This window comes from Butyrivibrio hungatei DSM 14810, assembly GCF_900143205.1.
Taxonomy (GTDB): Bacteria; Bacillota; Clostridia; order Lachnospirales; family Lachnospiraceae; genus Butyrivibrio; species Butyrivibrio hungatei.
This window is the reverse complement of the sequence record NZ_FRDH01000004.1, coordinates 204,662-262,332: the sequence shown is the minus strand read 5'-3', so window position 1 is coordinate 262,332 and position 57,671 is coordinate 204,662. Positions and strand designations below refer to the sequence as shown.

57 protein-coding genes and 2 pseudogenes (2 of these 59 running past the window's edge) are annotated in these 57,671 nt (G+C 43.3%); 18 read left to right on the top strand and 41 right to left on the bottom strand.

Translation table 11 applies throughout. From position 1 onward, the window contains the following. The 17 genes from BUA02_RS05280 to BUA02_RS05200 all read right to left on the bottom strand — a co-directional run. Positions 1–451: the 5' portion of an ABC transporter permease subunit gene (locus BUA02_RS05280; RefSeq protein ID WP_072701589.1), read on the bottom strand. The gene continues 341 nt to the left of window position 1, outside the view; 451 of the gene's 792 nt are visible here — the first part of the coding sequence; it begins with the start codon at positions 449–451; its stop codon lies off the left edge, out of view. 2 nt (positions 452–453) lie between these two features. Further along, positions 454–1,152 (bottom strand): ABC transporter ATP-binding protein, encoded by a 699-nt coding sequence (locus tag BUA02_RS05275; RefSeq protein WP_072701587.1) that lies wholly within the window; start codon positions 1,150–1,152, stop codon positions 454–456. 92 nt (positions 1,153–1,244) lie between these two features. After that, positions 1,245–1,712 carry a DUF3021 family protein gene (locus tag BUA02_RS05270; protein ID WP_072701585.1) on the bottom strand — a complete coding sequence of 156 codons (468 nt, stop codon included), beginning with the start codon at positions 1,710–1,712 and terminating at the stop codon, positions 1,245–1,247. 1 nt (position 1,713) lies between these two features. Next, complete coding sequence (locus BUA02_RS05265; RefSeq protein WP_072701583.1) at positions 1,714–2,154, bottom strand: LytTR family DNA-binding domain-containing protein; 441 nt, start codon at positions 2,152–2,154, stop codon at positions 1,714–1,716. Between the two features lie 809 nt (positions 2,155–2,963). After that, positions 2,964–3,518 carry a dienelactone hydrolase family protein gene (locus BUA02_RS05255; RefSeq protein ID WP_072701579.1) on the bottom strand — a complete coding sequence of 185 codons (555 nt, stop codon included), beginning with the start codon at positions 3,516–3,518 and terminating at the stop codon, positions 2,964–2,966. 58 nt (positions 3,519–3,576) lie between these two features. After that, on the bottom strand, positions 3,577–4,581 hold the full coding sequence (rsgA, locus tag BUA02_RS05250; RefSeq protein ID WP_083572663.1) for a ribosome small subunit-dependent GTPase A: 1,005 nt from the start codon (positions 4,579–4,581) through the stop codon (positions 3,577–3,579). A 240-nt stretch (positions 4,582–4,821) separates the two neighbouring features. Then, positions 4,822–4,953, bottom strand: a complete 132-nt coding sequence (locus BUA02_RS16140) for a hypothetical protein (RefSeq protein ID WP_278300012.1) — start codon at positions 4,951–4,953, stop codon at positions 4,822–4,824. Beyond that, positions 4,946–6,064 carry a helix-turn-helix domain-containing protein gene (locus BUA02_RS05245; RefSeq protein WP_072701575.1) on the bottom strand — a complete coding sequence of 373 codons (1,119 nt, stop codon included), beginning with the start codon at positions 6,062–6,064 and terminating at the stop codon, positions 4,946–4,948. Before BUA02_RS05245 ends, BUA02_RS16140 begins: the two co-directional genes overlap by 8 nt. Next, a complete protein-coding gene (locus BUA02_RS05240) occupies positions 6,045–7,349 on the bottom strand; it encodes an MFS transporter (protein WP_072701573.1) in 1,305 nt (434 codons plus the stop codon). The genes BUA02_RS05245 and BUA02_RS05240 overlap by 20 nt, the downstream gene beginning before the upstream one ends. Positions 7,350–7,476: 127 nt before the next feature. After that, a complete protein-coding gene (locus tag BUA02_RS05235) occupies positions 7,477–8,250 on the bottom strand; it encodes a P-loop NTPase family protein (protein WP_072701571.1) in 774 nt (257 codons plus the stop codon). Beyond that, a complete protein-coding gene (locus BUA02_RS05230; RefSeq protein ID WP_072701569.1) occupies positions 8,234–9,793 on the bottom strand; it encodes an ATP-binding cassette domain-containing protein in 1,560 nt (519 codons plus the stop codon). Before BUA02_RS05230 ends, BUA02_RS05235 begins: the two co-directional genes overlap by 17 nt. Positions 9,794–10,128: 335 nt before the next feature. Beyond that, positions 10,129–10,599: a DUF2798 domain-containing protein gene (locus BUA02_RS05225; protein WP_330393325.1), complete on the bottom strand. Its 471-nt coding sequence runs from the start codon at positions 10,597–10,599 to the stop codon at positions 10,129–10,131. 164 nt (positions 10,600–10,763) lie between these two features. Then, positions 10,764–11,714 carry a DUF1848 domain-containing protein gene (locus tag BUA02_RS05220; RefSeq protein ID WP_072701567.1) on the bottom strand — a complete coding sequence of 317 codons (951 nt, stop codon included), beginning with the start codon at positions 11,712–11,714 and terminating at the stop codon, positions 10,764–10,766. 41 nt (positions 11,715–11,755) lie between these two features. Then, positions 11,756–12,322 (bottom strand): NAD(P)H-dependent oxidoreductase, encoded by a 567-nt coding sequence (locus tag BUA02_RS05215; protein ID WP_072701565.1) that lies wholly within the window; start codon positions 12,320–12,322, stop codon positions 11,756–11,758. 43 nt (positions 12,323–12,365) lie between these two features. Further along, on the bottom strand, positions 12,366–12,572 hold the full coding sequence (locus tag BUA02_RS05210; protein WP_072701564.1) for a hypothetical protein: 207 nt from the start codon (positions 12,570–12,572) through the stop codon (positions 12,366–12,368). Positions 12,573–12,964: 392 nt separating this feature from the next. Beyond that, positions 12,965–13,207, bottom strand: coding sequence for a hypothetical protein (locus BUA02_RS05205; protein ID WP_242946476.1), 243 nt, complete (start codon positions 13,205–13,207; stop codon positions 12,965–12,967). A gap of 67 nt (positions 13,208–13,274) precedes the next feature. After that, the gene (locus tag BUA02_RS05200) at positions 13,275–14,768 is read right to left on the bottom strand and encodes a radical SAM/SPASM domain-containing protein (protein ID WP_072701562.1); all 1,494 of its coding nucleotides are present in this window, start codon (positions 14,766–14,768) and stop codon (positions 13,275–13,277) included. A 146-nt stretch (positions 14,769–14,914) separates the two neighbouring features. Here BUA02_RS05200 and BUA02_RS05195 point away from each other — a divergent pair, with 146 nt between their 5' ends. Next, on the top strand, positions 14,915–15,463 hold the full coding sequence (locus tag BUA02_RS05195) for a TetR/AcrR family transcriptional regulator (protein ID WP_072701560.1): 549 nt from the start codon (positions 14,915–14,917) through the stop codon (positions 15,461–15,463). On the opposite strand, the gene BUA02_RS16245 is transcribed toward BUA02_RS05195, so the two are convergent. The 8 genes from BUA02_RS16245 to BUA02_RS05160 all read right to left on the bottom strand — a co-directional run bounded on the left by BUA02_RS16245 (position 15,449) and on the right by BUA02_RS05160 (position 20,027). Next, positions 15,449–15,598, bottom strand: a complete 150-nt coding sequence (locus tag BUA02_RS16245; RefSeq protein WP_178297607.1) for a helix-turn-helix domain-containing protein — start codon at positions 15,596–15,598, stop codon at positions 15,449–15,451. The genes BUA02_RS05195 and BUA02_RS16245 overlap by 15 nt on opposite strands. A gap of 800 nt (positions 15,599–16,398) precedes the next feature. Further along, entirely contained in the window at positions 16,399–16,689 is a 291-nt protein-coding gene (locus tag BUA02_RS05185) for a type II toxin-antitoxin system RelE/ParE family toxin (RefSeq protein WP_026488331.1), read from the bottom strand. Between the two features lie 3 nt (positions 16,690–16,692). Further along, positions 16,693–17,046, bottom strand: coding sequence for an AbrB/MazE/SpoVT family DNA-binding domain-containing protein (locus tag BUA02_RS05180; RefSeq protein WP_035783510.1), 354 nt, complete (start codon positions 17,044–17,046; stop codon positions 16,693–16,695). A 125-nt stretch (positions 17,047–17,171) separates the two neighbouring features. Continuing rightward, positions 17,172–17,468, bottom strand: coding sequence for a DUF6088 family protein (locus BUA02_RS16240; protein WP_072701558.1), 297 nt, complete (start codon positions 17,466–17,468; stop codon positions 17,172–17,174). Continuing rightward, complete coding sequence (locus BUA02_RS16135; RefSeq protein ID WP_278300003.1) at positions 17,452–17,580, bottom strand: metallophosphoesterase family protein; 129 nt, start codon at positions 17,578–17,580, stop codon at positions 17,452–17,454. The genes BUA02_RS16240 and BUA02_RS16135 overlap by 17 nt, the downstream gene beginning before the upstream one ends. Positions 17,581–17,590: 10 nt before the next feature. Next, positions 17,591–18,304, bottom strand: coding sequence for a metallophosphoesterase family protein (locus BUA02_RS05170; protein WP_072701556.1), 714 nt, complete (start codon positions 18,302–18,304; stop codon positions 17,591–17,593). Next, complete coding sequence (locus BUA02_RS05165) at positions 18,282–18,854, bottom strand: type III toxin-antitoxin system ToxN/AbiQ family toxin (protein WP_072701554.1); 573 nt, start codon at positions 18,852–18,854, stop codon at positions 18,282–18,284. Before BUA02_RS05165 ends, BUA02_RS05170 begins: the two co-directional genes overlap by 23 nt. A 225-nt stretch (positions 18,855–19,079) precedes the next feature. Continuing rightward, positions 19,080–20,027 (bottom strand): hypothetical protein, encoded by a 948-nt coding sequence (locus BUA02_RS05160; protein WP_071175683.1) that lies wholly within the window; start codon positions 20,025–20,027, stop codon positions 19,080–19,082. A 124-nt stretch (positions 20,028–20,151) separates the two neighbouring features. Between BUA02_RS05160 and BUA02_RS05155 the strand changes: the two genes are divergently transcribed. Further along, entirely contained in the window at positions 20,152–20,505 is a 354-nt protein-coding gene (locus BUA02_RS05155) for a helix-turn-helix domain-containing protein (protein WP_072701552.1), read from the top strand. Positions 20,506–20,951: 446 nt separating this feature from the next. Here BUA02_RS05155 and BUA02_RS05150 read toward each other — a convergent pair whose 3' ends face one another. From BUA02_RS05150 to BUA02_RS05135, 3 genes are all read right to left on the bottom strand, one after another. Beyond that, the gene (locus tag BUA02_RS05150; protein WP_027215709.1) at positions 20,952–22,685 is read right to left on the bottom strand and encodes a recombinase family protein; all 1,734 of its coding nucleotides are present in this window, start codon (positions 22,683–22,685) and stop codon (positions 20,952–20,954) included. A gap of 713 nt (positions 22,686–23,398) precedes the next feature. Continuing rightward, the gene (locus BUA02_RS05140) at positions 23,399–23,617 is read right to left on the bottom strand and encodes a helix-turn-helix domain-containing protein (protein ID WP_027215711.1); all 219 of its coding nucleotides are present in this window, start codon (positions 23,615–23,617) and stop codon (positions 23,399–23,401) included. Continuing rightward, complete coding sequence (locus BUA02_RS05135) at positions 23,592–24,032, bottom strand: sigma-70 RNA polymerase sigma factor region 4 domain-containing protein (protein WP_027215712.1); 441 nt, start codon at positions 24,030–24,032, stop codon at positions 23,592–23,594. The genes BUA02_RS05140 and BUA02_RS05135 overlap by 26 nt, the downstream gene beginning before the upstream one ends. Before the next feature lie 258 nt (positions 24,033–24,290). Between BUA02_RS05135 and BUA02_RS05130 the strand changes: the two genes are divergently transcribed. From BUA02_RS05130 to BUA02_RS05110, 4 genes are all read left to right on the top strand, one after another. After that, positions 24,291–24,914: a DUF6088 family protein gene (locus tag BUA02_RS05130; RefSeq protein ID WP_027215713.1), complete on the top strand. Its 624-nt coding sequence runs from the start codon at positions 24,291–24,293 to the stop codon at positions 24,912–24,914. After that, positions 24,901–25,803, top strand: a complete 903-nt coding sequence (locus BUA02_RS05125) for a nucleotidyl transferase AbiEii/AbiGii toxin family protein (protein ID WP_027215714.1) — start codon at positions 24,901–24,903, stop codon at positions 25,801–25,803. The genes BUA02_RS05130 and BUA02_RS05125 overlap by 14 nt, the downstream gene beginning before the upstream one ends. 448 nt (positions 25,804–26,251) lie before the next feature. Beyond that, entirely contained in the window at positions 26,252–26,596 is a 345-nt protein-coding gene (locus tag BUA02_RS05115; protein WP_027215716.1) for a plasmid mobilization protein, read from the top strand. After that, a complete protein-coding gene (locus BUA02_RS05110; protein ID WP_027215717.1) occupies positions 26,545–27,990 on the top strand; it encodes a relaxase/mobilization nuclease domain-containing protein in 1,446 nt (481 codons plus the stop codon). Before BUA02_RS05115 ends, BUA02_RS05110 begins: the two co-directional genes overlap by 52 nt. Before the next feature lie 68 nt (positions 27,991–28,058). On the opposite strand, the gene BUA02_RS05105 is transcribed toward BUA02_RS05110, so the two are convergent. The 5 genes from BUA02_RS05105 to BUA02_RS05085 form a co-directional block, all read right to left on the bottom strand. Then, entirely contained in the window at positions 28,059–28,253 is a 195-nt protein-coding gene (locus BUA02_RS05105; RefSeq protein WP_027215718.1) for a hypothetical protein, read from the bottom strand. A gap of 20 nt (positions 28,254–28,273) precedes the next feature. Then, positions 28,274–28,930 (bottom strand): TFIIB-type zinc ribbon-containing protein, encoded by a 657-nt coding sequence (locus BUA02_RS05100; protein ID WP_027215719.1) that lies wholly within the window; start codon positions 28,928–28,930, stop codon positions 28,274–28,276. Positions 28,931–28,948: 18 nt separating this feature from the next. Beyond that, complete coding sequence (locus BUA02_RS05095) at positions 28,949–30,172, bottom strand: zinc ribbon domain-containing protein (protein WP_051212529.1); 1,224 nt, start codon at positions 30,170–30,172, stop codon at positions 28,949–28,951. Further along, positions 30,159–30,515: a helix-turn-helix domain-containing protein gene (locus BUA02_RS05090; RefSeq protein WP_051212530.1), complete on the bottom strand. Its 357-nt coding sequence runs from the start codon at positions 30,513–30,515 to the stop codon at positions 30,159–30,161. The genes BUA02_RS05095 and BUA02_RS05090 overlap by 14 nt, the downstream gene beginning before the upstream one ends. Before the next feature lie 267 nt (positions 30,516–30,782). Continuing rightward, complete coding sequence (locus tag BUA02_RS05085; protein WP_072701548.1) at positions 30,783–32,102, bottom strand: IS4 family transposase; 1,320 nt, start codon at positions 32,100–32,102, stop codon at positions 30,783–30,785. Positions 32,103–32,295: 193 nt separating this feature from the next. On the opposite strand from BUA02_RS05085, the pseudogene BUA02_RS05080 reads away from it, so the two are divergent. Beyond that, positions 32,296–32,589 (top strand): annotated as a pseudogene (locus BUA02_RS05080) (hydroxylamine reductase); the annotation flags it as partial. Positions 32,590–32,832: 243 nt separating this feature from the next. On the opposite strand, the gene BUA02_RS05075 reads toward BUA02_RS05080, so the two are convergent. Beyond that, the gene (locus tag BUA02_RS05075; RefSeq protein ID WP_072701546.1) at positions 32,833–33,042 is read right to left on the bottom strand and encodes a DUF6061 family protein; all 210 of its coding nucleotides are present in this window, start codon (positions 33,040–33,042) and stop codon (positions 32,833–32,835) included. A 208-nt stretch (positions 33,043–33,250) separates the two neighbouring features. Here BUA02_RS05075 and BUA02_RS05070 point away from each other — a divergent pair, with 208 nt between their 5' ends. The 5 genes from BUA02_RS05070 (at position 33,251) to BUA02_RS05050 (ending at position 37,769) form a co-directional block, all read left to right on the top strand. Continuing rightward, positions 33,251–33,628, top strand: coding sequence for a hypothetical protein (locus BUA02_RS05070; RefSeq protein ID WP_072701544.1), 378 nt, complete (start codon positions 33,251–33,253; stop codon positions 33,626–33,628). 405 nt (positions 33,629–34,033) lie between these two features. Further along, positions 34,034–34,345 (top strand): plasmid mobilization protein, encoded by a 312-nt coding sequence (locus BUA02_RS05065; RefSeq protein ID WP_072701543.1) that lies wholly within the window; start codon positions 34,034–34,036, stop codon positions 34,343–34,345. A 5-nt stretch (positions 34,346–34,350) separates the two neighbouring features. Continuing rightward, a complete protein-coding gene (locus tag BUA02_RS05060; RefSeq protein WP_072701542.1) occupies positions 34,351–35,709 on the top strand; it encodes a relaxase/mobilization nuclease domain-containing protein in 1,359 nt (452 codons plus the stop codon). A gap of 19 nt (positions 35,710–35,728) precedes the next feature. Beyond that, positions 35,729–35,995 carry a hypothetical protein gene (locus tag BUA02_RS05055; protein WP_143147383.1) on the top strand — a complete coding sequence of 89 codons (267 nt, stop codon included), beginning with the start codon at positions 35,729–35,731 and terminating at the stop codon, positions 35,993–35,995. A gap of 88 nt (positions 35,996–36,083) precedes the next feature. Next, positions 36,084–37,769: a recombinase family protein gene (locus tag BUA02_RS05050; RefSeq protein WP_072701539.1), complete on the top strand. Its 1,686-nt coding sequence runs from the start codon at positions 36,084–36,086 to the stop codon at positions 37,767–37,769. Positions 37,770–37,880: 111 nt separating this feature from the next. On the opposite strand, the gene BUA02_RS05045 is transcribed toward BUA02_RS05050, so the two are convergent. The 4 genes and pseudogenes from BUA02_RS05045 to BUA02_RS05025 form a co-directional block, all read right to left on the bottom strand. Beyond that, complete coding sequence (locus BUA02_RS05045; protein WP_002584949.1) at positions 37,881–39,101, bottom strand: MFS transporter; 1,221 nt, start codon at positions 39,099–39,101, stop codon at positions 37,881–37,883. 720 nt (positions 39,102–39,821) lie between these two features. Then, on the bottom strand, positions 39,822–41,138 hold the full coding sequence (locus BUA02_RS05035) for an IS4 family transposase (RefSeq protein ID WP_072701535.1): 1,317 nt from the start codon (positions 41,136–41,138) through the stop codon (positions 39,822–39,824). A 143-nt stretch (positions 41,139–41,281) separates the two neighbouring features. Next, positions 41,282–42,598 (bottom strand): annotated as a pseudogene (gene hcp, locus BUA02_RS05030) (hydroxylamine reductase); the annotation flags it as partial. 24 nt (positions 42,599–42,622) lie between these two features. Next, a complete protein-coding gene (locus BUA02_RS05025) occupies positions 42,623–43,303 on the bottom strand; it encodes an ATP-binding protein (protein ID WP_072701533.1) in 681 nt (226 codons plus the stop codon). 100 nt (positions 43,304–43,403) lie between these two features. On the opposite strand from BUA02_RS05025, the gene BUA02_RS05020 reads away from it, so the two are divergent. The 6 genes from BUA02_RS05020 (at position 43,404) to BUA02_RS04995 (ending at position 47,816) form a co-directional block, all read left to right on the top strand. Further along, the gene (locus BUA02_RS05020; protein ID WP_072701531.1) at positions 43,404–44,078 is read left to right on the top strand and encodes a Crp/Fnr family transcriptional regulator; all 675 of its coding nucleotides are present in this window, start codon (positions 43,404–43,406) and stop codon (positions 44,076–44,078) included. A gap of 209 nt (positions 44,079–44,287) precedes the next feature. Next, complete coding sequence (locus BUA02_RS05015; protein WP_072701529.1) at positions 44,288–44,905, top strand: TetR/AcrR family transcriptional regulator; 618 nt, start codon at positions 44,288–44,290, stop codon at positions 44,903–44,905. Then, complete coding sequence (locus tag BUA02_RS05010) at positions 44,902–45,789, top strand: ABC transporter ATP-binding protein (RefSeq protein WP_022030132.1); 888 nt, start codon at positions 44,902–44,904, stop codon at positions 45,787–45,789. The genes BUA02_RS05015 and BUA02_RS05010 overlap by 4 nt, the downstream gene beginning before the upstream one ends. Before the next feature lie 13 nt (positions 45,790–45,802). Then, on the top strand, positions 45,803–46,597 hold the full coding sequence (locus BUA02_RS05005; protein ID WP_022030131.1) for an ABC transporter permease subunit: 795 nt from the start codon (positions 45,803–45,805) through the stop codon (positions 46,595–46,597). Positions 46,598–46,609: 12 nt separating this feature from the next. Next, a complete protein-coding gene (locus tag BUA02_RS05000; RefSeq protein WP_022030130.1) occupies positions 46,610–47,395 on the top strand; it encodes an ABC transporter permease subunit in 786 nt (261 codons plus the stop codon). 58 nt (positions 47,396–47,453) lie between these two features. Next, on the top strand, positions 47,454–47,816 hold the full coding sequence (locus BUA02_RS04995) for a nuclear transport factor 2 family protein (RefSeq protein ID WP_022030129.1): 363 nt from the start codon (positions 47,454–47,456) through the stop codon (positions 47,814–47,816). 489 nt (positions 47,817–48,305) lie between these two features. Here the strand turns inward: BUA02_RS04995 and BUA02_RS04990 are convergent, their stop codons facing one another. The 3 genes from BUA02_RS04990 to BUA02_RS04980 form a co-directional block, all read right to left on the bottom strand. Continuing rightward, positions 48,306–49,106: a helix-turn-helix domain-containing protein gene (locus tag BUA02_RS04990; RefSeq protein ID WP_002575858.1), complete on the bottom strand. Its 801-nt coding sequence runs from the start codon at positions 49,104–49,106 to the stop codon at positions 48,306–48,308. 206 nt (positions 49,107–49,312) lie between these two features. Next, on the bottom strand, positions 49,313–50,692 hold the full coding sequence (locus BUA02_RS04985) for a hypothetical protein (RefSeq protein ID WP_026667056.1): 1,380 nt from the start codon (positions 50,690–50,692) through the stop codon (positions 49,313–49,315). 51 nt (positions 50,693–50,743) lie between these two features. Beyond that, positions 50,744–57,671 carry the 3' portion of a YodL domain-containing protein gene (locus tag BUA02_RS04980; RefSeq protein WP_026667055.1) on the bottom strand. Its footprint extends 1,979 nt past the window's final position, so only the last 6,928 of its 8,907 coding nucleotides appear in the window; the start codon falls outside the window, past its right edge; the stop codon is at positions 50,744–50,746.

The window sequence follows — 57,671 nt, the reverse complement described above, 5'->3', positions numbered from 1 at the left end:
CTTCGCCTAGGATCTCAAATCCTATGTAGTAAAATGCTATACAGATTGCTGTAAACACTATAAGCATTATGGCTACGCAGATTCCCTTTGCTGCAATGATCTTACTTCTTGATAGTGGAAGAGAAAATGTAAATTCTCCCGTATGGGCATCCTCTTCCTTAGAAATAATGCCTATTGCTGTTATAGCTGCAAACATGGCACTTCCAAGGCCATGAACAGCTCCTACTTCTGTAGCAAAGTATCCTTTTAGCGTTGCAATACTAAGAGTACTCATTCCAAAGGCTTCTGAAAAGGCTCCCATATTGGAAAAGGCATCTGCCATGTCCTTCATCTCGCCTTCCATTGACTGATACAGCAGTATGCAGGCAAATCCCATAAGTCCTACTGAAAGGCTCCATATTAGCAAGCTCTTTATATTAAGTAATAATTCTCTTTTAAGTACTGATCTCATATTTACGCCTCCTCATCATCTTCATAAAAACTTAGGAAAGTCTCATCATCAATATGTGGTGTATCAAGCATTGTGAGCCTTCCGTCTCTCATGATTGCTGCATTTTTACAGTATTTATCAACTTCAGATAATACATGTGTTGATAAAAGACATGTGGCGCCTTTATCTACATATTCATTTATGAGTTCAAAGAATTTCTTTTGCATAAGAGGGTCGAGACCTCCTGTAGGCTCGTCAAAGATAAAGAGCTTTGGCTTATGCTGCATTGCACAGACAATGCTGACCTTCTTTCTATTTCCAAGTGACAGCTGTTTTATCTTTTTGTTTGTATCAACCTTAAGCCTTTCACAGAGCATCCCTGCTTCATTACTGCAGTCAAGCCCTCTTACGTCTGCTGCGTATTTGATAACATCCTTTACTTTCATGGAATCGTAAAACCAGGCTTCAGATGGCATGTAGCCTACTTCTCTAAGTATCTTTTCATGGTCCCTTACGCTGTCCATTCCAAGGATATTGATACTGCCCTCATTTATCTTAAGAAATCCAAGCATGGATCGTATCGTGGTAGATTTGCCCGCTCCGTTAGGTCCAAGAAAGCCAAAGATATCTCCCTGCTTTACATTTAGAGATACATCTATTACTCCTCGGCTCTTACCGTAATTTTTTGTGAGATGTCTGATCTCGATAACATTTTCTTTCATATAGTGCCTCCTTTGTTCTTGTAATTTATTCATAACAAAAACAAAAAACGGGAACAATACATGTTCCCGTAAGATGCACTATATTACCTCTATCATTCACTTTTTTGATGGCTTGTCTGGAAAAATTTAAGGTCTTCGTTTAGTTTTTTGTCATCTATCTTGCGCTTATATTTGTAGATCAGATATACGCAGAAATAAACAAGTAAAATGTACGCCGCAAATAAAATCGTTACCAAAAGGTCTTTTGCAAACCAGTTAAATACATATGAGATAATGCAATAAACTGCGGTGCAGCCTATCATACCAAAGGCTTCCTTGAGTCCAAGCTTGTCAGCTTCGTCAAAATTCCAAAGAAGATACACCTGGATATAGCCAATTATATAGCAGGTAAATATAAGCTCTGTCATGTGCAGTATGCTGGCGTCGTAGATTCCAAGGCATACTCTGTAAACACAGTAGAAAAAGAGAAATGCAAAGAAATAAAGGCATGACTTAAACTCAATACCTATCTCTTTTGTAAGATACAGTTCCCACAGTGATAATTTCTTTTTGTCCTTCATATTACCTGCCTCCCTTCAATAGTCTTCTAAAATCTGACGCATATCTTCTGGATATTATGATATGCTCGCCGCTTTCCATGGTAGCGTCTATCCTGTTAGAGGACAGGCTCTTCAAGGCCTTCACCCTGTTGACATTGATGACCATTGACTTGCTGCATCTAAAAAAGCTCTCATCGTCAATGTCTGTCACAAAGGAATTAAGACTTCCATCAAGTTTTATAACGTTACTGCCTGTGTAGGCAAAAAGCTTGTCGTCAACAGACTCAAGATAGAGAATGTCGTGGAGATTGATACTGACAGTACCTGTTTCTGTCTTGCCCCACAGCTTATCCTCAGTCTTTTCAAGGATGCCGATTATTCTTTTGATAGCAGGTGTGAGGTCCTTGTAGCGTATGGTTACACTTTCCTCCCCTGCAGTAATCTTCTCTATATCTATCTTCATACTATAATTCTAGCATAAAATGAGCTCTAGGGACGGAGGTTAGGGCTCATTTTTGTTACCATTCACAGTTTAGGGATACCCGCTGGCTGGTTCACTGGGTGCTGCGCCCTGCCATTGCCTAGTTCAGCTAAGTGGGGCCGCCAGCCTAAAGTTTGTTTTTGAGAATCTCTGAGGATTTTTCTATGTTCATGAGCGTTATATTCCTTACTTTAAATTCTGTTTTTGAAACACTGTCTGAGTCTTTGATGCCATTTTGCTGTAAAGTTTTGTTTTGTCCTCATCAAAAAAACGATACTTTTCTATGTGCTCATGCAGCTTTTGTTTTAATGCGCATGCTCTTGCTACATACTTGCAGGGCGGAATTTATAATAAGTGGTCATTGGAACTACGCTCCCATAACAGGAAAAGAGGTGATCTCGCAAGCTAGCTTGCAGAGTCACCTCTTATTCCTGTTTACAAAGCCCGCAGAAAGCGGGCGTGACCACTTATTATAAATTCTTAACGCCCTGCTTCAAACAACGCAAACCGCATGCGCTTCAAAAGCTGCTTATGAGCACAAGAAAATGGCGTTTTTTTGACAATCGTTCAAACCCAAAACTTTACAGCCAAAAATGTGCCTCAAAGACGAGTTTGTTTCAAAGAATTTAAAGTAAGAAATATAATGCCATGAACATAAAAATCCAAAGGATGAACAAAAATAAACTTTAGGCTGGCGGCCCCACTTAGCTGAACTAGGCAGAGGCAGGGCGCGGCCCCAGTGAACCAGCCAGCGGGTATCCCTAAACTGTGAATGGTAACTCATTTTTGTCTTACAAGATTTCATTAGTGATAGTCATGACATCCCTAAGTGTATCGATGTCCACAAGGGCATCCCCTGTAGCCAGAGAGTGATTGGCATCTGGATATACGTGGAGAGGAATTCCCTTTTCCTTCGCTTTCTTGCGCGCTGCGTCCACGTCTGCTATTGGATCCTTATCTCCCATAAATGCCACGATATGGCCTACTGCCTTCTCATAGGCGTCCATAACAGGAGTGTACCAGATCTGTGTTGGAGCCATGTTATGCTCAGTAGTGTATCTGGCACCCACAATAGTTCCAAAACTCTTTCCAATAAATACAACCTTGTCGTACTCTCTATAATTTATGCTATCAAGGCGCTCTGCCGCATATTCGTATGCCTTATCCGCTACAGCATTCATCTCATCAGGATTTCTATAGTTAACGCCTACAAAGAATTTGTCATAATCAACGTTAACTATCTCGTATTCCTTCTTTATAGCTATAGTTTGAGCATAGTATAAAAGAGGCTTATCCTTGTTATAGCCTGTTCCCGGTAAGATTACTGCGAGCTTTTTAGAATTCATTTATTTTCCTCCTGTTACTAAAATGAGCCCTAACCTCCGTCCCTAGGGCTCACTATTTCTAAAATGAGCCGTAACCTCCGTCCCTAGGGCTCATTTTCATTTTCTTGGCAGCCTTAGCCCATTTAGAAATTTCTTTTTTCTTGGCATAATTTCTGGTGTTTTCAGAAAGTAAAGACTTATATAGATTATAACGCTCTATCGAAAGTTCGCCACTTTCTATTGCTGCCTTTATGGCACATCCTGGTTCCGTATCATGTTTGCAGTCGCTGAATTTACAGTTTTTTTCAAGAGCCAAGATATCAGAGAAGGTATTGTCTATTCCCTGCTCTGAACTAGCCATTCCTATCTCTCTCATGCCTGGAGTATCGATTATGGATACACCATTATCAAGCTCGATGAGCTGCCTGTAGGTTGTGGTATGCCTACCTGTAGAATCTGACTCTCTTACAGCAGAGGTCTTCATCAGGTATTCACCTGCAAGCTCGTTTAAAAGAGTTGATTTCCCAGCTCCAGATGATCCCATGAGACATATAGTAACGCCAGGACGCATATATTCCTGAAGTTCATCTATTCCTATGCCATACAGTGCCGAAATTGCATGAACTCTAACCTGATCAGATACACTCTCGACTTCCCTTATATATCTGCCATAGTTACTGCAAAGGTCTGACTTTGTAAGGATCACAACAGGAATAGAATGCCCCTGTAAAACGACGCTTACGTATCTGGCAATCCTGTTAAAGCTGTAGTCTTCATTTAGTGATGTCACTATAAAGGTATAGTCAACGTTTGCCACCATGTACTGCATTACGCCAGTTTTAGCTTGATCTGGTCTTTGTAAAAAGCTTGTTCTCTCATAGACAGACGCTATGAGGGAATCTCCGTTTTCATTATAGGCAAAAGAAACATAATCTCCAACTACCGGAAGATTCTCTGCCTCTTCTTCTCTAAAGCTTCCCTTTAGCTTTGCTGAAATATCTTTTCCCTCAAATCTTAGGATATAGCTATTCTTGTGAATTGCAGATACCCTGCCTTTAGATAATTTTTCGTTTGAATTATTCATTTTTTCTCCATCCTTATTCAATAATTGGTATGGAGACCCCAGTATGGAAAAGTGCCAAGAATATGGCTGGTTTAAATTAAAAAAGAAAAAGCCGTGACTAATAAGCCACGGCTAAGAAAAATCTGATTATTTATCATAAACCGAGGTCTTCATAAAATATTTAGTTAAAACGTTCATATTCATCATCTCTACACTCATTATTATGATTACCTCGCTTTCTTTAGAATTTTTACAACAAAATTAGTATATCACCCAATTAGCATGTCCACAACCATCCATGTGATCACCGATATCAATAAACTCTTGCCTGTATGCTCTAACCTCTTCAGCATATTTCTCATCAGGTTCTGTCAAAATCAAATCGTCATTCATTATGTTTTATACTATCCCAATACTCCCTTGCTTCTTTCATTTTCTTTACCACAGCATCAGGAGTAGCCTTTCCCATCATTTCGTCAAAAAGATTATCTATTCCATCAACAGCACTGCAACCTATCTCATCATATACTGAAGTGCTAAAATCTTCACTAGCGTGCCAAAACTTGATTTTTCCATTAAAATCATTGGATGGTTTTTTATCAAATTCTTTAGCAAGCGCCAAAGCCTCATCCAAGCACTGCCTCATAATTCCATAATTTTTTGAACATGATAGACTCATGGCCTTAAATGCAAGTACTACTGTCTTCATCTTGGTCAGATAGCTGATTTTCCCATTGCTGGTTGCATCAATAATAGCCAAGTACCACTCCATTAATTCAGATGCTTCAACAAAAGCTTTATTCTTGCCGGTGCTTATAAGTGCAATGAACATTCCAGCCGCCATATCAAGATCATGGATGAGGGCTCGCACCATGGTTCTAGTATATTTATCTAGTGCTTCATCAGTCTTACCCTTTCTCATAAGTATTCTTGCTATCTGAACATCTGAAACACCCATGTAATTTAACGCTTCAAAATCAGCAAGTGCCTTATCAATATCATCCCAAAACTTCACATGAGCAATTTCCATTTTTATTACGAACTCATTGATTTCAGGATCAGTGTTTTGGTATAAATAACGAATCGAATTTTCATATAATTCAATAGCTTTTTTACAATACTCTTTAGCATTGCTTTGTCTTAATGCAGTCCCATATGTATGCGCACATTTGTAAAGAATCTTGAAATTTCCTGGATACCTTACAAGAGCCTTCTCAGCCACAGATACTGCTTCATCATACTTTCCTTCATCCAAAAGATTTTTCATTTTACTAATTATGTCATCAATATTTTTGGATGAAATACTATACCCAAGCAATGTATCTACAGATATATCAAAAAAGTCAGCAAGGTCCATGAGTAGTGAAATATCAGGAACGGTATTACCACTTTCCCATTTAGAAACGGCTCCTTCAGTAATCCCAAAAGCTTCAGCCAGATCACTTTGTGTAAGATTCATTTCTTTTCGATATTTTTTTATATTCTCACTTAACTTGTGTTGCATAAGAAGATACCTCTTTTCCTAAGTCTTCATTATTGCATCCTAAAATATTAGAGAGTGTATGAGAAAGAACAAGATAAAGACAAACAAGTACATCGATTGTCCCAACTATTATAAAAATCATTGCTGTTGGAAGCCAGGCAGCAAGTAAACTTACCACAACTGACATAGCAGGTGTCGCTACACTTCCCATGGCATTCATTATAGATGATGCTCTTGCAAAATATTGCTCATCAATAAGTTCAATAAACACAACCTGCAAGAAAGCAGAAAGAATTGATATAAAGATTCCCATGGCAAAACTCATAAATGTCAAATATGCATAACTAAATAATATGCTACTATAGGCTGGCCTCACAAGAATTACTGCAAGATAATATATGCCTATACATAAACCTCCGCTTATAACAAACAGCTCTTTTCTAATAAACTTTGCCAAAACAGGATAAATTACAGTTCCAACAAGCATTCCACATGTACTAGAAACGGTGATGATTGAGATCATTCCAGCCCCTGAGCCGATAACTTCATTTGCTAAAGGTGCAAGTAAACTGTTAAGGGGAACAAGAATGGCATTTAAAAATGCTGCAAACAAAACCAAAAACATGGCAACTTTGTTGTGTGCTATATAGGTAAATCCCTGTTTTAATGTAACAAAATAAGCTTGTAGATTACCATTTATGTCTCTTCTCTCATCTGAGGCAATTTTGATCGTTGCAATTATTCCTGCTGACAAAATAAAAGTTACCATATCAAAATATATTGCGCCTGCAGTTCCAATAAGAGCAATAATTCCAGCTGCAATGCCCATGCCGATTAGTTCCACAACAGTATAGATTGCCGTAGACATAGATGTTCCGTAGGCAATTTCTTCTTTCTTTAACAGTTTTGGAATAACCGCGGAACCAGCAGGAAGTCTGAAAGCTTCAGCTGTTGAAATTGTAAAAGAAACAACAACCAGCATCCATGAACTTAGAAATCCCATTAGGAATCCTGTTGCAATAAAGGCAACGCAAACTGCTCTTACAAGATCAGTTGCCACCATAATGGGCTTTTTCTTTTTTCCTTCAATCCAAGCACCAGCAAGCGGCTGAATAAAAACTGTTGGAATCTTGTTTACTCCAAAAATAATAGCTGACCACATGGCATTACTTGTAAGTTCATATATCAGCCACGCTGATGCGATCGTGTCTATAGAATCTCCAAATCTATTGATCAGTCCAGCTAAAAGTAGCTTCATGTACTGATAATTCTTAAGTATTTCTTTGTAACCAGCTTTTTTATCCATATTATTCTCCTCACCTAGTCTTTTCTTTACGTTCATTCTAATTGGAGTGAACGTAGTTTTTAACAACCCAAGTGTAGGATTTGGAATAAAAAAACTTTCCTATCAGGAAGATACTATAATTATAACATTAGTTTTCTTCCAATACATAATTCTTCGACTTCAAAATCCTATATTTCCCCTCAAATACTTCCTCGCATATCCTAAGTTCCAATTCCTGCCTGTGTTTGAAATGCTGAAGTAGTGCCTCAGTGCCTGACACTCCCTTTTCCTTAGCATAAGGAGAATTATCAAAATACCCCATCATCAGCGGAAACCACAGTTCTTTTCCCTTATCATCTGACCGTTCCTTCCTGATAACATCGATATTTGCTGCTATGTCCCCAGTCTGAATGTACATTATCTGATAATCCTTGCCTGAAAAAGCTTTCTTGACCTCTTTATAAAAATCTAGAATTTCTTCATCGCTCTTTTTCTGGAACAGGATCATATCCTCAACGATGTTCTGAAAAAGAGAACATTCAAAGATATTTCCATCACCACTATAATTCTGAAGTCTTCTTAAGACAACTTCCTTAAAGCTTCTAGGATCAAGATTCCCATTATAGATCTCATATTTTTCTAAATCCTTGTGGAAGCCCGGAATATCAGTGATGATCTTGGTGTAGAAGATGATCATATGGTCATCTTCTTCATAGCTCTTTTCCCTGATCTCATCTCTAAGACTCTCGTACTTATCAAGAATTTCTTCATAAGTCTTTTTGTCCACATAAGCGCACCAGGCAAGCTCAACAGGAGAATAGTCCCCTTCGCAAATAGCCTTATACTCAGGATACTTCTCAGAAAGCTTTCTTACAAGCGTGCTCTTGCCACTTCCCTGCAATCCTTCAACAAAATAGTTCATATGCAGCCTCCTTTAACCCTTCCTCTGTTAATGTATAAATCTTGGTACACACTTCCTTTATATACTTTCTATCGTGGGAGATGCTGATCACTGCTCCAGGAAAAGAAGCTATCATCTTCCTGATAACTGGTCCTGACAGGGGCGAAAAGTTTCGTGTTGGCTCGTCTAGTATCAGAACATTTGCATCTGACAGGCTCATCTTAAGTAGAAGTACCTTTGCCTTTTGACCGCCAGATAGTTCCTTTATGGAATGATCCATTTCATCTGCGGTGTATTTAAGAGCCCCGAGATAAGTCCTAATGCGGGTACGTATGGCCTTATCACCGGTATCATCCAAAAATTCCACAGGCGTAGCATCAAGATCAAGAAGTTCCTCGTAGTTTTGCGGCATGTACTGCGCCTTTATGTCTTTTCTTGAAAGGAGCTCTTTTGCCATCATCTTTAAAAGCGTGGTCTTACCGGCTCCATTAGTGCCTACGATACATATCTTTTCAGGGCCTCTTACTCTAAGGAAAATATCCTTTGCAAGGAGCTTTGATCCATCCGGTGTCTTCAGCTCATCTAGCTCATACTCGATAACCGTCTTACCTGCGGGCATTTTGGCGTTATCATCCCCAAGCTTAAAGAATATTGCTTCTTCCTGCTCAGGCATTTTGGTCATGTTCTCATCCTCTTTTTCAAAGCGCTTACCCATGGCCTTTACGGTATGCATCTTGTCTTTGAGATTCTTAGCTACTGAATCCCTGGCGCCTTTGGATATATTGGTAAGAGCGTGATCTACGCTGTTATATACCCTTGCATACTTCTCGTCCCGGCGCTTCTTCTCCTTCCTGTCATTTATCGCCTGCTGTTCCTGCCTCTCGAAATTCTCAGCTCTTTTCTCAATGTAGTTCCTGTAGCTATCCTTTACCACAGTGTACCTACTCTTGGTCTTGCGCATGATCTGCTCGATATGGATCACCACATTTGCCGTGTTCTCAATAAGGGTCTCATCATGAGATATGAAAAGAACTATGTGCTTCCACTCATTAATTAACTTCTCTAAAAGTTCCAGGGTGCTAATGTCTATGTCGTTTGATGGTTCATCCAAAAGAAGCGCTGTTGGACCATTCATAAGAAGTCTCATGAGCTGGGCCTTTACCTTTTCTCCTCCGGACAAGCTCTGCATCTTTTGCTCACTGTAAAAAAAGTCCGCGGGAACCTGAAATTCTACGGCCATGGCCGATAGTTCTTTTGGCGTCTTATCAAAGAAAAAGTTCGACTCTGAAAAGTATTCATAAAGCGTCTTGTCTTTATCAGCTTCAGGTAGTTCCTGTGGAAGATATCCAAGGACTTCTCCTGATAATACCCTCTCGCCCTCACACTCTGCATATTCCAAAGCAAGCTCAGGATCGTAGATCCATTTCATAAGAGTCGACTTACCATTTCCCTCTTCTCCTATGATCACTGCTTTATCTCCATCATTCAGGACCATATTGTATTTTTCTAATATGATACGCAGATCTCCCCGGTGTGTTATAGTCAAGTTTTTGATCTGTAGCATATATCAACCTCCAGTCTAGCTGCAAAAGAAAAAGTCCATTCTGCATACGCAAAATAGACTCACACAAATAGACCTACTATAACAGTTAGGCTAAAGAATGCATGATAATCTAGTTTAAGCGTACACAAAACAGCCGCATAAGCAGCTACATAAAAATCTTTGTGTTAACTCAAGCTAAATTATCTAATAAACATTTCCTCACCTAAACGCAAAGCGCTCTTTCTTTTATATTTTTAAAACCATTTTTATACTATCATTGATAAATGGTTGATGCAATTATTTTCTAGCTGTTGATCATCTTGCCCCCTCCAGTGATCAATAGATTTTATATGCACTTATTTTGTAAGTTTTTTTACAAAGAAGCCAAATACGTTTCGTACCAAAGGTCCCGCAAAAAATATCTGCCAGCAAAGAGCCATTGGGAAGTTCATTGCTGTAGTCTGAAGCCACACTGCCACTACTTCTTTTCCTGCATCCTTGAAAAGAAGTGTTGCTGCAAAGCTCATAAGTGGGCACATGAGACAAACTGACATGGAAGATATGGCAAGAATGATCATGATCGCTGGATCTTTACCTGGAGTTACAAATCTGAAAGCAAGCCTCTGAGCAAGTCTTCCAACAAAGATGAGCTCTAACGCTATAGCGATAGGCCACATGATCACCATTTCCTTGAACGCTGCGAGAAATACAAAATTCTGCATTCCCCCTACGTTAAGGGCGATGTTGTAGCAGATCATTGCATAAACCATGACAAAGGCCATAAAAATTGTAAAAATAACATCTTGAAACTTATTCTGTGGTAACACGTTAAGATTCTCCTTTCAAATACGGCGAAGACTTAAGCGTGTTGTTCGTTATCACCTTTTGGGTGTGCGTTTCCAATGTTACCAACTTTTATATCTTCTGATTTTTAATCAACAGAGTGTGATTATACCAGAAAAAAAAGAAAGATGTAATAGTGAGATTGTTTTTATCCCTCTCTACAATTAAGGTAATCAAAAATATTCATCTGACCATCTACCCATGACTTTTGAACCACATCATGAATCACATCTTCAGGCCTGTAATTTCCTATAAGGAAAGGCGACTTAGGATCATGTTTTTTCCTGTTTTGAGCTACCAGCTCTACATCATTATTTGCGTAGCAGTACCTGCATAGATGAGCGCATGTATCGTATGCTCCTATATCACCGGAAAGGTAACAGGCACATTCTTTTCTGGAGGGCTTTGTTTTTGGTGCATTGATCTTTTTGCCTATAGCGCTCTCATACTGCGAAATAGTCATGCATCCACTGCAATCAGCCCCATATTTTTCAAGAAAATTCCCCTCTCCGCAAGGTTTAACCACCATTCCATGTGAAGATGCTATACTAATGATTTCCTTACCAAGATTAATCCTATCCTGTTCAGACACTACCTTTACCTCAGGAAAATTTCTTTTAACCTTCTCATAAAGATCTATAAAGCTGATAACAACTACCTTTGTATACCCCTCCAGTTCTCTTGCCATTTTGTCAAAAGAGCTAAGATGGAAATCCACTGTATATTTATCGCTTACAAATATTGGATCATAGCGCCAACCAATTGAATTTATTCCAACTCTTTTTGAAAGATATTTAAAAGACTTTAGAACCTCTTCTTTATTTGGAACAGCAGGCTCAATGTCTTTTCCATAGGGCGTAATCGTCACATACCAGAACTGTCCAAACTCTTTTACCAAATCAAGGTATGGGAAAAAAGGCTTTGGATTCTTGGTACAAAAGCCGATGACATCAACCACATCGGGTCTTAGCAAATACCTGCTAACCTGTGTAGGATCATATGGATTCCTGACACAGACAAAGCCTTCTTTTATTCTATTAGCAAACCATAGGGGATAGAATGCGGGAATATCCGTCCGCTGCCCAGTATTAATTATCATCTTCTACCTTTTCCTACTCTTTTTTATGTCTTGCCTGGTCATCATTGGATTACACTCCTCTCCAATTGACTTATACAATCCTTCAATATCAATTCCGCGTCGTTTCCTTGAATGTCAAGGCCGGTAGCTTTGATCAGTTCTACGTCTTTTATGCCATAGAAATTCTGAGCCAGAGCCTTTATATATCCGAAACCGAATTCTTCTGGGACATAAGCACCGCCTGCGGTCATTACGTAATATAGTTTTTGGGCATTACATAGTCCGATAGGCGTGCCCTCTTTTGAATATTCAAAAGTGATTCCCAAAACATTAATATGCTCAATATACTGCTTGAGTACTGCAGGAAAAGACAAATCCCAATAGGGAGCTGCAATAACTATAGTATCTGCTTTTGCAAACTGCTTAGCCAGATCATAGTAAGGATGACTGTAATCCCTATTCAAAATGTCACAGTCTCTTTTCCCAAGAAAGGCTTCGCTTGTAACCGGAAATTCAATTTCAGTAAGCCTAACTTCGGTTACATCCATGCCAAGTTTTTCCAGCAGTTTTTCCGCAATCTTCCTGGTTCTGGATTCCATTTTTACGCATGCATTTATGAAAAGAATCATATGTAGTCCTCCAAATCAATTATAGCATTATGAGGTACTTTAGCTAGTTTAAATGCCAGCTCTTGGTTTTCTTTATGAATTGCCCATTTTTATCCTGCTCAGTGCAATGCATGTATTGTATTTGACTCTTCCTTGTTGATGTTATTCTTAATGCCCCATCTGGAACATTCTTAAGCCTTTTATCTACAACAAACTTTATCGCCTGCAGTTTCTCCTCTTCATGTTTTAGTAATTCTTTTAAACCATTCATTTACTTGTTACTTCTCCTTCTATTTGTTATTTCTGTTACAAGCTTTTCTTTTGTATGTTGCTTTTACTTATGTGTCTTTATTTGTCTGCCTTTTCGCTAGAAATATTGCCCTTAGGCAGACTATCCCGCACCCTAATGTCTGCTGACAAATGCATAAATGCATATTTAGGCAGGCTATTTGAAGGCATTTGGTCTGCTTAAATACAGCATCCTCAAATTCAAGCAGACAAACACCAATGAATATGTCTGTTCTATATGAAAAAATTGGATTTGCAGCAGACAAGCTTTGAATAAAACGTCTGCTAAGAATCAAAAGTTCAAGATTGCGGCAGACTAAAAGCTTAGCCAGCCGCAATTATTAGAATATCTTGTTAGAATTTGTGATCAGAAAACTATTTAGTCGACATGTTTCCTTGTAAAGCCGCCTCAAACTGTGGCCTTCCCATACACTGCATGCCAGTATATGTAAGAAGAATATCTCCATTCTTGATCTGATGCTGCGAGCGGTTAGGTGTAACATCCATTCGATTAAGCCTTTTGACAAAATCGCTTTTTCCAAGGATAGCTCCTACTACAGCGAGACCACCGGATGGGATGATTCTTTCATTAGTAAATTCAATGCGAAAATCCTTCATAAACACCTCCAGAAATGGCTTGGTTAAGCTGTTTCTATTATATCAGAAGGCATTCGCAATTCTATAATCATGCATGTTTTTTGAAATCTTTGGCAAGGCCTGTTTTCTTCTCTTCAAATCTCTTAAGATTATCATTTTCTATCCTATTAGCCGGTGCATAATTTTCATACTTCTTTTTTTGATGTGGCTGCGATTTCCAAATCTCATCGGCAACAGGGGCCCACTTGAGAGCATAGTCATCACACTTTGCACATAAATGCTCTACACTCTCCTCCGATTCTTCATTTGTGCCATGTGCTTTTGATCTTTCCACCATCTCCCTTAGAAGTTTTGGATTTTCGAGCATCGGACACGGTCTTAAGTGATTTTTATTAAAGGGCTGTCCCTTATGATATTCCATGAAAAGCGGACTCTTTAGCATTTCCAAAATAGAATTGTCATGTATATTAGTGTTTGAAAAATGGATGAAAACGCAAGGTTCTGCATCTCCGCTTGAGTTAATATGGAAATAATTCCTTCCACCTGCAATACATCCACCTACAGCTTCTCCGTCATTCTGAAAATCCATCGGAAAGAAGCCTGTATCACATTCGTTTGAGCGAATCCATCTGATACGTTCTATCATCAGCTTTCTCTGCTCTACGGTAGGCATCAGCTCCGGTACCGCATTATTTCCAACCGGCATATAGTGGAAGAAAAAGCCAAATCTCGCGCCTTTTTCTGCAATATACTTTATAAATTCAGGATTTGTCACGGCTTCAATATTATTTCTTGTATAGCAAATAGATGTACCAAAGAGAATCCCGTATTTTTTGAAAAGAGACATTGCATTCATCACTGCATCATAATGACCGCTTCCTCTTCTTGCATCATTAGTTTCAGGTGTCCCCTCTATGGAAAGCATGAATGTAATATTTCCCAGCCGTACAACCTCTTTACAAAAATCATCATCCACAAGAGTTGAATTACTATATATTCCGAACTGCACATCATTATGCTTTTCTGCAAGCTTAAGTATATCTGCCTTCCTGACAAGGGGCTCTCCACCTGTCATCATATAGAGATACACGCCCAGCTCTTTTCCCTGAGTTACTATCTTATCCATATCGGCAAAAGACAAATTGTTCTTTGGTCCATAAGTGCCTGACCAGCATCCTTTACAGTGCATATTGCAGGCAGAAGTAGGATCAAAAAGTATAAGCCATGGTATGTTACAGCCGTATTTTTCCCTGTTCTTCCGTATAGTCTTTGTTCCCCTGAAGAAAGCCTCGTACCCCAGATTGAGCATGGTCATTTTGGCTACATGCGGATCAGTTTCATCCAATACTCTGTTTATAAAGTTTACCCAGCGGTTATCCGGATCCTTAAATGCACGTCTAACAGCTTCCAGTTTTTCAGGATCAGCAGCCTTCTTTCCCCAAAAGCGTTCTGCTTCATCAACGAGCTTTAAGTATGTTTTGGTGCGGTCATCAGTCTTATCAAGATGGCCAAGGAATTTGTCTATCAGGACACTAAAAGCTTGTCTTTGCGCTGCATGTGAAATATTTGTAAATGTGTTCATATCGTCCCCCCAGTATTTTTATGTATATTGACAAAACATCTGTCTGATAATACATTTATACCATCTATACAAATGTCAAACAATATATTGTGCGTATTTGATACACAATTTTACGAAATGTCGTGACAATACAAATGGAGGCCAAAATGTCCACAGAGCTTGAAAAAAGAAATATACGAAGAATGTCAAATAAGGAGTCCAACAGAATTACTAAAGAATGCATCTGTGATGCGCTGATCGGATTGATGAAAGAGCATCCGTACAAAGATATAAATATGACCATGATAATAAAAAAATCAGGAGCTTCAAGAGCTTCTGTCTACAGAAATTATCCTTCAAAAGAGGCTATCATTCAGGACATTACAAAAAACATAACTGACGAGCTCAGCGCTTCTTTGACAGGAATGTTGCATAAAAGTAACACGTATGAGTGGTTTTTAAAGGTGTTTTCAAGGTTGCACTCCGATAAAGACATGTGTGTACTTATCCATAATTCAAATATCTCTTTTACGGATATGTTCTATAATGCCTTGTGTATTGCCTCAGACAGCGAATACGCTTCCCAACATGAATATATTGCCAGAGGTATTGCTGCCGGCTTATGGGAAGTGTCGCTGACATGGATAAAAAACGGTATGAAAGAATCTCCTGAATATATGGCAAGGGTATGCTCAGAAACCTTAAGATTGGAATGAAAAATACTTAACGAAACATCCAAAAGTTTTATTCAAGACAGTTGAATGGGATTTTCCTATCTTTCTAGATATCAGATTAGGATTAAGATTATTATCAAAACCTTCCTGAATATAAACACGATCATCTAATGTCATATGAGACATTTTTTCACCTGTCTTTCATATAATGTGTTGATCATCATATGAACACAAGAGACCCATATTCGAAATACGTCTTGATATATAGAAAAAAAGAATTCTCAGACTAAACGCACCGTTTCGTCCCACCACTATTTCACAAGGAAGTTCTGCTCTCGCACTTCGTGCTCGCCAGAACAACAGTCGTCTCTAAACTCTAACGCCCTTTCAGATCGTTCTCGTTAAGAGAACGACTGTTTCAGCGGTTCGATGTTTCCAATCATCGTTCGCCTTCGGCTCCGATTCTTGGACATCTATCGCATGGACCGTTGTAATCTTCTCGCAAAGTGCATCAGCACTTTGTGAGAAGAACAATGGTCTCAACATGCGTAATCATCTATGTTTGCATGTACATATACGGAGTAATACTGTATCCCCCGTTGAGAAACATAGAAATTATGGGTGTTAAAAATGCTAGGTAAATACATTTTTCTGATATTTACTGTATATGCTACATCTTCCTTTGTACATTCAGATGTATTCTAACCCTCAGTATGTGCTAAAATCAGAACCTGTCTGCATTTGCATTAAAGATTTATGCAGTGCGTAGGGATTTATGTTCCCCTATAATGCAATAAGAAGCAGCTGCTGCATTTTTGGCAACAACTGCTACCTTTAAACCATTTCCATTTTGGAAATAGTTGCTCGTATTACTTATGTTCTTTGCTTTTTACTATATTCATCACCATTAATTGCCTCGAATTCGAGGCAATTGTGCAAGTAGACTTGCATAATTCCACTCACGTCTATACTTATTCTTAATTCCAATACTTCTTTAATTCTTTGTAAAAATTCTCGTGTGTTCCTGCCAAAATCACTACTACAGTTTCATCATTTACATATTCCACTGTATAAGCCACTCTGTAATCAGTTTTGTTATACCTGAAATCGTAGGTAGACACTCCTTCCAGATCACCTACTTTTGCATCTCCTATGGATGGATCTTCAACAATCTCATCAATTGCATCTTTAAACAACCCCTTAAGATTTTTATCCTTAATCTTTTTAAGATATTTACCTGCTGCAGGAGAAATAATAAGTTTTGCCACTAATCATTCCTCCTCGCCGAAGACATCATCATATGACATTGACTCAAGCTCTCCGGTTGCCATCTTATGAGCGTCATCAAGCATTTTCTTAACTGCTGGTCTTACTTTTGCCTGTCTATTCTTGAATTCCTTAAGTAGAGCTTGTCCAGAATATCCTTCCTTTATAAGATCAGAAAGAATCTCTTCTGCAAATTCACCATTAGAATCAATTCTAGCCGGGCGTATAACCAACTCATTATCCCTTATGATACATTCTGCTTTATCTTCAAACCCAAGTTTTGCATAAAAAGCTCCTGGGATAGTTAGCTGTCTTTTTGACGAAATGCTTATAATCTTTTTATTCATTTCAGCTATCATTACGAACCTCCTAACCGAAACAGTCCAAAAACAAATTTCTTTGTTTCTTGGTTTCATTGTATCTCACTTTCTTTGTTATTTCAATTAACCTTATATTTATTTCATAAAAAAATCAGCAATAGTTGTCACTTTTTACATACCTCTTTTATAACTCCATATATCCACGGTGTAGTAGTCATTGCCTCACGAAGTATTTTTTTCTTTTCCTCTTCCGGTAGCAAATCTGATAATATACTTATGTCTTTAGGCTGAATTCTATCTTTTCCAATACTCTTAATTGCTTGAATAACTATAATCGTAATGAAACTTTTGCCAGATATTTCCTTATTGGCGCAATGCTTAAACTCAACCAGATAATTTCCAATCTTGTACTTTCGATATGGGCCATCGCTGACATAGCTATAATTAACAGGTACCTGCATTGTAGTTTGTAAGTAGTATCCGGTTCATATCTTCTACAGATTCAAAAGGTCTGTTCTGCATAGTTATGATGCCTTTATGCCCCAGATGTAAATCACTTGTAAAATATATCATTGACACCTCTTTAAACTTCTATCTTCTCAAACTCCCTCGATACCGAATCAATCACTACCATCGCAGATTCACCGATTTGCCGTCCGTCTCGATAAGTAGAAAATACATCCGTTGAGATAAATCCATTTTCCTCATAGATCTTATCAACTGGAGTATGCCCTACAACCTGCATAAATGTCTCTTTTCTAAAAGCATCAACATTTCTGTGCTGTGGCCTAAACCAGAGTGGAGATTGATCATTCCAAAGATATTTTGGTGAGGCTTCATTTATAACAGATAAAATCTCATCTATATCAGCATCAATTAATTCTTCATTCAAGCGTCTCACAAAATCTTCTGTCAGCCCACCATGGCAAAAAAGGACATTATCAATCCTATGGATAATAGCTATCTGTGAAGGATCTGGCAGCGCATTAGTCAGCTCCTCTAATTTGGCTATAACTGTATTTTCTGCATATGGAGAATAACCTGTTTCCAGCTTGCCCCACGGATAGCTCACATCGTGATTACCGTAGCACCACAGGGTATCGGGATACTCTTTTGCAAATCTGATTGCCCGGTCAAATGTATTTCTATAGTGCGCAATATCAAGCTCCATGTCCCAATCATCAGGGATATCCATTAAGCACACTGCTCTATCAGCTTTTCCTCTGCGCATTATCTCTTCTGCTCTATCAAAAATCCAACTTTTCAAGTGAATGTCAGGTATTACTAGAACTATCATATACATCCCTCTCTAAATACTTTTCATAATCTTTACATATCTCTTCCAGCTTTTTAAAATCCAAAGCAGTTTTAACGTAGCCAACTTCTTCATTAGCAGTTTTTTGTTTATACAAAAGTTTTGCATTATTAGCTATTTTTGAAGCATTCTTACGTATAAATATTGCTTCAGCCTGAACTAGTGCCTTATAGTCCTTATCTTCTTCATTTTCAAGATCATACAAAATTAATTCACTCTCAGGAACAGGAATCATATGACTAATCCTTAAAGTCCCCTTTAATTCCTTGACACCATTATTCTTTTCAATCATACGTATTATCGGAACAATGCTCTTCTTTATTATCCTATTTCCACCAGCCATCTGATAATCAGTATCCTTTGGCGATGACATTGGCACAAAATACTTATGTCCACTAATCTCTAAAACTGTTCCTATATATTTTCTTGTATGAATCCTATTCTCCACTTTATTTGAATATACGTTTGGTTCTATTATTCTCAAATAATCTATATACTCATCCGTCACACTATAGATCTTAAAATTGTCCATATTACCCCACAAAAATAAGAGGACTGCAACAACAGTCCTCTTAGAGTTTAAGCTTTCCCACTTATATGGTAGGGACTCACCCGAGTTTAAACTTCTCCACTTATATGGCAGGAGCTCTCCCGATTAATTGTATTATAGCATCAGCATCTCAAAAGTCAATTAAATGCACATATACTCTATTAAGACCATGTTTTAAAATTATGATAAAAATATTAAGCAGCTTTTTTAATTATCAAATTCACTACCAGTAATATATTTTATGCTATCAAAAGGTATGTCACCCTCAATCAAAATCACATCTCTATACATATTTGGATTAAGAAGCTTTATTACTTCTGTTTGTGATATATAAAAATCTATTCCTGGTACGTGACAGCACAATAGATCAACACCTGCATCTTCTATTTCTTTATTCTTTAAAATATAAATAATATTTTCTAAAGTACTATATTTACTATAATCCCTCATGCTCGGGTCATGCCCATAGTTCTCAATAATATCTCCTTTTTGGTATTCATATGTCGGAATAATCAGATCTTGATTGTAAATTTTCAAGTTTTCAAATTCATAGTCGGAATCATATACAGAGAAAAAAATACCTGGACCTACAATAAAGCTTTCCAAATGCGGAACACACTCTTTTATATGAATGTAATGCTGTATTGAAAGTCCATACTTTTTAAGAATATCAAAATCAATACGTTCTTTTATTTCTTCTCTGCTGTCATTTATATAGTCAAGTAAATCTCTCTTTGAAAGCAGTTTTTGCTTTTCGGATTCTATCTCTTTCACATAATCCACTTTTTCAATATATTCATCCACACTTTGAAAGCCAGCTTTTATCGCCTCCATTTTAAACATATTCCCTGCAAATAAGAACTTAAGCGGATAAAGAGACTTTAAGGATTCTGTGTTAGTTCTGAGTGTCTCAACACGAGTGAGCTCAAGATGCTTTAGATTCTCAGCTAAGGAAACATTAGTCGACATTAACGCATTGAAGTCACTTTCCAACACTATTTCTGGCAATCCACTTTTCTTCTTAACAATATCAGGATGTTCCCTTTTCAACTGTTCTATATTGTCATATCCAAAAGCTTTCCTAACATCAGAAGCCAATAAATATACTTTATTATCATTTACTACTCTAGTCTTAAAAAGCTCTATTTTTCGCATCAATTCCTCCCAGCTCTATGGGCCACAGAAAATTTGCCTAACATAACAAGATACGCTATACTAACCAATGGATACTATTATATATTATCCATTGGTTACCGTCAATAACTAAGAGGATACAAATATGACAAATCAACTTATACCTGAACGATTAAAATCAGCAAGAGAAAGCCTTGGAATATCTATGGCAGAAGCTGCCAGAAGACTGAATCTTTCTAAGATTGGATATTGCAGATACGAATATGGTGACAGAACACCTTCGCCTCAGACTGTCGAAGTAATAGCAAGGGTTTTAGGTACTTCCGTAGCTTATTTAACAGGTGAATCCGAAGACATGAAACCTGATTTTATCATGATCAGTAAAAAAGAAGCTCCTGAATTATTTGAACTAATAGAAACCCTTTCAACTTACAATTCTGCAACACAGAAACGTTTATTGGCTTATGCTCAAAGACTTAATTCCAAACCCCAAAAATAAAGTGTTCATATCCGAATACTTTAAAAAGAACGAGCAGTCCGCTCCATGTTACATGACCTTCGCTAAAAAACGCTCCCAAAGAAATCATTTAAATCAAGTAGACCAATTCCCTTGGACGACCACTTCAAAAAAACGGCCCGATTTGATCAGCTGTCCAAACTTTCTTGTCAGCTACAAACCGCGCCGTTAAGCCATAGATATTTAGTTTTGTCCCACCACTATTTCACAAGGAAGTTCTGCTCTCGCACTTCGTGCTCGCTAGAACAACAGTCGTCTCTTAACTCCAACGCCCTTTCAGGTCGTTCTCGTTAAGAGAACGACTGTTTAAGCGGTTCGATGTCTCCAATCATCGTTCGCCTTCGGCTCCGATTCTTGGACATCTATCGCATGGACCGTTGTAATCTTCTCGCAAAGTGCATCAGCACTTTGTGAGAAGAACAACGGTCTCAACATGTGTCTACACTATGATTTGAGCACTGATTTTCCTGATGTACACTACTATTTGAGGACACATTTTCGTCGCTCTTTTTACTCTTCGGACCAAACTTTGTTTTAGCATGATCGAAGCTATCCTTGAATCCGGTTTTGTATATAAAAGTGACCTTATAGGGATCTGCATTTCCGTCATCGTCGTACCCTCCGACAATGACTTTTTCAACAATACTTTCAAAAACCGCTCTATCAAATTCTTCAAGAACCTGATTCTGAGTAAGAGTCTTTCTGAAGCCTTCTATTCTCTTGCGAAGACTATCGTCTCCCTGTACCTGCTTTTCATAGTATTCAAGCTGAGACTGTGCTTCTGCATATTTAACCTCATATTCAGCATCCATTGACATATAGGTTTCTTTATCTATCCCGTCATCAACATATTTATCAAGAAGTTTTTTTCTTTTTTCTTTGTATTGCTTGACCTCTTTCTTAGCCTTCTGATAGTTCTTCTCGTTGGCATCATCTCCAAGAGTCTTCTCTATCCTACTCAGAAACTCATTCATTACTTCCTGATTATCTGAACACAAAAGTCTATATGATTCTATAAATGCTTCCTCTATGACCTGTTCCGGAATACCTTTTGAATCGGGACATAGCTTTTTGCCACCCTTCGTAGATGTAACACACTGCCAAATAGTCTTTTTATACTTGGATGAGCTGTGCCATTTTCTTCTTGTGAGATGACCACCGCAAAAACCACATTCTATAAGAGAGCTAAACGCAAACATTCTACTGTACTTTTCTCTCTTGCCAATCTCAACATGGTGCTGTCTTCCACCATTACGCCTTTCTCTCAGAGCCTGTGCTTTTTCAAACGTCTCATGTGAGATAATTGGCTCATGATGATTTTTTATAAAAAAGCGATCTTCCTCTCCAAGATTATCAAGCCTTCTCTTAGTTATAGGATCAACAGTAAATGTCTTTCCTAACAGAATGTCACCTGTATACTTTTCATTATTGATAACCCCCATGACGCTTGAAGATGTCCAAGGATTACCCCGTATAGTCATGATGCCTTGCTCATTAAGCTCTCTGGCAATCATCGTGCTTCCGGCTCCTGCCACATATCTTTCAAACATATATCTGACAGTTTCGGCTTCTGTTTCATCTACCGATATCGTTTTGGTCTCTATATCATACTTATAGCCAAGGCAGCCCTGAAATCCTACAAGCTCACCCCGCTTCATCTTCATCTTAAGACCCTTTTTTACATATGCAGAAGTGTTCTCTACTTCCTGCTGTGCCACAGAACTTAGAATGGTAAGAAGGAATTCTCCATCCTTGATAGTGTTAATCTTCTCAACCTCAAAATAAATAGCAACATTCTTTGTTCGGAGCTGCCTCACATACTTTAGGGTATCCAGTGTGTTCCTTGCAAACCTCGAAAGACTCTTTGCAATAACCATGTCGATCTTACCAGCCATGCAGTCTGCTATAAGCCTTTGGAAGTTCTCTCTCGTCTCTGCTTTGGTTCCGGTAGAAGCCTTGTCAGCATATACTTCAACAAATTTCCAATCGGGATTCTTCTTTATTAAATCAGTATAATACTTAACCATAGAGTCATAACTCTTGATCTGCTCTTCATCCGCAGTACTTACTCGACAATACGCAGCTACTCTGAGGCGGTCTTTTCTGCCTACCGCCGCAGAATTGTCAAAGTTTGTCTTTGCTTTTATAACTTCAACTTCCATATCCACCTCTCATTTTTGTATCACTATCGTAATGTACTATGATAAATATAAAATAATACGGTAGATAAGTCAAGTTTTAAGATCAGATATTACGCCATAATCTCGCATAAGTACCACTAATATTCTTTTATATTCCCTATCATCAATCAGGTGTTTGATAAGGAGCTGTTTTAGCATAGACAGTTGAATGCTATAACGTAATAGCTTCTTATTATCTATAGCGACCACCTCCACTTCTCATCTCTCCATTAATTAATATCTGCAGGCAAAAAACTGTCTGATTCACAGATAGGCTTTTGCCCACAGACATTCAAAAAAATCCTGCAAGTAGTTACCAGGTTCGTAACCCACATTGGCGTTGCACCACCTTCGCTAATTGGTTTCCCTCGGGAAAATGTATCATTATCACTGGAAGTATCATCGCCGCGACAGCCCTTACTGTCGTTAGCCAGAACAGATAACGCTCGCTGCAATATAACCGCAGATCATCGCACCATCCACTTAGCAAGCTCCACATTCCATACGTCTTGCAGAATGACCATATTCTGTTTTCAAGGTTCACTCCCACCGTAGTGGTGGCAATTCTTACATCGGACTTGTCAGCCCGAAAAGCCTATAAGAGACACCATGCCTGCTAAAACACTTAACTCTTATGGACTTTATGAGAATGACAAATAAAAGGTGTAAGAATGCCAGAAAGTTCCGTTTTATTGTTATACTCTGTATTTCTCTCTGATGAGCCGCATAAGAGCCATCATGATTTCCTGGCTGCATTCTTCTCGACACTGCTTGTTAAGCCAAGGTGCTATATGATACACCACTCTGTTTATATAGTCGCTGTGACGATCGAGTATGTATCCGAGAGCCTGCATACTTCCACTCTTGGCAGCAATGATCATGTCGTAATCAATTATGATTTTTTCTTCTTCCATTCTTCTTAGCCCTCGCTTTCTTCAGCCCGTTATATTTGTAGTCCCTTGCTCGTTCAGGAGTGATCCCCAGGAGTTTTCCAATCGAATCAAAATCGTAGCCAAAGCCTACAAATAAAATGAGTGCCTCTTTTTCCCTTTCCGTCAGATTATCAAAAACATCGCCAAAGCCGTCGCTTTTAATTGCGAAGCGTATATTTCTGATAATCATCTCAATTTCTTCCCCCAGTTCGTGACTGTTTTCCACTGCGATATAGTCTCTTAAGCTTCCTTCACTGAGAGATTCAAGTGAAATGCCGCTGTTTCTTCTTTCCGCAGCACTGGCACTTCTTGTCACGTTCCTTGCACAGTACCAGATGGAGTCTCTCATAAATTTCCAGAAGTCTTCCTCCACCTCCCGCTTTTCAGATTCGTTCATTCAAAAGTTCCTCCTCTTCGCAAGGAACTTTCAAAACATCCTTACACTCCTTTACTGTGTTTTGATATGCCAAAACATCACGGATAAAATAAAAAAATTTTTATTTTTTTATTCCGATAGGCATCACCTCCCCTGAAATAGCCGTAAAAAAGCCATAAAAAACCAGTCATAAGGGGTTGACTTGCGATTTTTTATGCCTTATAATTCACTATGTATCATATTATATATTATATAGCGTGATTTTATAAGGAGCAGACTATGCTTTTTGAATATTTGAAAGAACATTACGATGACGGGGAGCCTATCTTCCTCGATGATATTCATATAGAAGGAATGCGAAGGGATAACTTCCGCCAGCAGATCAAGACACTTGCAGACGCAGGTAAGATTGTGCGATATGAGAAAGGGATTTATTATATTCCGAAGAAAACCCGCTTCAGCTCATCCGCCGGCCCGACTCCCGAAACGGTAGCAAGGTACAAATATATCTCCCGTGGTGGTAAGACTGACGGTTATTATTCCGGCAGCACCTTTGCCAACATCATCGGACTGTCCTTGCAGGTACCTATGAAGAAGGAAATCGTCAGCAACAACATAGCCGCCATCGTAAGGGAAGTGCTGATCGGCAAGCAGTCCTTTATTGTCAGAAAGACCAATGTTCCCATCTCCGATGATAATGTTAAGGTTCTTCAGCTTTTGGAATTATTAAAAAATCTGGACTCTTACCTTGACAGCGATTATGATGAAGCGAGGGAAAAATTAAAAAAATATTCTCTTGCGAACCATATTACAAGAGACGATGTTGACCAATATATAAGACGATATCCGGATTCAACCTTCCGGTATTATTATGAAATGAGGTTAGACCATGTACTTGCATAATGATAAGGATCTCTTTACAGAGGTCATAACAGAAGCCAACGCACAGACCGGCATCGCAGAATCCATCATTGAAAAGGATTACTACGTTACCATGATCTTAAAACTGTTGGCAAAGAGCAATCCTGATATAGTTTTCAAAGGGGGAACCTCATTATCGAAGTGTTTCCACCTTATCAACAGGTTTTCCGAAGATATTGATATCACCTTCTCTGAACATATCGGAGAATCCCGGAGAAAGAAACTCAAATACAATATCCTCAAACCGATCAGTGATGAGCTGGGTATGCCCATTGAGAACTGGGACAGTATCGAGAGCGATAAAGATTACAACTATTACCTCTTTGGCTATCAACCTGCAAACGACTACCCGGTGGAAGGCATCATGCCCGGAGTAAAACTTGAAACCGCCCTTGTCTCCTATTCCTTCCCGACCGAAGAAAGGGATGTTGACTCGATTATCTATGGAGCAATAAAAGACTCTGCATCAGACATCATCTCAGATTACGGGCTTGAACCGTTTTCGATGAAAGTGCAGTCAGTCAGCAGGACATTCATTGATAAGATTTATGCCCTCTGCGATTATTACATGGAAGATAAAACGAAACGTTTTTCAAGACACCTGTATGATCTCCATATGCTCTATCCGACCATTACTGTGGATGATTCATTTATGGGACTTATACAACAGGTTCGTGAGCATCGTTCAAAGCTTCCTATCTGCCCTTCCGCAAAAGAAGGCGTAGATATAAAATCGCTCATAACGGAGTTCCTTGATAAAGAATTCTATAAGAGCGACTACGATAACATCACCAGAACGCTGATCTCCGATGATGTGACCTATGAGCAGACTTCTCTCACTCTGAGAGAAATCGCAGAAAAGCTCTTCTGATATATTTTCGTAAATCTATTGCCAGTCATTTCGCACTCTGATATGATATGGCTCATAAAACACCAAAACTGCTAAAGATACCGGCGCTATCCGTGCGCCGTACTGTGGCAGTTTTTTATTTTCTCTTTATTCCCCACAGTACAAAAGCATAAAGGCAATCGCCGGATACGGCGTTATGGGTTCAAAGCGAACCGCCCTATGGCGGTCTGAACCCGCAAATCGGAACCGATTTGCAAGAAGAATACCAAGCATTGGATGTGTCATGACACATCCACATTTACTGACCATTTTCCCTGCCGGCAAAATGACAGCAAATGAGCTTGCAAGGGGATACTCCCCCTGACCCCCGTTAATGCAGAACTGCATCCTTTTCCCTTTCCGAAAAAAGAGCATTTCTGCCAAAAATCAAACACGCCGGATACGGCAATTTTGAAAGGAAGTGCCCTATATGAGCAAAGAACGTGATCGCAAGATACCCATCCAGGTGTATCTGAGCGAAAATGAAAAATATGTCCTCGATGAGAAAATCAAAGAATCCAAAATGCGGAATATATCTGAGTATATCCGCCACCTGATCCTATACGGTTATGTCTATGACATCGACTATAACGGACTGAAGGAATACAACTACCAGATAGCCGCCCTCGGCAGAAACATAAACATGATCAGAGAGCGGATTATGAAAACCGGGAACGCTTACGAAGAAGATCTAAATGAGATAAAGGAGTTGATGGATAAGATATGGCATACACACGAATCCATGCTATCAAAAGTACCGTTACAAAAGCTGTAGCTTATATTTGCAATCCGGATAAGACCGAGCAGCAACTGCTCGTTGATTCATTTGGCTGTAGTCCCGAAACAGCCAGGCATGACTTTGACTATGCTCTTTCCCGAACAAAGCAATCTGACAAAAATCAGGCTTATCATCTGATCCAGTCTTTTGCAAAAGGCGAGGTTTCTCATGAAGAAGCACATCGTATCGGGATCGAACTCGCAGACAAACTGCTCGGTGGCAAATACTCCTATGTTGTCGCAACCCATACAGATAAAGGTCACCCACATAATCACATTATATTTTGCGCCGCCGATAACATAGATCACAAAAAATACAATGCCTGCAAGAAAAGCTATTATCACATCAGGCAACTTAGCGATGAATTATGCAAAGAACACAGCCTTTCCATCATTGAGCCAAGTGGCAGAAAAGGTAAAAAATATATTCAGTGGAAAGCTGAACAGGAAGGCACATCATGGAAAAAACGGCTTCAGGAAGATATCGACGAATGCATTAGAATCGCCAAATCCTACGAGGACTTTTTGCGCCTAATCAAAGAAAAAGGCTATACCGTCACCGGCGATAAAATCGGCGATCCTCACGCAAAATACATAAAATTCACTGCCCCAGGACAAGAGCGACCTGTGCGTGGCAGTTTCCGCAATTTTGGAGCAGGATATACAAAAGAAGAAATCAAAGACAGAATTGAAAATCCGGAGAAATGGCAGAATAAAGAGCAAACTGTACAGGAGCCAAACACCACAGAAGCTCCAAAGCAGAAATCACGGATCAAGATACCAAAGAAGGATATCCTCACCCGTACCAGTGCAAGCAGAACGCTCATAGATACCTCTGGAGAAAAATTTCAGAACAGCCCCGGTCTGCAGCACTGGGCTTCTGTCAAAAACCTCAAAACTGCCGCTGCCAGCTATGCAGCCGCAGATAATCTTTCTGAGCTTCAGAAGCAGATTGATAAAAAAACAACCGAGGCAAAGTCCGCCCGTACCGAGCTTGTAGAGCTGGAGCATCAAATGAAAAAAGTCTCCGAACTGCTTCTATATGCGGAACAGTACAGAGACAATAAACCTTTTCAAGAAAAATATAAGAAGTCCAAGGATCCGGACAGATACCTCCGTATGCACGAAACACAGCTCATCTTATATGATGGTGCTGAACGTATGCTTCGGAAGATGGGGCTTGACCCAAAATCCGTTAATCCGGCAGAGATACGCTCTGACTATGATGCTATGCAGGCTCGTAAATCCGTACTTGAGAAAACATATAAATCAGCAGAAAACGACGCAAAAACTCTCCAACAAAAAATGGCTAATGTAGAGCAGTACCTTGGGCATGACCCTCAAGAAAAACAAGAACACATTAACTCTCAAAAACAATCCAGAGAAGAATAGTCCCCTATCTCCAAATATATCACCGGAGAATCGGGGATTAGATCTTTTCATGTTATCGCACTGCTATGCTACTTTATTTTATGTACGATTGTTTCAACAACCGTTCCGGTATTCGGATACCTTACTGCTGATCGTCTGATCTCATCTGTGGTTATCTTTACAACCTGCCTACCCGTTTTAGTAATCTCCGCCGAGAATTTATCTCCTGGAGAAGATAACAGTTTACCTAATTTTGAATTAAATATCTGTGGTAATAAGCTCATCTTATCGCTCCTCCTCTCTACTACCTTGAATGATAAGTTATAAGAATATTTGCTTCCCTGGGATATACATCACCTTCATCAAAATCACCGTTTCCATTAATCGTTACTGCCTCAACCTGTCCATTTTTTCGCTGAGACAGTATATTTAGGTCATTCAAAGGTACAGCTGTCACATTGGTAAAGCCTGCGCCCCTAAACAACATAACAACACTGTTATAGTTCTTCTCTTCACATCCAATCATGGAATCTGTAATAACCGCCTCATTGGGGCTTACATATTTTTTCTGCTTCTTTTTCTTCTCATCACTTTTTATGAAAGTAAAAAGTCCTATGTATCCACCGATGATAATACCCCACATGCCTGCCAATGGTTCAGCTATACATATAAGTGCACCTATCAAGACAAATCCCAAAGCCACGCCATAAGCTATAAAGAGCGATTTTCTACTCCTGGAATTCTCCTTTTCCTCTAATTCCAACTCCCTTAGTCGAAGGATACGCTCATTCTCCGCTTCTTTGATTCTAGCTTCGTCGATATTGCGGTATATATGTTCGTTGTCATTATGAACGAGTACCTTTGCGCCACAATATGAACAAAACGCCTGCTCCCGTCCATTTTCTATCGAAAGTTCCGCTCCACAATCCGGACACCTTACTGAAACAAACTGAATTGCCATCGCTTACACCTCCATATGTCAGTTGAGCGAAGTCATCGCAGCAATAATCGCATTCGTAAGTGTCTCTTGCTGTGAAGCCTTCAAATCATCTGATGTACGTATAACCATGGTTCCAAGAACCATATGTGACCCCGACGAAAACATTCCCGCTCCATCAAATGAAGCCAGGTAATTATTACGTGTTTCAGCTTCCTCTGCTGTTCTGTATGTCTCTACAGCACCACCAGCATCGGTTCCTTCGTCTATCAACGGATTGCCACTAAGATTCTGCGTTCCAAGAAGTGCAGTACCAAAATACACAGTAGATGTATATCCTCCTGGCTTGTTCAGATTTCCGTTCGGATCATTCTCTTCAGTTACCGGATCAATATTAGCCACATCGGCTACTCTGCCAAGCCTTGTTATAACCCATTCTTCGGTGGGTGCTGTTATCTGCCTTTGAATAGCATAACTATCCTCTAATTCCTTGCTTTGTATAGTAAGCGTGTTAATAAAGGCAGAGTAATCCGGAATGCTTAGAGAATCCTTTTCGGAATTTATCACAGCAACATTGTTTATATAACTCTCCAATTCACTTTCAAGTGCCGAAACAGCAGCATCTATATTGGACTTTCTCTCCTTTTCCATAGCCGGATCTGCCTGTACCGATGCAACAACTTCCTTCAGCTCAGGGGTAGACACTTTGTTATTTCGGGCATCTTTTATGCTGTTGCTAAGCGTCGTAATTTTTGCGCCCTCATAAGGTGTATCTCCGCAGTCCACAAGTGCCTGTGCCGTACCAATTACCTCATCAAAGCCGTCATTAGCTGAAATAACCTCTTTAGCTTTCTCGTTATATTGGTTTACTGCATCATTATATTGTTGAATCCCTTCACTATAATTCTGCACGGCTACAAGGTACGCCTGATACGACTGATCATGCGGTATTTTTATTCCAAAATACCAACCGCATATTCCTACAGCTACGGCAAGAATAACCATCACTGCACCTATTGCTATTCTCTTTTTCTTCATTGCCGGAGTGACTGCTTTTCTTGCTTCTTCTTGACGCTGACGTTTTGCTTCTGCAGCAGCTTCCTTTGCACGTTTTTCTGCTTCCTTCGCCTTGTTTTTAGCTTCTTGCTCAGCCTCAATCTCACCGAGTTTTGCCTTTATATCCTCTATCGGACATCCACAGTTCGGACAAACAGATGCTTTATCGCTCATTTCTTTTCCGCATTCAGTACACTTAATCATTCCCATGTTGATTTACCTCCTTGTCATGCGCTTGGTCTCTCACATCCGGTCGTATCACCTTGTATCCATATGATTCAAGAGCAGCTATCACGTCCGGTGTGATGTTCAACTGTAAATCAATGTCTTTTGCATCAGCCTGCTTAATTACTCTATATAATTCATCTACCGACACATTCATTATCTCTGAGAGCTTTTTAAGATTATTTCGGTCGGGAAGTCCGCCATTCGTCTCCCATTTGGCTATAGCAGATTTCGAAACCCCGATTTTATTACCTAATTCCTCTTGTGTTAGCCCCATGACTTTTCTTCTGCCTGAAATAAAGTATCCCAGGCTTTTCTTATCCCGCATTTCCTCACCTCCTTTGCTAAAGAGGAGCTTTAGCTGTCAACTCTTGTCTTACGCTGCGTAATCAACTTTATGTGGATATGATAACAGCTTTTAAAAATAAAAATCCCCACCAAAATGGTCAATGTCATTAAGTTAGCATTGTAACACGAGGGAAAAGTTTTAAAGAGGATGTTGGATCAGTTCCAGCATCCTCTTTTTCAATGGTTATTTACACAACAAATAGACGGATGGAAATCCGCCTGCTGAGCACGTGTAAAATCCATAGCTTTATGCTACTCTATATAGGAAACCTCTAAAGATTCTTGCAGACTGGTATCTATCTCGATGCCGGTCTGGTCTAATGGGTACAAGATTTCTTGATATGATGGTTTCCAAATCAGGTGGCGATGTAATACCGCGGTAATACTTTCTGCACATATGAGCAGCGACCGAGAAGTTAGCTTTATATGTATATTTCCTACTTTGCTTTTTCTTAATGACTACGTGCGAGGTAATCATTTCCGCAAAGTTATACATTATAAGATGTGCATATATTTCCTGCTGTATGCATTCCACCTTTTTTGAATGAAAATCAAGCATTCCCATGGTATATTTCAAATCCCTGAAAGATGTTTCGATTCCCCATCGTGAAGCATACAGTTTCTTTATTTCTTCTGCTGGATATTTATCTGTTGGAAGATTCGTTATGATTGTTTCATTTGTCTCCTCGGATATAGGAAATCTCACAATCCTGAATGATAGTTTATAGAATCTGACTGGATCACTTTTTCGACTGTTGGGCGGAAGGTAATCAAAGACCGTGTCACTTGGAATACACCTGTAATGATTTCTGTCTTTTATCAATTCCTTCACTTCTTTTGTCTGCTTCCGAGTGAGATTAAGTTCAAAACTGATATCATAAGAATCTTCATCTGGCAATGTCAGCCCTTGTTTAATGCCATAGTCGCCATCTTTAATTCGAAACAGAAAATACCAACCCTTTTCCTGAATGTGAGCAAGGTTGTTGTAACTTTCATATCCTCTGTCAGCCATCAAAAGAGCATTGCACAGTAAAGAACGATCAACCATCTCTACAAGAGCAAAATGTTCATTTGCAGACTTAACCTTTTGAATAATCGCATCCTGATAGATTTGATGATTGAGGTTATACAAAGCATTCAGATGCAAAAGATTATAAGGTTTCTGGCCGTTTGAGCCGGGCAGAAAGGAATCCACGTCATCTGGATTAGTCGGGATTTGGATCTTTGAACCATCGACAGCCAGTACAGGTAACTCATCATCAAAAGAATCGCATAGCTTTTTGGAAAAAAGTCGAAATACTGCTTCAAAAGCCTCTACAGTAATCTTGGAGCGCTGTTGGCAAAAAGCAGACGAAGTTGGAGTTTCAGGACTATCATTAAAAAGATCCAGCAATTCATTTGTAAGGCTGCCACTTCCCATACCAATGATTCCGGTAATGACTTTTTCCATAGTCAGTTTTCTTTTTCTTGAGAAGTTCCTCTCGGCATCGATACAGAAAGACTTGGCATTAGTAGCAACTGTTTTGATCTGAGACATCAAAAGATCCTTTACTATTTGTGGTTTCATGTGCACCTCCTTGAAATTGAGAAATATGCTTACAATTTCAAGGGCCGCTTTCGCTACCTCTAAAAACAATCAGTAGCGAAAGCGGCCGCACTTTTCGGTGTTGCTGTCAACCCCTTCTTTGCAGAAAAAAAGACCCCTGCATCATTTTCGATGCAGAGATCTTTTAAAGTCCCTCTTAACTTAATGACATTGGATGGATATGGGCCAGTGCAACGATGCCTACAGCGCCATTCAAGTGGCTGTGGCTCTGGCAAATGCATTTGACTGCGGCGTCAATGAGCTGCCCCTGTCTCTGGTGCTGAGCTGGTACGAGCAGAAAGCCGTCAGCATCCTGCTGACATTGCTGCACCTGGGCATCAAGAACATCCGCCTTGGCCCCACACTGCCTGCCTTTGTGTCTCCCAATGTGCTTTCCTTTCTGGTGGAACAGTACAATATTGCACCGATCACAACGCCGGACGAAGATATGAAGGCGATTCTGGGATGATGCAACTGTTTCGAAGCAGTTACAGACAAAGTGTCTTGGATGTAGACTTCCTGTCCTAAATTCTGTCACTTGCATGAAGCCCGCTGGCCGGAGTTACTCTGGGTATGCTGGTTCCGTTCGTCATCTACCGATTTGTGGCTAACGTTACGATTGTAGAATGATTGAAAAAATAGAACCAGAGAAAAAGCCGCCTGTACGAGCATTTAGTATGCCCGCACAGGCGGCTTGCTTTATCTCTGGCCATCAATCCAGAGGTTTATATTCTGTTACGGTTTTCAGGTATGCTGCCGGATCGTTGTAAATCAGATCGTCGAGCTCTGACCGCTGGTACATATTGTCGGCCACCTCGCTTTGGGCGGCGGTGCAGTCTATAGAAATCATACTGCCGTCAGCGAAGCACAGCTCCACACAGGCGGTATCGATATTAAATTCGCAGCTCAATAAATGCCTCATTGTGCTGATCTCCTTATGTGTTGTATTGATTTGTTCCTCCTGTCCTATATATATTTTGATGCTGTCTTATGACATTCTCATTTTATCAGAATCCAAAGAATCATCAAGTGAAGGGCAAAGGGACTCCGTTGAAAATGCAATATGGATACTGCTCCCACATTTTCGTGGGAGCTTTCTTTTGCCCAAAACAACGAAGGAGGAAATCAAAATGAAACAATCTGACAAACGCTTCCACACCATCGACGGCGAGACGCTGATGAGCCAGCCGCTCCAGCCGCTGAACTTTGTGGTGGACTCTCTGCTCTCTCGGGGCCTGCACATCCTTTCCCGTTCTGAATTTATCGGCACTCCCACGGAGCTGTCCCAGAAGATCGACCCCGACGGACGGGAGGGTATCACGCCGAAGAAGGTGTCCCGCATGATTCTGCAAAGTGTTGACGCTCTAAGCAAAAACGGTATTTTAGTGTCCGTTCGGCGCAGCAACGGAAAGCGAATCATCGAGCTGCGCCGTGCCTATAGTGACGATTCTCAGGGTGCCCCGGAAATCGACCCTTGCGACCCTGTTCCCGCCTGTGAGCCGATTTGAGCGGCTTTGCAGAGCGGGAGGCGTAACCACCCGGCCGCGAGAAATAAACGGCGCTGAAGCGGGATTTACCCCGAAAAGCAGGGGGATCTCGCCTAAAAATTAAAGATGTGGAGGTACATCAAAAATTATGAAGCAAACCAGTCAATGGGACTTTTTCCGTACGCCCAGCGGGCATGTTTCCTATAACAAAATCTGTCTGCGGTGCAAACATCCCTGTAAACAGAGTTACCGGGTAACGCTCCTGGCCTGCCCGTATTTTGAGCGGAAGCGGTAGAGCGAAAATTCCTCCCTTTTGGGAGGGCCAGCATCGCAATTGTCTGGTCGTCGGCACAGCCGCCGCCCGCCTTCCGCATAATTTCCGGGCAGTTGCCCGGACCCACTTTATCTACGACTTGGAGGATCTAAATGAAAAAAGATATTAAATTCAGTACCCGGATGGCTTCCGCTGACCGGGAGGTCATCAAGGAATTGGCAAAGCGCTCCGGAATGTCCATGAGCGACTATGTGACTGCATGCTGTCTGGGTAAGCAGGTCGTCATCATCGACGGGCTGAAGGAAGTGCTGAAGGAGCTGAAGTCCATCGGCAGAAATCTGAATCAGCTCGTCACTCTGGCGCACATGGGACGAGTCGCTGTTATCAATCTGGACAGCGTGCTTCAGGTGTTCTCTGAACTGCGTGATGCCGTCCGGATGATCCTGGAACGAAAGCGGTGGTGAACACAATGGCTATCGTATCGTTCACCAACTACAAGCGTGGCCAAAGCAGCGGCTGCATGGGCGCCGTGATGCGCTACACCATGCAGGACAAGAAAACACAGTTCGAGGGGCAGCGCTTGGTCACAGGGATCAACTGTCAGCCGGAAAGTGTCTACTCCGAGTTCATGATGACCAAGCGGCTCTACCACAAAACCGACGGTGTGATGTTCTACCACATGGTGCAGAGCTTCCCAAAAGACGAAGCGGTCGATCCGGCCACCGCTCATGCCGCCGCGCTGAAGCTGGCCGAGTACTACGAGGGCTGTGAGGTTCTGGTTTGTACCCACACTGACCGTGAGCATATACACTCACATTTCCTGATCAACTCTGTCAACTTCGACTCTGGCCGTAAACTGCACATCGCCAAGGAGCAGCTTCAGGAACTGCGGCAGCGCAACGATCAGGTGTGCATGGAATTTTCTCTTCCTGTGTTCGAACCCAGGGAGCAGAAGCAGAAAACAAAAACCATGACCATTGGCGAGTATCACACGGCGGCCCGTGGTCAGAGCAAAAAACTGCAGCTCATGAATATCATCAACGACTGTATGCGCCACGCCTCCAGCCGGAATGAGTTCATTGCCTTGATGGAGAGCGAGGGTTTCAAAGTCCGCTGGGAGAAGTCCCGGAAAAACATCACCTACACCACACCCAGCGGTTGGCAGTGCCGTGACCGCCTGCTGTTCGGGGACAAATATCTGAAGGAGAATATGGAATATGAATTCAGGATCAGAGAAGAAATTATCCATGGACGAGCTCATGGCACTGAACCAGCCCGTTCAGACGGCACAGTCTACACCACAGCCGACAGCGCAGGAGCCGACGCCTCCGCCCGAAGCGTATCCCACGAAAGAGGAATGGGAGGATCTGGTGGAGTACCTCTACACGCTGGGGTATCACGCGGAGAGACAGGCCGGCCACCAGAAGAAGATCAGCGAGTCGCTGGCGCAGCTCCCGACACGGGCGCAGATGGACGAACTGCTGAAAGCGGTGAAGCGTCTGGAGGAGATGGCAGAACAGGCTGGGAAGAAGAAAGAGAAGCGTTTCTCCATCCCCAGCATCAGACTGCCCAAACTGCATCTTCCGGAATCGGACTGGCCGACGGTGGTGACCATTTTGATGGCGCTGGCAGTGTTGTTCCTGATGTGGTGGGCCTGGGGCGGAGACTGGAGCAGTCTCAGTCTGCTGGACCTGTGATGGACAGCACCACCATGCGTCATCACGCAGACAGCAAAACGCTCCGCAAAGAAAAGGAAAAGAAAATCGCCCTCGGTCAGAAAGAGGACGATCACGAAGATGAACAGACTTATCAGCAGATCATGTACTGAGCATGAGGAAGGAGACTATATGGCATATCGCTACAACTACAATGAACGAAGCTGTTTTGAAGGTGAGGATCACCGTGACAACTGGGACATTCCCTCCGCCAAGGCGGTGCAGGATACGCTGGTGGAGGAATGCGACGGAAAGATCGTCAAGAGCCGCCGCCAGCAGGTCGCGGGCAGAGAGTACATTGTCTGCGCTGAGTTTGGCACCAGAGGAAGGGCCAAGCTCTCCGATCTGATGAAGCAGGTCATCGACTTGACCGAGGACGCGAAAAATCTTTCCGCCTGATCACGGGTTCCAATAGACTTCCGAGCCGATTGAGAGTATTGTATCCTTACAATCTCTCAATCGGTTTGGCCAATCGAAGGAGGTCAAAATGTTACAGCCAAACCAGAAATACACAGCACTATACTGCCGTCTCTCCCGTGATGATAATCTGGAGGGCGACTCTAACAGCATTCAGAATCAGAAACTCATCCTCAAAAAATATGCGGATGACAATGGTTTCTCAAACACCCGGTTCTTCATTGACGACGGGTACTCCGGCGCCAACTTCAACCGTCCCGCCTTCGAGGAGATGATGGAGGAAGTGGAAAACGGCAATGTGGCCGTCATCATCACCAAGGACTTGTCCCGTCTGGGCAGAAACCAGCTCCACACCGGGCTCTACATTGAGGAGATCTTCCCGTCCAACAATGTGCGGTACATCGCCGTCAACGACAGTGTGGACACCCTGTACGAAACCAGCAGCGAGCTGATGCCGTTCAAAAACCTGTTCAACGAGTGGCACGTTCGGGACTGCAGCCGCAAGGTACGGGCAGTCTTAAACGCTAAGGCGCAGCGGGGCGTCCGGGTCGGGACCCGCGCTCCCTACGGTTACCGCAAGGGAGAGGAAAAGGAATCTCCGCTTGTGGTAGACGAGGAAGCGGCCATGGTCGTGAAACGCATCTTCGCCATGTGCGCCAGCGGCATGGGACCGTCCCAGATCGCAAAACAGCTCAAGAACGAAAGCATTTACTCTCCGTCCATGTACGCCTGCACCAAGTACGGGATCTCCCACTCCGGTCTGAACACGGAACACCCGTATAACTGGACCAGTGATATGGTGGCGGATATGCTTCAGAACATGGTTTACCTTGGGCACACGGTCAATATGCGGTACAGCTCTAAGTCCTATAAGGATAAGAGGAAGTGGGAGCGTCCCAAGTCCGATTGGCTCGTATTTGAGAACACTCACGAGGCCCTGGTGGACCAGGAGACATGGGACATCGTGCAGGAGGTGCGTTCCCACAAGCGCCGCCGCACCAACATGGACGAGCAGGATATGTTCTCCGGCCTGGTGTACTGCGCCGACTGCGGAAAGCCCATGGTACTGCACCGCGCCCACACCATGAAGCCGGAACAGAACAACTTCACCTGCCGCACCTATAAGAAAGACGGCGCCGAAGCCTGTACAGGGCATTATATCCGTGAGGTCGCGCTCACGGAGATCGTACTGGAAACCATCCGCAGAGCCGCCGCGTTCGCCAGAAGCCATCCAGAGCAGTTCGCGGAATACATTCAGCAGAAGCAGTCCTCCGAGGTGGCGAAAGAGATCAAGCTGGTGGAACGGGAGCTGTCCGCGATGAAGAAGCGGGCCGGGGAACTGGATACGGTGTTCAAGCGGATGTACGAGGACAGTGCCCTGGGGCGGGTGACCAGCGAACAGTTCCGAATGCTCTCCGCCGCCTACACCGAGGAGAAGAAACAGCTGGCCGAATCCATCCCTGAAAAGGCGGAACGACTGGAGAAGCTGCGGAGCAGCGTCGCAAACGCCAGGAACTTCATCGCCAAGGCCAAGCGCTTCACCGACATGGACGCGCTGACCCCGGAACTGCTCCATACCTTCGTCGCCAAGATCATCGTCTATGAAAAGGAAGTCAAATACTCCAAGCACTCCCCGCAGAAGGTGCGCATCCAGTTCCGGGACTTCGACTTAACTGAGGATACGGCAGATATCATCGAAGAAGAAACTGCGAAAACAACAGAAAAGGCAGACAGTGCAATCGCACTGTCTGCCTAATCCGAGACACATTTTCAAGATACCCCTATCAGGAGTAGCCCAACGGCGGTTCTGGTTTTTCAGAACCACCATCCAGGCATTTTGTTTAGTAATAGAAAAAGGTGCAGTTGATTATTGCGTATTGTCAATCTCTCTCAAACCGGGTAGTAAAAATACGGCAAGCGCAACGATGATAATGCCAATTCCGCAAATGACAAACCATTTCTCAACTCCCAGCCGCTCCGCCAGAGGCCCGGAAATGACAAGGCCAAACGGCATGGCGAGGGAAGCGGCGCTTGTCAGTAGAGAAAAAACTCTCCCCAGATATTCTGGTTTGACCGTTTCTTGAAAAATCGCATTTTGCACACCGTAAAATGGAGCGGAAATTCCCATAACAGTACAGCACACAACAAAGACAAGAAATGCGTCTGGCGGCAAAAGCCCGGAGAGCATATTGCTAACGCCCATCAGGAGAACGGAAAGACCGATGGTGTACCGCCGTTTCTTAAAACCGCCCCAAATGCTCAGAATGACTCCGCCAAGCAGCATACCAACCGCAAAAGCAATTTCAGCGGCAGAGGCATGGGCCGGTGTTCCTTTGAAGTATGACATACAGATGAGAGGAAAAAGCGTACTGATTGGCATATAAAAGAACATATAAATTACACCAATCCAGAGCAGAGCAAAGAGGCCCCTGTTTTGCTTTAATACCACATACCCCTCTTTCATATCCTGTAAAAACTGTTGTCTTTTCGTTTCTGGACATAGTTCAGGCGTTGGTATGGACGAAATCGCAACAGTCACACAGGCAAGGATTGCACCCACAATATCTAACAATATAATTGCATTAAGAGGCCAAACAGCATATAAAAACGCTGCGGCAGCTGGACTGATAATCGCACTTACTGCTTGCATGGTCTGCGTGTAACCAGCGCATTTTGTAAGTTCCTCTTTTGGCACAATCATAGGTGTTGCTGCGCTGAATGCTGGAGAATGAAAAGCAGTTCCCGCACTTCGGATTAACAGGACAACCATAATAGACCATACGGGCAATTCCATGTAAAACGCCACCAGCGCCAGAATACCGCCAGCGGCGGCAATTATCAAATCCGCACCAATCATTACGCTTTTACGGCTGTGCCGGTCAACAAAAGCACCTGCAAACGGGCCTAAACAGGCTTGCGGCAAAAATCCAATCAGTGTTGCCGCCGTCAATATGATTGCAGAATTAGTTTTCGCAACCAAATAAAAGATAATGGCCATTTGCAAAATACCGCTGCTAATAAAGGATATTGCTTGTCCGGCAAGAAGTGTAAAATAAGTTTTTCTCCATGAATTGTTGTTTTGGGTCATAATGCGAACCTCCTTTTTTATTGCATTGTTCCTTTGTTTCTGCAATAAAAAGCAGGCGTTGTCCCACAGAGAGGGCAGACGCCTGCATAACAACAAAGCACGAAAAAACACCACGATACAGTTCAAAGACTGCTCGTGTCAAACCTACGTGTTCCTTTGCATACGCACGCAAAAAAAGCCCACCATCATGTGGAAAGGTACTTCTACTTTTTATTGCTTATTAGCGTACACAAATTAACACACGTAAGCCTCCTTCCAATCTCAAACTGTCGCACAGTATAACACACATCCGATAGACTTGTCAACCATTTTTAACCTTGTTTTCCATCTTGTTTTTCCATCTCTTACGGGCAGTAGCAAAGCCAGGCGAGCCAGTCAACGGTCAAGATGAACGGCGCTTTCAGCGCCGCCGTTGACAGTCTCGCCCGTCTTTGCTAATGGGTAATCAAGGCGGGAAAGCCATTTTAGGGCTTTCCCGCCCATTTCAATTTTGGGAGAAGAAAGGCCCCAAAATGAACGAGTGCGGCCAAACACTTTTAGGGATTGGCCACCTTGTCCACCCATCCAGCGGGCAATGTCATTAAGATAATAGATAAAAGGCTATGTTGAACGAATAATTATCAAGAAATATATTAGTATAACATTTTATTTTGATTTTAGTGCAGCACAAATAGACAGATGTTTTCATCTGCCAAATTTGGTAGTATAGTATCATTGTTGTTAAGCTACGCGGTAGAGAAAACTTACTACTTTCTTGTGATCGACTTTGCGAGAGTCGTGACGTCCAGGACGTACAGGTAAGATTTCTTTACTTATTAGAGCTTCAACATTTGGCGGAGATTTCTCCGCCATTTTACTTATAAAATATCTGCATACATGAATTGCAAATGTGTAGTTTATTTGATATGTATGTTTCTCAGTGCATTTTTGGATGCTCACATGGGCTGTAATTACTTCGCAAAAATTATATAAAAGCAAGCGCGCCCATATTTCCTGAATAATGTATTCTCTTTTTTTAGAATGAAAACTAGTTAACCCTACTGCATATTTAAGTTCCCTGAATGAAGTTTCAATTCCCCATCTCATAGCATATAAGCCCTTGATTTCCTTGGTTGAAAAGTCTTTCGTAGAAATGTTTGTTATAATGCACTCATACTCTGTTTCCGAAATTGGAAATCTTAAAATTCTTAGTTTCATTTTGTAGAATGGATTATCTTCAATGTCTATATAATCAAATCTATTTTTCTTATGAAAACATTTATATATTTCAGGATGATTAATCACCTCATTTGTGCCTTTTCGAGTGAGGATTATCTCTATTTCCTCATCAAATTCATTCCTGTTTGGCAACAAATGTTTTAATCCAGATAGAATCCCACTGCTATTGATATCTTTAGCTCTAACCAAGACAAATGCGCCTTTTTCAAACACATGAGCAAGATTATTATAGGATTCATAACCTCTGTCGATTATAAAGATGGTCTTATCGTTTGAAGCATATCTATCTACCATATCACAAAAAGCTTTATGTTCATTTTCGTTTCGCGCTGGTTGAATTATAGCATCGGTGTATATTCGGGCTAATAAATCAAACATTGCATTGAGGTGTAACTGATTAAAACCTTTTGCAGTACCAACTTTAAAATAAGTTTCCTCATCATTGGGATTATGTGCAATGTTTATATCAGAACCATCGCAAGCCAGTAATCGGTATCCTTTATAAAGGTTCGACTTTGTATTATAGGTTGCAGTAAATTTTTGAAAGAGATATTGAAATGCTTCTGATTTAATTTGAGCTCGTCTTTGATTGAATGAAGCATTCGTTGGACAGTCTGTCGTATAACCAAAATACTTATGAAGTTCATTTTTTAGTGATTGGCTTTCCATAGAAATGATAAATTTAATTAATGTTTGAAAATCCCATTTTCTTTTCCTCTTAAAATCAGTATCTGGATTTACTGTAAACCTACCTAAATCCAAAGTCATTTCATCAATTAAACTCCATAAAGTAGCCTTAACTTCTTCTGAAAACTGCATATGGGGCGCCTCCTTAAAAAGTATATATTTCAAGGGCTTCGCCACATTTTTTGATTAATTTGTCAAGTGTTTTTTTCAAAAAAATAGCAGATATGTCACACGCATCACATATCTGCTAAATTTATTCAGTTTTTCTTATCTTAATGACATTGCATATCCATCAGCCGGGGCAAACCGCCGATGGTACCCAGATCCAGATCGTTGAAGCGGTACTTGCCGCAGCCAAGGGTCAGGACGACGGTATCGGCAGGGGTTTTCTTCACGAATTCGGTGTAGTAGTCCCGGCCGGAGCGGATGCCGTCACAGCCGCCCACCAGGAAGAAGTGGCGGATGGCGCCGGCCTTCACAGCCTCGATGACCTTATCCGCCACGCCCAGGACAGTGCCACGGGCAAAGCCGGTTATGACGGTGGCACCGCCGTTGATGCCTGTCATGGGGCGGTCTTCGGCGTAACCACCCAGCTCCAGTGCCTTTTCAATGACGGGCGTGAGGTCACGATCCTCACCGATATGGACGGAATTGGGAAAGGACACAGCCTCGCTGGTAAAAACACGGTCTGCGTAGCTGGCCTTGGGCGGCATCAGGCAGTTGGTGGTGTAGAGGATGGGAGCGGGAAGCTCTGCAAACTCCTTCTGCTGGTTCTGCCATGCGGTGCCGAAGTTACCCTTCAGGTGGGGGTACTTCTTCAGCTCCGGATAGGCGTGAGCGGACAGCATTTCGCCGTGGGTGTAGATGTTGATGCCCTTTCCTTCCGTCTGCTCCAGCAGGCACTTCAGGTCGTAGAGGTCGTGGCCGGTGATAACGATGAAGGGGCCCTTCTCGATGGTCAGAGACACGGTAACAGGAGCGGGTGTGCCGTAGGTTTCCGTATTGGCCCGATCCAGCAATGCCATGATGGTCAGGTTCTTTTCGCCCGCCTCCATGATAATGGGCAGCAGCTCCTCCATCCCCCAGTCCTCGCCCAGGGCAAACAGCGCCTTGTACAGGAACTGATTCACGGCTTCGTCCCGGTAACCCAGGACGCTTGCGTGGTAGGCGTAAGCGGCGATACCCCGGATGCCGAAGAGGATCAGGGATTTCAGCGACCGAATATCCTCCTGGGCGTTCCACAGTTTCTTCATGTCGTAGTCGGCGGTACGGCCGCAGGCATTTTCGCAGGTGGCACAGTCAGGAACCATCCGCTGCTTTTCGGCATGGACCCGGTCGATCAGACCCCGAAGAGCCTCGTCGTCGAAGTTCACATTGGTCAGGGTGGAGAACAGGCTTTCCTGCACCAGCTTATCATCTGCGGAGCCGGTAGTGCCGCCGTCTGTTGCTCTGGCCAGGCCGATCAGGGCCCCGGTCAGCGCATCCTGAAGCGCAGCGTCAGCGGCAGTTTTTCCGCAGACACCGGCCTTGCCGGTACAGCCGCTGCACCCAGCGGTCTGTTCGCATTGAAAGCAAAACATTTGAGGATCCATTTGGGGTTCTCCTTATATCATTTTTTATTTCATTTTTCCATCAGTGGTAATCGTAAGCGTTCGGAAGGGGATTTCCTTCCCGCTGCTGTCAAGCGCTCGTTCAACCGCTTTTTCCAGCCCGCCGCAGCAGGGGACTTCCATCCGAACCAGAAGAATGTCCCGAATGTCATTTCCTTTGAGGATCTGAGACAGCTTTTCCGAATAGTCCACACCGTCCAGCTTGGGGCAGCCGATGAGAGTGATGCGGCCGACGATAAAATCCTCATGGAAAGAGGCATAAGCATAGGCCGTGCAGCTGGCGGCGATCAGCAGGGACGCCCCCTGAAAGTAAGGGGCCTGGATAGGGGCCAGTTTGATTTGGACGGGCCATTGAGACAGCCGGCTTTCGGTCTGCGCTGCATAACAGTCGCAGCTTTGACGGGGAATGCTTCGTGCTTCTGTCCCCGGACAGCCACAGGGGAGCGGATGCTCCTGTTTCTTTGCCAGAACTGCTGCATGGTCGTAAGCAGCGGCTTCCCGCTCTGTAAAAGAGATCGCTCCCGCCGGACAAGCAGGCAGACAATCCCCAAGACCGTCGCAGTAATCGTCCCGGAGCAAAATTGCTTTCCCATTTTCCAGACCGATAGCCCCTTCGTGGCAGGCTTCCACGCAAATACCGCAGCCGGTACAGGCGTCTCTATCAATTTCAATGATTCTCCGAATCATGTTCATTCCACCTCCATTTGTTGTTCCGGTTGACACCGTACTTGAATGATACTAAAATTTAAGCAACAAGTCTGTTTGATTTCAAACAAGGAGACTGAAAATGAAAGCATATTTATCGCTTTTGAAGCATACCCCCTTTTTTATGGCCATGTCAGATGAGGAGATCCTGTCGATCCTTCAGTGTATGAGCGCTGTTGTAACACCCTATCCCAAGGGTAGCTATATCCTGAGAGCTGGAAACAGCACCGAGGTCATGGGAATTGTCCTATCCGGCTCCGCAGTCATTGTTCAGGAGGATGTGTGGGGACATCGGAATATTCTGGACATTCTTTCTCCCGGAGATTCCTGTGGGGAGGTATTCGCCGCCTCCATGGGGAGTGTGCTGAATGTGAGCGTGGTCGCCGAAGCCGATTGCCAGGTGTTGCTATTGAACATCAACCGCATTCTCTCAGCCTGTTCAAATACCTGTTCCCACCATGCTCAGCTGATCCGCAATCTGGTCAATGTGATCGCAGGCAAATCTCTGCGGATGCATGATAAAATCAATCATATCAGCAAACGATCTACCAAGGAAAAGCTCCTGTCTTACCTGTCATCGGAAGCAGACCGGTGCGGCAGCCTGTCCTTTACCATCCCCTATAACCGCCAGCAGCTGGCGGACTACCTCTGCGTCGAACGGGCCGCCATGTCGGTGGCGCTTTCTCAGATGCAAAAGGATGGGATACTTCAGTACAGCAAAAACAAATTCACGTTGTTCACATATTCATCGGATTGATTTAGAATGAGCCGGCTTTGAGAAACGGAAAAACAATTTTGCATAATAACGCAAGCCGCCTGTGCGGGCATGGGAAATGCTCGTACAGGCGGCTTTTTGGGTGTCTATCTATTTTTAAAATGATAATTTTAATTACTTGACCGAATCGGTTATTGGTGTTATATTATAAATAACCGATTCGGTTATTTCGTTGAAAGGCAGGGATCAAAGTGGAAAAATTTTTGGCGCTGACGGAAGAAAAGAAAATGACGATCCTGAACGCAGCACTTCAGTGCTTCGGAAAATTTGGTTATGAAAAAGCATCCGTCAATGATATTGCAGTGGCTGCTCATATCTCCAAGGCATCCATGTTTCAGTATTTCGGAAGCAAAAAACAGCTCTATATTTATCTGCTGGAATACTGTAAAAAGGTCATTGAAGAAATATTTGAAAAAGCACATCTGGATTCCAAAACGGATTTGTTCGACAGGATCCTGGCATCCAGCCGCATGGAAATGGAGAGCTTCCAAAATCAGCCCTTCACCCTGCAGTTTATTACCAGCGTCTGGGAAGAAACTTCTCCCGAAGTAGCCGATGCGCTGGTGATTCTGACAGAGGAAGCCTGCAGCTTCAGAAACGATATGGTTCTTCGGGAGGAGGACGCTTTGAAATTCAAAAACCCGGAGGATGCCCGGCCGGTATTTCAGATGCTGCTTCTGATGGCCGAGGGCTATGCGGCCCGGTACCGTGGGGCGGCGGCCTTCGATTTTCAGGCTGTCATGGAGGATTTTGAGGAGAACATCGCAATTCTGCGGAAAAATTTTTATAAGGAGGAGTATCAAAAATGAGTGAGCAAGCAATCGTCTTAAACCAGCTGACCAAGCACTATGGAACCCATCGGGGGATCAACGACCTCAGTTTCTCGGTGAATGAGGGCGAGTTTTTCGGCTTCATTGGCCCCAACGGTGCAGGAAAATCCACCACCATCCGCACGCTGATGGGCCTGATCCATCCCAGCGGCGGCAACGCCTCTATTTTCGGCCTGGACTGTCAGACCAAGGCCAGTGTCATTGCCAGAGATGTGGGCTACCTTCCCAGCGAGAACAGCTATTATGAAAACATGAAGGTGCGGGACCTGCTGCAATACACCGCTGACCTGTACGGCATGGACTGCGAAACGAAAATGTATGAGCTTTCTGAGCGCCTTAATCTGGATCTGACCCGGAAAATCGCAGACCTGTCTCTGGGTAACAAGAAAAAGGTGGGGATTGTGTCTGCCATCATGACCTCGCCCAAGCTGCTGATTATGGACGAGCCCACCAGCGGCTTAGACCCGCTGATCCAGCAGGCCTTCTACGATATTCTGAAGGAGGAGAACAGCCGGGGAACCACCATTTTCTTCTCATCCCATGTCCTCAGCGAAGTACAGAAGCTGTGTGACCGGGTGGCAATCTTAAAAGAAGGCAAACTCGTGGGCATTCAGTCCATCAAAGAGCTTCGGGAAAGCGGCTATAAAAAGGTCAGCCTCACCGCCAAAACAACCATTCCCCGTGACTTCTGGGGCTTGCCCGGCATTGCCAACTACACCGAGAGTCCTGACAAGACCTCTGTTTCCTTTATGTATAACGGCAATATCACAGCGATCATCGACAAGCTTCACCTGCTGCATTTGGACGATGTGCTTTTGGAAGAGCCCTCTTTGGAGGAAATCTTCATGCACTACTATGCGTAAGGAGGTGTCAGGCATGGTCATTTTGAAATATGAACTGAAAAGACATCGAACCTATATCCTGGGCTGGGCTATCGCCTTGGCACTGTGTATTTTTTTGATGACGCCGACTTATTACAGCTTTCTGGATGCTGCCTCCGTGGAACTCTTTGAAACCATGGGCACCACGGACTTTTACAGGAGTGTCGGCGTATCGATGGAATACCTAACCTCTCCGCTGGGCATTTATGGGTTCCTGACCAGCTTTTTCATGATTGCCTCCGGCATTTTTGGGATGCACTTCGGCATTTCCATTCACACCAGAGAATGTACGGAAGGAACCTCGGAATATCTGTTTACAAAGCCCTTTCCCCGGAAAGCAATTTATTGGGCAAAGGCATTGACCGTGTTTGTCGGCGTGGCAATCGTTGGTGCGGCGTATCTGCTGGCTTCCCTTTTCGCCATGGCAATATTCCGTTCCGGAACTCCCTGGGGAGAGTTTTTCCTGATTGCCCTGTCCCTGACCCTTGTTACGCTGTTCTTCGCTGCAATGGGTCTGATGGTGGGAGTTTTGTTTTCCCGCAACCGCAGTCCGCTGCTGACTGCCGGTTTGGTTGTGTTCGTTGAGTATTGCATTACCAGCTTCTCCAACATCGTCAGTAACCGGGCTATCAGTTTTCTGTCTCCCTACTCGTTCTTCGGAGCCGCCGAGATCTCCAAAGCCGGCTTCTATGACCTCCGGTATCTTGGGTGGTGCGTGCTGCTGTTTGCCTTGTTTTTGGTGCTTTCTTACGGTGTCTTTCTGAAAAAAGACATTCAGTTCCGCAGCTAAGGAGGTGTGAACATGAAAATATTGATTAAAAATGAGTTTCGTCAAACCAGAAGACTTTTGCTGATCTGGCTGGGAATCATGCTGCTTCTGTGCGGTTTCTGCTATTTTGAGCTTCTGTCCCTACAGGACAGTCTGGATGAAATGGCCGCGATGGTCAGCCAATTTCCGAGACTGATCATGATTATGTTCGGAGTCAAAGGCGACTTGACGACATCCACCGGCTGGTATGTGTGCATCTATTTCTGGGAGGGACTGCTGGCGTTTCCCTATGCCATGTCTTTGGGACTGTCCTGTGTGGCAAAGGAAAAGAAATTCGGAACATCGGAATACCTGTTCACAAAGCCTGTGAAGCGGAAAACCATTGTTCTGGCGAAGGTGATCGTCTCGGCAGTGAACCTGCTGGTGTTCGCCCTGTTCAGTGGCGTGTGCAATTATTTCACAATTGTTCTTCCTTTGGGTGGTCTGGATCAGCCGGGAGCGGTGCTTTCCACAACGATGGGAATGTTCTTTACCCAGATCCTCTTTTTTGCCCTGGGGCTGCTGTTTGCCAGCGTGCTCCTGTCCTATAGGGCTGCGGTGCGGACAGGAACAATTTCCATGCTGGCTGCCTATGCGTTGGCCTTTACTGCCGAGTACACAGGTAATCATTTTCTGGACTTTCTGACCCCATTGCGTTATTTTGATGTGTACGAGGTAGCACTGCACGGTTTCCACCTTCCCTATATCTTCTTAACAATCGTTGTGGCAGGCATTTGTGTCGCAGCTGCCCTGAAACAATGGAAACGGCGGGAATTGTGATTTTACATGAATCGTGTATCTTGAAAAAGGCAGCTAACGATATATGGAGGAAATATTTATGTTACGACCAAAAGAAGTAGTATGTAAATGGGTAGATGCGTTCAATAATCACGATGTAGAAGCAATCGTGAGCTTGTACCATGATAACGCAACCAACCATCAAGTGACAAATGATCCCGTGATTGGGATAGATGCAATCCGAGAAATGTTTACAACAGAATTTGCCACTGCCGATATGACTGCCATTGTAGAGAACATCTTTGAAGATGGACAGTGGGCGATTTTAGAATGGAAGGATCCTCTGGGACTGCGGGGATGCGGCTTCTTCCATGTTGTAAATGGTAAAATTCTGTTCCAGAGAGGATATTGGGATAAGCTGTCCTTTTTGAAGCAGCATAATTTACCTATTGAATCGTTGTGAAAAAGTGAACAAAGCACGAAGTTGAAGGAAGGGCGAAAATGGAGCGAGGAAGAATTATTGTAATTACAGGCCCTCCGGGAACTGGAAAATCGACAGTATGGATGCCATGGAAGGAATATTCTTCTTCGTCGATGCGGGCGGCTTCCTGAAGCCAAACATACAGGTCGTTGCTCTCTGGGTTACAAGGAAGCTCTGAACCACGCCTCTGACGATACAATGCGTACAAGAGAAAAGAGGGAAAGACCGCTGACAGCATTAAAAAAGATGCAATTTTTTCACAGCATACTTTCCGAACCATGTGTGGTGTATGGCACCGCATTTCTCAGCAACACAATATACCAAGTTCGAGGCGGAGAGTCTATTGAAATAAAAAAATCCGAGGAAGAGAATATCTCTCTGCCTCGGATTTTTCGTTTCATCCCTCAATCGGCTGGTGTAGTACCTTCAATTTCAAGATGTCCCTGTGCGGACACGCCCTTCAGGCATTTTTTATCTTCGTCCTCTCTGCGGTTTTGGATTCTTCAGCAAGTCGGATTTTTCCGCAATCTTTTTCAGCCACTTCCGTTCTTCTACTGACAGCTTCCTAAAATTCAGCTTGAGCCGTTTGCAGATAAACGCCAAGTACGCTTGTTCCGTGTCGCTGTCCTGGCTGACGATTTCACCAGCAGTTTCCAGCATTTCTTTTAGCGGGTTATCCTCTGGGACGCTGAAAAAATCGTCCTTGTGTGTTTCCCGCAGAGCAAGGGCAATCCCGTTTATGTCCCGTTGTATCACATAGCGGCAAAACTCGTCCTCATCAATATGGGCGGTGATAAGCTGTCTTAACTGCGTATCACTCATGCCAGGATTATGCTTTTTTATAACAGTTGCGCTCATCGTGTCCACTATGGCGTTTGCACCCTGCGCCTGTTTCAGTGCCGTTCCGTTCACATAGATTTCAAGGTCAGCCATCAGCCGGGGGAAATCCGGGTGCGCCGCCAGCTCACACAGCAGGGTATTGTCTATCCTCCCGCTTTTCAGCAGGTCAATCATTTCATCACTCAAACGCAGGTCTGCAAGATCGGCGTTTGGGTGATTTTTCATTTCAGACAGCCCCAGCAGATAATCAGCGGTCACACCGTAAAACTTCGCCAGCCGGATAAGGGCATAGTGGCTGATGTCCTTGAAGTCTTCCGTTTCGTAACTGCCCAGCGCAGACTTGGAAAGCCCGGTCTGCTCCGCAAGCTGCCCCAGCGTCAAGCCACGCTCCACACGTAGGTCTTTTAATCGCTCTTGTATGGATAAAGACATATTCACCCTCCTTGCTAGCTCAACGAAAGAGAAGCCGTTATGCTATGTACTATGCTCATAGCATAACGGCATAGGCATTTACAGTTTTATTTTACCATTTGCTACATCTTCACGAAATTTGACCTGATATAAAAAAAGAGACCAGAACAGGGTATTTCCCCATCCTGATCTCATATTACAAATTTACCTGTCCAATAAAAACACCTTTAAAGCTCAATATGTGGTTTTACCGGCTCATTTTGCACCTGTCGCTGTGTTTCTCTTTGGGGGACTGCACTGTTTGCGGCTACTATAGCTTTCTTGGCCGCAAGTCTCGCCCGTAGTGATGGGCGTTCCCCTCTTGCCCTGCGTTTTCTTTCCTCTTCCTCGATGCGTTGCAGCTCTTCCAAGCGTTCCTGCTCCGCTTGCCGGGCTTCCCTTTTCTCCTCAGATTTTGGAACCGTATTGCTGAGTACATTGTCGATCTGGTTCAGATTTACCTCCTCAAGCTCCTCCACCTTGGCAAGCGGCTTGTATTCAGCCAACTTCACAAGAAGCTCCGCCGCCTTGCGGACATCCTCGATGTTGTCACTCTCTTCTATCACAGTTCCCAGGTACTTCTTATAATCCGCAGAATTGCCGTTTCGGATATCATCCGCTATATTCTGCACCTGTAACTCCCAGTTATCGACCGTATCCTTGTACTCATAGGGATCAAAGTCACTGGAAAAGCGGTCTATTTCAGCCGCCAGCTTCGCAGCCTCGTCCACATATACCGGCTTTACGGCATCCATATCCTGTTCCGGTCTATCCTGTACAGTCAATCCCGGCAGTGTCCCGATTACCTTTACATCCGGGAATGCATCTATGATCTGCCCGATCTTTGACAGTCCCTCCTGATCATTCCATATCTGAGGAACATACCGCAGATTATCAAGATCTATGGTGTTTCCATAGAGGACATCCATCTGCACATCATCTATCTCCGGTGTCCCAGCTTCATGTATGTTGATGCCGACAGCAGGGATCATATTGCTATGATTTTCACGGATGCTCTCAAACAGAGCTTTTGCCTCTTCTATAGTGGAAATTCCCTCATGATAGGTTCCCATGCTGTGAAATTCGCCGCACTCCGCAACGGTATAGGTTATCTCTGTGTTACGCTGCTGTGCTTCCTGTATTATTTGAGCCTGTTTTTCTGTAAGGTACGCTTCCACACCGGTCAGATACTCGGAAAGACTCCCATGCTGTTCCTGTGATATCGTGTTTATATCGAGCTTTACACCACCCATAATGATATTTCCCTGATTAAGAGTGTTAAACAGATCGTCCTCCCTCACCGAGCCGCTGTAATACAACACCACATCAAGGTCAGCTCCTTTCTCCTCCATACCCCTGCAACGACTGCCGGATACAACGACATCCTCAATGATTACATCCATCCCATAATCATTCACTATGCCCTGCACTATTGTTTTAACATTAGCTTCTATCGTTTCAGGATCCATGCCGTCAAGCTCATGGAACTTCTCTTTGGTCTTATCCTTAAATGCGCTTATGACAGCGGCATCGTTAAGGCTTTCGCCTTTTGTTTCGTCTTTTGCCATTTCAGCTCCTTTCTAAAAGGCTCCGGAGATAATCCCCGAAGCCCTTTGATCTTATGCTATAACCTCTTCTTTTTTCTTTGCTACCGCAGGTGCTTTCTGATCCATGGCAGCTACAACCGCCTTCTTCTCATTAAGCCTTGCGACAAGGGACGGTCTTTCCTCTTTTGTCTCCGGTTTTGTTGCAGGGTTCCCCATATCCTCTGTTTCTGATATATCAGCCTCCTCAGCTTTTTCGCTTATTTCAGCCTTATCCTCCGATATGTGACCTGCCTCTTTGGTAGCCTCCTGTGCCGGCATTACCGTCTCGGTCTGTTCTGCTGTTTCTTTCTCCGGCTTTGGAGCATCTTCATCAAGATCAACTGCATCCTCGCCTTTTTCATCCATATCAAGCAGGCTGTTCAGTTCTGCAAGCCTTGTCAGCTTATCGTTAAGCTCCTTCTCCTGTGGGAATGGCTTTTCCACCTCAATCTTTGCGGTTTCAAGCTGCTGTTCCACATTGGCATGCTTCGCAATCGCATCCTCAAGCTGTTTTGTCATGGATTCCATGGCATTACCGATACGGGTAATGTTACCGGACGGGTCAGAGCCAATCTCCACTTCATGGCTGAGTTTTCCTTTCATGTTCAGCGTAAACTTCCTGAAAAATGAATCAAAGGTTATATTCATCTTCATGCCAAGGTACTCACCGATTGGCACAGCCACATTGGCCTGCTTCATCTCCTTGCAGATACCGATGATTGCTGTTCCGGCTTCCTTCCTGTCATCATAGGTCTTTCCGGCTACCGTCATGGTAAAGACATCCTTATCCGCAGGCTTGCTGGCATTGTATGTTGCAATATCTGCCTTCATTCCGGCGATACGCTCCTTCAGTGCTGATATCTGCTGTGGGTAGTTCTTTGCGATATTATCCTCCAGTCGGTATTTCTGACTGGTATGGTTCGCTTTCATGAGCTTCAGCTTTGATACCTGGATGTCGAGATCCATCTTTTCTTTGATATAAGGATTTCCCGTAGCAAGAGCCTTGACCTCCGCATAGGTAAGTGCCGCCTCGTCAATATCCTCACAGCTTCTGACTGGAGATTTACTGGTCATGATCTGCCCGATGAACTTCTGCTTGTTCTCGATGAGCTGCCACGAGTACGCATCAAACGTACCCTCTGTAACATAGCGGAAGATCTTTACCTTTGGATTAGTATTGCCCTGTCGTAAGATACGACCTTCCTGCTGTTCAATGTCAGAGGGTCTCCATGGCACATCCAAGTGATGAAGTGCTATCAGCCTGTCCTGCACATTGGTACCGGCTCCCATCTTCTGCGTTGATCCCAATAAAAAACGGACCTGTCCGCTTCTTACTTTGCCAAACAGCTCCGCTTTCCTCGTCTCGGTATTCGCATCATGGATAAAAGCTATCTCTTCCGGTGGTACTCCTTTTGCTATCAGCTTGTCCCTGATATCCTCATATACATTGAAGGTTCCGTCTCCTTTAGGTGTACTCAAATCGCAAAAAATGAGCTGGGCTGACCGCTTATCTTTTGTCTCCTCCCAAATCTCAAAAGCTTTCTCCACGCAAACACTGGACTTACTGTTTTCATCATCCGGTAGCATATCGTTCATAAGACGCTGATCCAGTGCCAGCTTACGCCCATCGTTAGTAATTTTAAGCATATTATCGACGGATGAATCCACCATACGGTTACGCACCCGCTCTGCTCTGTCTGCCAGAGATGCCACCATTTCCTTCTGCGCTTCGGACGGCTTTAATGTCACATTTTCATACTCTGCCTCCGGCACAGGGAGTTTTAACATATCTGGTGTCTGTATATCGGCACTCTCCTTAAAGAGTGCGATCAACTCAGGCAGGTTAAAGAACTTTGCAAACCTTGTCTTTGCCCTGTATCCGGTTCCCTCCGGTGCAAGCTCTATCGCCGTCTGTGTATCACCGAAGTTAGCCGCCCATGCATCGAACTGTCCCAGTCCCAGCTTCTGAAGCGTACCATACTGTAAATATCTCATATTGGTATATAGCTCCGTCATGCTGTTGCTGATCGGTGTTCCGGTTGCAAAGGTCACGCCCTTACCACCAGTCAGTTCATCGAGGTACTGACACTTGTTAAACATATCCTGTGACTTCTGAGCTTCAGTCTGTGCAATACCTGCCACATTCCGCATTTTCGTATATAAGAACAAATTCTTGTACGAATGCGACTCGTCCACAAAAAGCCTGTCTACGCCAAGCTGTTCAAAGGTTACAACATTATCCTTACGGCTCTGATCATTTAATTTATCAAGCCTTGTCATGAGCTGCTTCTTGGATTTTTCCATCTGCTTGATGGTATATCGCTCACCCCTGTCAGCCTTTGCCTGTGCTATAGCCTCCGTGATCTCATCTATCTGCCGCTCCAGTATCGCCACCTGCCTTTCCTGTGACAACGGGATCTTTTCAAACTGCGTATGGCCGATGATCACGGCATCATAATCGCCTGTTGCTATACGGGAGCAGAACTTCTTGCGATTTGCAGGCTCAAAGTCCTTTTTCGTAGCCGCAAGGATATTCGCTCCGGGATACAGACGCAGGAAATCTGATGCCCACTGCTCTGTCAGGTGGTTTGGTACTACAAACAGCGACTTCTGAGCAAGCCCAAGCCTTTTAAGTTCCATAGCTGCCGCAGTCATTTCGAAGGTCTTGCCAGCACCTACACAGTGTGCAAGGAGCGTGTTATCTCCATACAGCACATGAGCTACCGCATTCTTCTGATGCGGCTTAAGCTCTATATCCGGTGTCATACCCGGAAACTGCAAATGTGAGCCGTCATATTCCCTTGGTCTTGTGGAATTGAAACGCTCATTATAAACCTTTACAAGATCAGCTCTCCGCTCCGGATCCTTAAAAATCCAGTCCTTAAAAGCTTCACGGATTGCCTCCTGCTTCTGTGCAGCAAGGGTGGTCTCCTTCTTATTCAGCACCCTCTTTTCCTTGCCATCCTCCACGATAGTATCATAGATACGCACATCCTTAAGGTTCAGACTGTCCTCCAGTATCTTATAGGCATTCGCCCTGCCGGTACCAAAGGTCATGTTGGCAAGGGTATTGCCATAGTCTGCATTCTTACCCTTTACATTCCAAAGCCCGGTCACATCCGAATACTGTATGCCCATGACATTCCGGTCAAAAAGATATCCCGGTGTCTGGAAAGTCTCACGCATGAAGTCCTCGATATACTTCGGGTCAACCCATGTTGCCCCAAGACGGACTTCTATATCCGATGCTTCAAGGTCTTTCGGCATTACCTGTTCAAGATGCACCACATTCACCTGATACTCAGGGTGATTTTCCGCATAGTTCTTTGCTATGGAAAGCTTCTCACGGACATTACCGGACAGGTATTCATCCGCTGTCTCCCACTGGTCGGTCAGCGGATTCCGGAAGATAACTCCTGCAAGCTCCTCAGTTATGGCTTCTTTTTCCTTTCCCGTAAGCTCTGCCATATAGTCAAGGTCTACCTTGGCTTTTTCAGCCAGGGAGACCGCCAATGCCTCGCTTGCGGTATCAACACTTGTCACCACCTCTGCGTGTTTGATGGTACGCTTCGTGAACATATCCGCTTTTCCAAGAAACTTCCCCTCATCATCCAGCTTCTCCAAAGAACAGAGCAGGCAGTATGAAGAATCCTGATTAAAGGCTCTCTTATTGGTCTGAGAACTGATAAGCCCGTATTTATCGGAGAACTTATCATATAATCCGTTCAGTTCTGCCTGTTTGTCCGTAATGGCTGAGTCGGGATAATCCTCCATCTGCATCTGAATTAGTTCCTGCGTACAGTCACGGATAGCGATCATACCTTTGATGCGGTCTTCCATGGTATCTGACACATCGGCAGGCTTCATGACGGAATTCTCACGATAATACACATGATCATCCACCATACAAAAGCTGTAATTCTTCACATTCGGATCTGCTGGGATTACTTCAAGGTCAGACTTTCCAAGCTCGTCCGCTGAAAGCTCCACCGCTTCATATTCTGCATGAATATTGCTGATTGCCTCACGAAGCTGCTCCTCAAATGGTCTGCTCTCATCCGGTACACAGGTACTCTCCATACCAAAGGGTCCCGATACCATCTCCATTTTCCCTACGATCATCTCCGGATGGTCGGCAAAATACTGGTTCATGGCTATACCGTTTGCATCCATGCCGAGGTGTACCCAGTCCGGCTCGATATCCATAAGCCTGTCCCTTTTCTGGAAAAAAAGAATGTCGGACGTGACTTCTGTACCGGCATTCTCCTTAAAAGCTGTATTAGGTAATCTCACCGCTCCGAGCAGTTCTGCCCTCTGAGCAAGGTACTTTCTCACCTGCGGGCTTTGCTTGTCCATGGTTCCCTTGCTTGTAACAAATGCCACGATACCGCCCGGTCTTACCTTATCCAGTGTCTTTGCAAAGAAATAATCATGGATCTGGAAATTCAGCTTATCATAAGGCTTGTCACTTACCTTATAATTCCCGAACGGCACATTTCCCACAGCAACATCAAAGAAATCATTCTGAAAATCGGTCTTTTCATATCCGCTGATACGCACATCTGCCTGCGGATAGAGTTGCTTTGCGATGCGGCCTGTCAAATCATCCAGCTCCACTCCGTATAGCTTGCTGTCCTGCATCTCCTCTGGCAGCATACCGAAGAAATTACCTACACCCATGGCAGGCTCAAGTATATTTCCCTTTTCAAATCCCATCTGTCCCAGTGCTTCATAGATATTTCTTATGATTACGGGGCTTGTAAAGTGGGCATTTAGGGTACTCTCTCTTGCGGAATTATATTCCTCCGGTGTCAAAATGCTCTTTAATTCCTGATATTCCGCAGACCAGTTACTCTTGGTTTCATCAAAGGCATCTGCAAGACCACCCCAGCCGACGTACTGTGATAAAATCTGCTGTTCCTCCGGCGTGGCTGTCCTGTGTTCGTCCTCGATCTGCTTCAAAGTTGTAATCGCCCTGATATTGTCACGGAACTTTTCCTTTGCGCTGCCTTTTCCCAGGTCATCATCTGTAATGCGGAAATTCTTTGCCGCAGCTCTTGCGTCTTCAGACAGTTCCGCTTCCCTTGCGTTATAGGATTCCCAGAACCTTCCGACAAGCCTCCTTGGAAAGCTCTCATCATCCATAAACTCATACTGGATGTTCTTAACTGCATCAAGGCTATCAGCTTTTTCAATCTTCTTTTCATACTGCCCGACCCTTACTTCATCTGACAGTTTCTCTTCCAGCTTGCGTAGCTCCGGTTCAGAAAGCCTGTCATAAATATCGTTACTTTCAGTATGGATGGAAAAGCTCTCTTCATCCCCGTCATGCCTTGTGACCTCATACCGGATCTTCTGATGTTCTCCCCGGATATCGGCTTCAAGCTCATACTCCGCAGTATGCCCGAAATTGCTGTACTCCGCTCCAATATAGGAAATGTTCTGTATATCCTCTGCGGTAAGCTCCATGTTATGGAACTTCTCCCAGTCCTCTTCTGATACATAGGTAAGCTCGTCAAAATCAAGGTACTTAAGCTCATTTTCTATAAGGTCAGTAAGGGTATCATATTCATTCTGAGAAATGATCTGCCCGTCAATCGCAAGGCGGATGCTGTTATGCTCAAGGTCTACAGAAGCCTGTATCGGGTACTCTTTTCCATCTGCTTCATCTATAAGGTCGGTATAAGCTATCTCCACATTGGAAAGATCCGAGAAATCTGCATCATGATCATACTCCCTGTAGCAGAACTCATTGATAAGCTCCTTTGCCTGCTCCTGCTCCGGAGTAAGGACTGCTTCTTTTTCCCGAAGAAACTCCGGCACTTCCGAAAATCCAAATGAATCCACGAAATATGCCTTGTCCTCACCATTCTGATGCAATACCACCACATCCGATACGGACATGGAGCGTCCCTTGTAATCTGCCGGATGGTCTATGTTAAACTTCTCATACAGGTCATCGAGAGTAGCGCTTTCCTCCAGTTCTCCGGAATATACTGCCTCATAGTTTGCCGCATCAACAGACAGTCCTCTGTTCTGCAGGTGCTCCAGATTTTCAAAGATGATATCCCGTCTGTCCTCAGCTTCATCCGATATCTGATAGATTGTATATGTTGAAGATTCCTGCTCTAAAGCCTGCTCTTTAAGCACTTCTCCCCGCATGGTCTCGTCAACATACTCCTGCGCCTCTTCAAGAGTCCTGAAGGTCTCCGTAGGAGCAGCAAGAGAATCAGCAACCGGATGAATCCCATATGAACCATCTTCCTCACGGTCTATCCATACATACTGACCGGAAGGGAGCTTTGTTGCCCACTCCTGGGGATTATCATTTTCATCATCCGCTTCATGGACTATCGACCAAAGGCTATTCTCTCCCCGTCCGACAGGCGGACCGAATTCGGGATTATGATCCGCCTCTTTGCTTTCAGGCTCTTCCTGTGCATCCCCGGCTTCAATGGCATCAACAAGTTTTTCCTGCTCATCAGCAAGAGCTTCCTTTTCCTGCTCCTTTTTATACTCTGCATAGGCTTCCTTTGCCTTTGGAGACAGGTACTTATCCTCTGCAATCAGTTCACGGATACGCTTTTCCACCACATTCCAGTTAAGAAGCACGGATGTATAAGGCTCCATGATACTGCCTTTGTCAAGCTGAATGCCCTTTGCATCATGGTCTTCCCAACTCTTATCATTTCCAATCAGTGCATCTGACTGACCACCAGTACCGTATTCGCTCTTAAGGAACGCTACATTATCTTTGCTGTCATGCCCTTCCTTAAAATAATCATAGATACGGAAAAGTCCCTGCGATACACCGCTTCCATGGGTGAGCCTGCTGTCAATCTCATCCTGGGTAATGAAGTTTTCAAGCCTTACATTTACCTCATCTGCAAGAGGAAACTCCCTACGCTCAGCATCGAGGTCGGCAATCTCTGAAAGCAGATACTCCGGCTCTTTTACATAT

Bases quoted from the DNA above. Each gene is read 5' to 3' on its own strand.
- BUA02_RS05000 (WP_022030130.1), top strand. From the start codon at position 46,610: ATGAAAATATTGATTAAAAATGAGTTTCGTCAAACCAGAAGACTTTTG.
- BUA02_RS05210 (WP_072701564.1), bottom strand. From the start codon at position 12,572: ATGAATGGTTTAAAAGAATTACTAAAACATGAAGAGGAGAAACTGCAG.
- BUA02_RS05230 (WP_072701569.1), bottom strand. From the start codon at position 9,793: ATGCTACAGATCAAAAACTTGACTATAACACACCGGGGAGATCTGCGT.
- BUA02_RS16240 (WP_072701558.1), bottom strand. From the start codon at position 17,468: ATGCAGGTACCTGTTAATTATAGCTATGTCAGCGATGGCCCATATCGA.
- BUA02_RS05180 (WP_035783510.1), bottom strand. From the start codon at position 17,046: ATGATAGCTGAAATGAATAAAAAGATTATAAGCATTTCGTCAAAAAGA.
- BUA02_RS05090 (WP_051212530.1), bottom strand. From the start codon at position 30,515: ATGCGGGATAAGAAAAGCCTGGGATACTTTATTTCAGGCAGAAGAAAA.
- BUA02_RS05070 (WP_072701544.1), top strand. From the start codon at position 33,251: ATGAAACAATCTGACAAACGCTTCCACACCATCGACGGCGAGACGCTG.
- BUA02_RS05125 (WP_027215714.1), top strand. From the start codon at position 24,901: ATGTACTTGCATAATGATAAGGATCTCTTTACAGAGGTCATAACAGAA.
- BUA02_RS05025 (WP_072701533.1), bottom strand. From the start codon at position 43,303: ATGATTCGGAGAATCATTGAAATTGATAGAGACGCCTGTACCGGCTGC.
- BUA02_RS04990 (WP_002575858.1), bottom strand. From the start codon at position 49,106: ATGTCTTTATCCATACAAGAGCGATTAAAAGACCTACGTGTGGAGCGT.
- BUA02_RS05275 (WP_072701587.1), bottom strand. From the start codon at position 1,152: ATGAAAGAAAATGTTATCGAGATCAGACATCTCACAAAAAATTACGGT.
- BUA02_RS05205 (WP_242946476.1), bottom strand. From the start codon at position 13,207: ATGAAGGATTTTCGCATTGAATTTACTAATGAAAGAATCATCCCATCC.
- BUA02_RS05045 (WP_002584949.1), bottom strand. From the start codon at position 39,101: ATGACCCAAAACAACAATTCATGGAGAAAAACTTATTTTACACTTCTT.
- BUA02_RS05255 (WP_072701579.1), bottom strand. From the start codon at position 3,518: ATGAATTCTAAAAAGCTCGCAGTAATCTTACCGGGAACAGGCTATAAC.
- BUA02_RS04985 (WP_026667056.1), bottom strand. From the start codon at position 50,692: ATGGCAAAAGACGAAACAAAAGGCGAAAGCCTTAACGATGCCGCTGTC.
- BUA02_RS05020 (WP_072701531.1), top strand. From the start codon at position 43,404: ATGAAAGCATATTTATCGCTTTTGAAGCATACCCCCTTTTTTATGGCC.
- BUA02_RS05065 (WP_072701543.1), top strand. From the start codon at position 34,034: ATGAAAAAAGATATTAAATTCAGTACCCGGATGGCTTCCGCTGACCGG.
- BUA02_RS05155 (WP_072701552.1), top strand. From the start codon at position 20,152: ATGACAAATCAACTTATACCTGAACGATTAAAATCAGCAAGAGAAAGC.
- BUA02_RS05170 (WP_072701556.1), bottom strand. From the start codon at position 18,304: ATGATAGTTCTAGTAATACCTGACATTCACTTGAAAAGTTGGATTTTT.
- BUA02_RS05235 (WP_072701571.1), bottom strand. From the start codon at position 8,250: ATGAACTATTTTGTTGAAGGATTGCAGGGAAGTGGCAAGAGCACGCTT.
- BUA02_RS04995 (WP_022030129.1), top strand. From the start codon at position 47,454: ATGTTACGACCAAAAGAAGTAGTATGTAAATGGGTAGATGCGTTCAAT.
- BUA02_RS16245 (WP_178297607.1), bottom strand. From the start codon at position 15,598: ATGACATTAGATGATCGTGTTTATATTCAGGAAGGTTTTGATAATAAT.
- BUA02_RS05220 (WP_072701567.1), bottom strand. From the start codon at position 11,714: ATGATAATTAATACTGGGCAGCGGACGGATATTCCCGCATTCTATCCC.
- BUA02_RS05265 (WP_072701583.1), bottom strand. From the start codon at position 2,154: ATGAAGATAGATATAGAGAAGATTACTGCAGGGGAGGAAAGTGTAACC.
- BUA02_RS05050 (WP_072701539.1), top strand. From the start codon at position 36,084: ATGTTACAGCCAAACCAGAAATACACAGCACTATACTGCCGTCTCTCC.
- BUA02_RS05010 (WP_022030132.1), top strand. From the start codon at position 44,902: ATGAGTGAGCAAGCAATCGTCTTAAACCAGCTGACCAAGCACTATGGA.
- BUA02_RS16140 (WP_278300012.1), bottom strand. From the start codon at position 4,953: ATGAATGACGATTTGATTTTGACAGAACCTGATGAGAAATATGCTGAA.
- BUA02_RS05100 (WP_027215719.1), bottom strand. From the start codon at position 28,930: ATGGCAATTCAGTTTGTTTCAGTAAGGTGTCCGGATTGTGGAGCGGAA.
- BUA02_RS05215 (WP_072701565.1), bottom strand. From the start codon at position 12,322: ATGATTCTTTTCATAAATGCATGCGTAAAAATGGAATCCAGAACCAGG.
- BUA02_RS05075 (WP_072701546.1), bottom strand. From the start codon at position 33,042: ATGAGGCATTTATTGAGCTGCGAATTTAATATCGATACCGCCTGTGTG.
- BUA02_RS05140 (WP_027215711.1), bottom strand. From the start codon at position 23,617: ATGGAAGAAGAAAAAATCATAATTGATTACGACATGATCATTGCTGCC.
- BUA02_RS05195 (WP_072701560.1), top strand. From the start codon at position 14,915: ATGTCCACAGAGCTTGAAAAAAGAAATATACGAAGAATGTCAAATAAG.
- BUA02_RS05240 (WP_072701573.1), bottom strand. From the start codon at position 7,349: ATGGATAAAAAAGCTGGTTACAAAGAAATACTTAAGAATTATCAGTAC.
- BUA02_RS05160 (WP_071175683.1), bottom strand. From the start codon at position 20,027: ATGCGAAAAATAGAGCTTTTTAAGACTAGAGTAGTAAATGATAATAAA.
- BUA02_RS05085 (WP_072701548.1), bottom strand. From the start codon at position 32,102: ATGAAACCACAAATAGTAAAGGATCTTTTGATGTCTCAGATCAAAACA.
- BUA02_RS05035 (WP_072701535.1), bottom strand. From the start codon at position 41,138: ATGCAGTTTTCAGAAGAAGTTAAGGCTACTTTATGGAGTTTAATTGAT.
- BUA02_RS05095 (WP_051212529.1), bottom strand. From the start codon at position 30,172: ATGGGAATGATTAAGTGTACTGAATGCGGAAAAGAAATGAGCGATAAA.
- BUA02_RS05110 (WP_027215717.1), top strand. From the start codon at position 26,545: ATGGCATACACACGAATCCATGCTATCAAAAGTACCGTTACAAAAGCT.
- BUA02_RS05005 (WP_022030131.1), top strand. From the start codon at position 45,803: ATGGTCATTTTGAAATATGAACTGAAAAGACATCGAACCTATATCCTG.
- BUA02_RS05060 (WP_072701542.1), top strand. From the start codon at position 34,351: ATGGCTATCGTATCGTTCACCAACTACAAGCGTGGCCAAAGCAGCGGC.
- rsgA (WP_083572663.1), bottom strand. From the start codon at position 4,581: ATGAATAATTCAAACGAAAAATTATCTAAAGGCAGGGTATCTGCAATT.
- BUA02_RS05105 (WP_027215718.1), bottom strand. From the start codon at position 28,253: ATGAGCTTATTACCACAGATATTTAATTCAAAATTAGGTAAACTGTTA.
- BUA02_RS05150 (WP_027215709.1), bottom strand. From the start codon at position 22,685: ATGGAAGTTGAAGTTATAAAAGCAAAGACAAACTTTGACAATTCTGCG.
- BUA02_RS05115 (WP_027215716.1), top strand. From the start codon at position 26,252: ATGAGCAAAGAACGTGATCGCAAGATACCCATCCAGGTGTATCTGAGC.
- BUA02_RS05165 (WP_072701554.1), bottom strand. From the start codon at position 18,854: ATGGACAATTTTAAGATCTATAGTGTGACGGATGAGTATATAGATTAT.
- BUA02_RS05245 (WP_072701575.1), bottom strand. From the start codon at position 6,064: ATGCAACACAAGTTAAGTGAGAATATAAAAAAATATCGAAAAGAAATG.
- BUA02_RS05270 (WP_072701585.1), bottom strand. From the start codon at position 1,712: ATGAAGGACAAAAAGAAATTATCACTGTGGGAACTGTATCTTACAAAA.
- BUA02_RS05055 (WP_143147383.1), top strand. From the start codon at position 35,729: ATGGCATATCGCTACAACTACAATGAACGAAGCTGTTTTGAAGGTGAG.
- BUA02_RS16135 (WP_278300003.1), bottom strand. From the start codon at position 17,580: ATGATATATTTTACAAGTGATTTACATCTGGGGCATAAAGGCATCATA.
- BUA02_RS05200 (WP_072701562.1), bottom strand. From the start codon at position 14,768: ATGAACACATTTACAAATATTTCACATGCAGCGCAAAGACAAGCTTTT.
- BUA02_RS05130 (WP_027215713.1), top strand. From the start codon at position 24,291: ATGCTTTTTGAATATTTGAAAGAACATTACGATGACGGGGAGCCTATC.
- BUA02_RS05135 (WP_027215712.1), bottom strand. From the start codon at position 24,032: ATGAACGAATCTGAAAAGCGGGAGGTGGAGGAAGACTTCTGGAAATTT.